We start from the raw sequence: 45,381 nt of genomic DNA, 5'->3' as shown, positions 1-45,381 counted from the left end.
TCTCGCTCAACGCCCCCACCGCCACCCGCCCATAAAGTGTGGTGGGGGCGCCACAATGCGGTCGCGCCCCCACCACGCAGGAGATCCACTCGGGTTCCTTGAAGTCGGGGCATCCTCGCACGTGGGACACCCCGACTTCCGGGAAGTCGAGTCGATCAAGCCGAGGCGGGCGCGTCAAGGCGAGGCGAGAGAGGTCAGACGCGGGTGAGGCGTACGGCGTCGGCGATGACCAGGCCCGCCGCGTTGCTCCAGCGGCTCACCGCCACCCGGTTGGCGTCGCCTGCCGGCAGGGTGAACGTGCCGAGGACGCGCCACTGCCCGCCGGTCACCCGCTGGTCCACGTACACCGTCCGGTTGCCGGTGGTGGTGGCGACGATGTACGGGGTGGCGCTGTTGTAGCCGCTGTTCGTCGGCCACCAGGCCTCGACCCGGTAGGTGCCGGTCGCCGGCACGTTGAACCGGTACCAGGCCGGATCGCTGGCCGCGACCGGGTCGGCGTAGCGGTAGTCGGCGCCGTACCGCTGGCTGGAGAACGTCGACACACCCCAGTTGGCGCTGGCGGTGAACCGACCGGAGGTCGTGTTGTCCACCGTGGAGGACCACGCCGTTCCGCCGCCGGCCATCCTCGCGGCGACGTCGGCGCGCATCACGTTCAGGTCGATGAAGGACGGGTCGATCTTGCCGGTTGTGCTGGTCTCCCGGTGCCCGCGGGCGTAGCTGCTGTCCCGGCCGAGGCGGGTGAGCACGGCGGCGGTCGCGGCGATCGACGCGCTGTACTGCGCGGCGGTCATCTCCTGGTCGACGCCGTTGTAGTCGATCTCCCACCCGATCATCAGGGTGTTGCCGTCACCGGCGGGGATGGGTCCACTGCCACCGCTGACCCCGGCGTGGTTGCAGCGGCCGGCAGAGATGACGTGGAAGACGCCGTTGTAGTCGACGAGCGCCTGACAGAGCGGGCCGGCCAGATCGGAGCGGCCGTTGATGCAGATGCCGAGCGCGGGGTGCGGGTTGCTGGCGCTGGAGGTCGAGGCGGTGTGGTGCCAGAGCACCCCGATCGGGTCGAAGGAGCCGGGCCGCATCCGGTTGAGCCAGTCCCCCTCGACGACGACCTGGACCCCGGCGCCGCGCAGCACGTCCACGAGCCACCCGATCGTGGCCATCAGGAGTCCCGGAGCAGGTCGGCCAGGCACTCGGCCTTCGGCGCGGCGCTCGCCGGGGCGGGCCGGACCACGACGGTGAGGGCGGCGGCCACCAGCGCGGGGATGCCGAGCACCCCACGACGGCGCAGACGGACGGACGGGGATCGGGCTATGGCGGTCCTCCAGCGGCGACGGGTTCACACGCATCGACGAGCGTGATGACGGCACGCTATACCGTCATGAGCATCGATGTCGATACCCTTCACGGCCGGGCCGCGTCTTGAAGGAATCCGCCGATTCAGGCGTCGCCGAGCGCGTCGATGTCGCGCATCTCCTCCGCCGTCAACGAGAAGTGGAAGACGTCGAAGTTGGCGCTGATCCGCTCCGGGGTCACCGACTTCGGGATCACCACGATCTCGTGGTCGATGTGCCAGCGCAGCACCACCTGAGCCGGGGAGACGCCGTGCGCCGCGGCGATCCTGGTCAGCACCGGATCGCTGAGGTCGCTGTTCTTGAAGGGGCTGTACCCCTCCAGCACCACGCCCCGGTCCCGGTGCTCGGCGTGCCGCTGCCGGTCGTACAGCGCGGGGCTCCACCGGATCTGGTTGACCGCCGGGCTCTCCTCCGTCGACTGGATCAACTCGTCGATGTCGCCCGTGCTGTAGTTGCTGACCCCGACGGCACGGGTCAGGTTCTCGTCCCGGGCGGCCAGCAACTCCCGCCACATCGGGATGCTGGCACTGGCGGACGGCGGCCAGTGGATCAACCAGAGGTCCACCTGGTCGACGCCGAGCGCCTCCAGGCTGGCCTCCAACGTCTCGCGCTCCCGGCCCGTCCGGTCGGGCGGGAGCTTGGTGGTGATGAAGATGTCCTCGCGACGCAGCCCGCTCTCCTGGACCGCTCGGCCGACCTCCCGCTCGTTGCCGTACATGGTCGCGGTGTCGAGGTGCCGGTAGCCGGTGTCGAGCGCGGCCAGCACGGCGTCGTAGCCCGCCTGGCCGGTGGCCTGCCAGGTGCCGAAGCCGAGCAGGGGGATCCGCACGTCACCCGGGAGCAGGGCGGTGGGCTGATCGCTGAGGTCCATGAGGTCCGTTCTACCCCGCCGCGCCCCCGGACGCCGAGCGAACCGGACACTCCGGCGACCAGCGCATTGGCCCGGTTTGCCGGAGAATGCGGGTGTGACGGACCGGCTGGAGGAGTACCGACGCCGGCGGGACGCGGCCCGTACGCCCGAGCCGGTGCCGGAACGCGCCCCCACGGCGACCGGGCCCGACGAGGGCGCGGGCCGCTTCGTCATCCAGCAGCACCACGCCCGCAGCCTGCACTGGGACCTGCGACTGGAGCACGAGGGGGTGCTCGCGTCCTGGGCCGTGCCGCGCGGTCTGCCCCGCGATCCGGGCCGCAACCACCTCGCCGTGCACACCGAGGACCACCCGATGGAGTACCTCGACTTCTCCGGCGAGATCCCCGCCGGCGAGTACGGGGGCGGCCGGATGGTCATCCACGACCGGGGCACGTACCGCTGCGAGAAGTGGCGCGACGACGAGGTCATCGTGAGCCTCTCCGGTGACCGCACCGCCGGCCGCTACGCGCTGTTCGCCACCGGCGGCCGGGACTGGATGATCCGCCGTACCGATCCCGCGCCGCCGGGTTGGACGCCGATGCCCGAGCTGGTCCGCCCGATGCACGCCACGCCCGCCGCCCGGCTGCCCCGCGACCGCGCCGAATGGGGATACGAGTTGCGCTGGGACGGAGTCCGTGCGATGGCGTACGTCTCCGGCGGGCGGTTGCGGCTGCTCTCCGAGACCGACGAGGAGATCACCGGCGGTTACCCGTGGCTGCGCGCGATGGCCGAGGCGCTGGCGCCCACCGAGGCGGTGCTCGACGGCGTGCTCGTCCGCATCGACGGCTCGGGCCGGGTGCGTCCCGCCCGCCCGGCCAGCGGTGGCCGGGTCCCGGCCGGCGCCCAGTTCCTGCTCGTCGACCTGCTGTGGCTGGAGGGCGTGAGCAGCGTCAACGTCCCGTACGCGCAACGCCGGGAACTGCTCGATGGGCTGGCGTTGACCGGTACGCACTGGCAGACTCCGCCGTGGTTTCCCGGTGCCGGCGACGAGGCCCTGCGCACCGGGCGGGAGCAGGGGCTGCCGGGTGTGGTCGCCAAGCGGCTGGACTCGGCGTACGAGCCGGGCCGGCGCAGCCGACGGTGGCTGAGCATCGACGCGGCCTGACGGCGAGGAGCGACGTGTACCTGACCCATCTGGACTGCCCACGCTGCGGCCTGGAGTACGCCGCCGACAAGCTGCAGAACCTCTGCGAGTGCGGCTCGCCGCTGCTGGCCCGCTACGACCTGCCGGCGGTGGCGAAGGCGGTCACCCCGGAACGCTTCCCGCTGCGCCCGGCCGACCTCTGGCGGTACCGGGAGCTGCTGCCCGTCGCCGATCCCCGGCACGTCACCACGCTCGGTGAGGGCTGGACGCCGCTGCTGCGTGCCCCGTCGTACGGTGCCGAGATCGGCATCGCGGACCTGATGGTCAAGGACGAGGGGTTGATCCCGACCGGCTCGTTCAAGGCGCGCGGCGCCGCGGTCGGCGTGAGTCGGGCTCGCGAGTTGGGCGTCGAGCGGATCGCGATGCCCACCAACGGCAACGCCGGTTCGGCGTGGGCGACGTACGCGGCACGTGCCGGGATGGGCGCCACCATCGTGATGCCGCTGGCGGCGCCGACCATCTGCCGGCGCGAGTGCGTGGCCGCCGGAGCCGATCTGCGTCTGGTGGACGGGCTGATCAGCGACGCGGGCCGCCGGGTGGCCGAGTTGATCGCCGAGTCCGACGGGGCGATCTTCGACGCCGGCACGCTGCGCGAGCCCTACCGCCTGGAGGGCAAGAAGACGATGGGGTACGAGATCGTCGAGCAGCTCGGCTGGCAGGTGCCCGACGTGATCATCTATCCGACGGGTGGCGGGGTCGGCCTGATCGGCATCCACAAGGCGCTGCACGAGATGCGCGAGCTGGGCTGGGTCGGCGACAAGCTGCCCCGGCTGGTGGCGGTGCAGTCGACCGGCTGCGCGCCGATCGTGCGGGCCTTCGCCGCCGGTGAGTCCCGGGCCCAGCCGTGGGAGGACGCGCACACGGTGGCGTTCGGCATCACCGTGCCGTCCCCGTTGGGTGACGAGCTGATCCTGGCCGCGCTGCGGGCGTCCGCCGGCACCGCGGTCGCCGTCGACGACGCGGAGATCCTGGCCGACCTGCGGGACTTCGCCGCCCGCGAGGGTTTGCTGCTCTGCCCGGAGGGAGCGGCCTGCCTGACCGCGGCGCGGCAGCTACGCGCCGGTGGCTGGATCCGCGCCGGGGAACGGGTGGTGGTGCTCAACACCGGCGCGGGGCTGAAGTATCCGGAGACGGTCGACGTCTCCGGCGTACCCGTGCTGGCCTGAGCCGGCACCCCACCGAGGGTGGGGTGCCGGCGGCCGGGCCTACTGGTAGGTGATGTCGGACGGCGTGTAGAAGCAGTTGACGCCGTCGGCGCCCTCGCCGATCTTGGTCGGCTCGCTGCCCTTGGGTACGCCCTTGTACTTGACGCAGATCGAGGTCTCCCGGTCCGTGTCGCCGACGATGGTGATCCGGCTGAACCGGGCGGTGTCGCCCCAGTTGGTGTTGATGCCGGCGATCGCGTCGGTGTCCCGGACGACCACGTTGTCGATCACGACGTGCCGCTGGTACGACGTGGAGCAGTTGCCGCAGGCCCGGTAGAGCTTCCCGGCGTTCTCCACCCGGAAGTTCTTGATGTAGACGGTGCCCGGGCCGTTGTGCTGGAAGACCTTGTCGCTGGCGGACCGGGCGCCACCGCCGTCGACGGTGTACGTGCTGCCGCCGCGGAAGGTCGCGGCGTCCTCGCCCACGTCCTCCCACCAGACGTTGACGAGGGTGCAGTCGCCCTCGCAGTGCACGCCGTCGCCGGCCGGCGCACCGATGATCACGTTACGCAGGGTGGCGCCGGCGGCCAGCTCGAACATCGGGTCCTGGCTCTCGCTCTGCCCGCCGTCGCCGATGCCGTAGTAGCGCTTGAGCCCGCCGTCGAAGGTGCCGGTGACTCCGATCGTCGCGTCCACCTTCTGGCTGCTGGTGGGCGTCGGCCAACCCGCGGGCGGTGGGGTGGTCGGGCCCGACGTGGTGGGCGGCGGCGTGCTCGGCGGTGCGGTGGTCGCCGGTGGCGTGGTCGGGGTGCCGCCGCCGGACGAGTCGACCACCACGTCGTCGAAGCCACCGCTGGCGTACGCGGTGACCAGGCCGATCCGGCCCGCGCTGGCCAGGCTGTTGCTGCCGGAGGCGATCTGGGTGCCGTTGACGAAGCCGCGGATGGTGCTGCCGCTCGCCTCGATGCGCAGGGTGTACCAGGTGCCGGCGGCGACGCCGAGCGACGCGGAGCCGATCGCGGTGATGCTGCTGCCGTTGACGGCCTGCAACTCGGCCCGGCCGGAGCCGAGCAGGGCCAGTCGGTACATCTTGGTGCTGCTGGTGGACCGGGCGGCCAGGCCGACCAGGGCGCTGGACGAGCCGAAGCTCGCCGGCCGGACGCGGGCCTGTACGGAGTAGTCGGTCCAGCTGGTCTGACCGGCGAACTGCCGGGCCAGCTCGCTGCCGGCGTTCGACTGGTTGAGCACGCCCGAGCCGTCGACCGCCCAGGTGCCGCCGGACTTGGACCAGCCGGAGGCGTCGCCGTCGTTGAAGGTGTCGGTGAAGATGGTGGCCGCGAAGGCCGAGGTCATGCCGACGGTGAGCGCCGCCGCCGTCACGCCGGCGCCCACCGCCAGCACCAGTGGTCGTCGGCCGGGGTGTCGTCTCTTGTGCACGGTTGTCCTCCTTGACGCGTGTGGTGGCGATCCCTGGATCTGGCCGCGCGGGGACGTGCCGGCACGGCGCGCTGCCTCGAAAGCGGGGATCGGTGTGCCCCGTCGGATGCCCGGCTCCGACAGCGGGGTGAAGCGGGATGAAAGCCGTGGGAAAGGGCTTTCCCGTCTCTTCGAGGCTAGGACTGCGCACGCATCAGCGTCAATGGCTGGCGCTTGCAGGTCTGTTGCAGGATTCCGGCGGGCCGATCAGAAGCTGTTCGGCTCGGTCAGCCGCCAGGCCGCGTTGATGAGCCCGATGTGGGACAGCGCCTGCGGCGTGTTGCCGAGCTGCGCACCTGTGGTCAGGTCGATCTGCTCGCTGAACAGACCCACGTCGTTCGCGTGACCCACCACGCGCTCGAACAGCTCCTCGGCCCGACGCGTCTCACCCGCCATCACCAGGCACTCCACCAGCCAGAACGAGCACAGCAGGAACCCGGCCGGGTCGGTCGTCCACCGCCGGAGCAGCCCGTCGTCGGTGCCCAGCTCCCGCTCCACAATCGTGATGGTCGACCGCATCCGGGGATCGGTCGCCGGCAGGAAGTACGCCATCGGCAGAGTGAGCACCGAGGCGTCCAGCTCCGGCGACCCGAACGCACCGGTGAACGCCCCGATCCGGTCGTTCCAGCCCTCGCGCAGCACCGCCGCGCGGATCTCGTCCCGGACGCCGGCCCAGCGCCGTGGGTCGGCCCGTTCACCGAGCCGGTCGGCGAGCCCCACTGCCCGATCCATGGCCAGCCAGCAGGAGACCTTGGAGGAGAGGTAGTGCCGCTCCTCGTCCCGGGTCTCCCACATCCCCCGGTCCGGCAGGTGCCACGTCGCGGCCACCTGCTCGGTCAGCCCGAGCACCATCTCCCGCAGCTCCTCCTCGAATGGGGCGCCGAGGTAGTCGCGCAGCCTCCACACCGCCGACAGCACCTCACCCGGTACGTCGAGCTGCCGCTGCCGCCAGGCGTCGTTGCCGACCCGCACCGGGCGGCTGTCGCGGTATCCGCGCAGGTGGTCGCAGTGGTGCTCGGAGAGGTCACGTTCGCCCTCCAACCCGAAGAGGACCGGAACCGGTTCGTCGCCGAACCGGCCGATCGACCGGGCCGCCCAGGCGAACAACCGCGACGCCTCGTCCGGGCAGGCCGCCACCCAGAGCGCGCGCATGGTCAGTGAGAAGTCCCGCAACCAGGAGTAGCGGTAGTCGTAGTTGCGGTCGCCGCCGATCTGCTCCGGCAACGAGCTGGTCAGCGCCGCGGCCACCGCGCCGCTGCGGGCGTACGTCAGACCGGTCAGCACTGTCGCGCTGTGCCGGACCAGCTCGGGGTACCGGCCGTCGTACCGGTGCGTCTCCCGGTACGCCTCCCACGCCCGCGTCGTCTCGGCGAGGGCGACCAGCGGGTCCATCCGGGGCGGCGGGGCTCCGTACGCCTCTCCGAAGGCCACGTCCATCCCGATCACCTGACCGGCGGAGACCTCGAACTCCTCGGTGACCCGGTCCCGGCCCGCCCGCAGCGGCAGGTCGCCGGCGCGCAGCACCAGCACCACCGGGCCGGCGTCGGCCCGCACCCCGCCGCCCGGCTGCTCGTGCAGGTACGGGGTGAGCAGCCCATACTCCGGACGGGGCGCGAAGTCCAGCTCCATCCGGACCCGCCCGGACAGGCCCTCGACCACCCGGATGAGCACGGCTGGCGAGTTCATCCCCACATCGTGGGCGCGCGCGCCGGTCTCGGCGGCGAGCGCGTCGGTGACCGCCACGCTGCCCTGCGGCGTGTGGTGCACCCTGCGCAACACAAGCGTGTCCGGCCGGTACGAGCGCTCCACCCGAAAGCCGGGGCCACCGGCGCCGACCGGCGCCAACCGGAAGTGCCCGGCGCGCGGGTCGAGCAGCCGCCCGAAGACCGAGGCGCCGTCGAACCGGTGCGGGCACCACCAGTCGATCGAGCCGTCGATCCCCACCAGCGCGCCGGAACGGGAGTCCGAGAGGAACCCGTAGTCGGAGATCGCCGGCTGCGTCACCCGCCGCGCGTACCCGGATCGGCCCGGTTCAGGCCGCCGCCGTCACGACGTCGGAGGCTCGTCCTCGCCGGCTGCCTCGGCCTTGTCGGCCTCCTCCTTGGTGTGGTGCACGGCCTGGTCGGCGTGCTCCGGAGGGCCGTAGACGGTGTAGAGCACCAGCGGGTTCGGGCCGGTGTTGACGAAGTTGTGCTTCGTCCCGGACGGCACGACGACCAGGTCGCCCGCGACGACCTCCCGCTTCGCACCGGCGACCCGGGCCTCGCCCGTCCCGCTGACGAAGGTCAGGATCTGGTCGATCCCCTCGTGCACCTCCTCGCCGATCTCCCCGCCCGGCGGAATGGTCATGATCACCAGCTGGGTGTGCTCGCCGGTCCACAGCACCCGCCGGAAGTCCGGGCTCTTCTCGGCGACGGTCGCGATCGTGAAATGCTCCATGGCCCGCTCATACCCCGTTCGGTCGCGCGTCACGCCGGGACTGGCAGATGGTGGAATTCCCCACGGTCGGCAGGTTTGGATCCGCCCCGACCGGGGATCGACAACGCTGACCGGCGCGAGCGGCCGGTCGAGCCAGGTCCCCGCTGGCGTACCGCCGAACGGCTGCGGTGGTGGGAGACGGCCAGAGCGCGGCGACGTTCCGACCACGGTCGAGGCGGCGCCGCGCGCTCGTCTGCGCACCCTCAGGCGTCGCGGTGCAGCCAGGCGAGCAGGTCGGGCGGGGCCAGGGCCCTCGCCCGTTCCTCGTAGCGGGCCAGACCGGCCGCGTCCAGCAGGCTGCGCCCCTGCCCCGAGCCACCCTGACGGAAGAACGCCCGGCGGTCCCGCAGCACGCCCAGCAGGTCCGGGGCGAGCTGGTCGGCACGTTCCCGCATCCGGCCGAACGTGGCCGCCTCGACCAGCGCCGGCCAGCGCTCGGCGGACACCGGGACCCCCCACCGGTCGGCCAGCCGGCGCATCTGGGCACCCAGGTCGGCCTGGAGGTCGTCGTAGTGCACCAGCTCGACGTTCGGCTCGTGTCGGCGGGCCCAGGCGTCGCTCAGGTGCCAGAGAACCCCGGGCAGCGAGTCCAGCTCGGCGCGCGGGTCCACCTCGTGGTCGACCCAGCTCGGCAACCACTGCCGCACCGACGGACGGGCCTGGGGCGGTCCCGCCGGCACGGGCTGGCCGGTCAGCTCGGCCATCCGGACCCGGTTCAGGTTGGCGGACTGGTGATAGAGGGACACCGCCATGTCCAGCGGATGCCGCGCCACCACCACGTAGTGCACCCGAGGGTCGAGCGGCACCCCGTCCAGCGGGGTGTGCGTCTTGATGAACCGGCGGTGCGGTTGGGAGGCCAGCCGCTGGTACACCGCGTCGCGCGGCTCGCCCAGCCAGTCCAGCCAGGGCGACAGCTCGGGCAGCGGCGCCGGCAGCTCCGCGGCGCCGAGCACCAGCAGCGCGGAGATCATCTGCATCCAGGTGGTGCCGCTCTTGGACCGGGTGCTGATCACGATGTCGCCGTCGCGGAACGGGAACCCGACCCAGCGGGCGCTGTCCTCGTCCACGGAGCGGTAACGGTGGGGTGACGCGGACATCGGGCGAGCTTAGTCGCCGAAGCGACAGCCAGGCAGCAGATTTTCGGCCCGGATCGTGTGGACGCATGCGAATGCCTGACTAGATTGAAGTATGGTGCCCGCCCACGGGGGCCGGGCGGCGGAACCGGTCTACCGCCCCATCCTCGCCAGCCGCCGACGTGGTGAGCTGGAAGCGTTGAACCACCTCGACCCCGCGGTCGCCCCGCTGCTCGCCCCGATCCTGGAGGTCAGCGCCGTCGACCGCTCCACCAGGGACGCGCTGCGCCGCCTGCCGTCCGGCCTGCTGCCGGCCGTCGACGTCACCACCCTGCCCGACTCGGCCGACACGGAGCTGGCCCGGTGGGGCGTACCGCTGATGCCGGTCATCGGGCTCGCGGAGAGTGACCGGCGGCTGGTCGCGCACGGCACGGCGGCCCGGGCGTACGCACGGCGGGCGCTGGTCCGGCTGCGCGCCGCGCAGGACCGGGCGGGGCCGGACGCGGACACGACCGCCGTGGAGCGGATCTGGCGGCTCACCGGCCTCGCGCCGGAGGAGTGCGACCTGCTGGTGGACGCGGGCGACGTCTGCTGCCCGGCGGACGTGCGGGTGGCCGAGCCGCGGGTACGCCGGCTGCTGGACTGGGCCCGCCGCCACGCCTGGCGCTCGGCGACGGTGGCAGCCGGCGGTATGCCGCCGACGCTGTCCCGGCTGCCCACCGACGAGCCGGTCCGGCTGGAGCGCTGGGACTGGCAGCTCTGGCAGCGGCTGGCCGACGTCGGGGTGGACTACGGCGACTACGGCGTCGGTCCGGCGCGCTCCGACCCCGGCGACCCCGGCGACCGGACGCCCACCGTGCGGTACACCGCCGACGACGGCTGGTGGGTCTACCGCTGGTCGCGCCGTGGCGGCCGGGGCGACGACCGCTTCGCCGACCTGTGCCGCACGCTGGTGGCGGCGCCGCACTGGTCGAGCGCCGGAGCGGCGTTCTCCTGGGGCGACCACGAGTTGCTGCGCCGCGCCCGTCGGGGCGCCGGCGCCGGGTCGATCGCCAACTGGACGGCGTGGAGCACGTCGCACCACCTGGCGCACGTGCTCGCCACGTTGGTGCGACCGGACGACGCCGCAGGGCCCGGGCGGAACCCTCGGCCGGGCCCGCCGCAGCGAGGGCGATCGCTGCGGTGAGAACCGCCGTGAACGTGCTACCGCAGCCCGGTTTACCTGCTACTGCCGCTCGGTGAAACCGAACTGGATGATTCCCTCGTCGTCGACGGTGGCGTCCACCGAGGCGTCGCCGAGCAGCTCGGCGGCGTCCGGATCGAGGAAGATCCGGGCGCCCTGGTTGTCGACGACGTGGTCGCCCTGCTCCGGCTCGGGCACCAGTTCCACGGTGAGCGATCCGGCGTCTGCGTCGGCGGCGATCCGCACACCACCGTCCTCGGCCACGTCCTGCTGGTTGGCGAGGTCACGGATGACGAGCACGGCGTTGTCGGTCATGGTGAGCATTGGCGGAACTCCTCGTGGATTCTCGGCTCGCGGTCGGTTGTCGCGCAGACCGGACAGTTGGCCCGCGTACGAGCACGCGTGGGAGGCGACGGGAGGGACGGACGGTCATCGCCGTCGCATCGAATCGGGGCAGCTGACGGGCCCCGTCCCTGCCCACGGTGCCCGCTGCCGGGCGATCCGTCAAATAGAGCCGGATCAGTCGAGCACGGGGGCGGGGGCGAGCAACGAGCGGATCTCGTTGACTGCCGCGCGGCCCGCCCGGTTGGCGCCGATGGTGCTCGCCGAGGGGCCGTAGCCGATCAGGTGGACCCGGTCGTCGGCGACCACGCGGGTGCCGTCCATGACGATTCCGCCGCCCGTAGCGCGCAGCCCGAGCGGTGCCAGGTGGTCCAGCGCGGCGCGGAAACCGGTGCACCACAGGATGATGTCGGCGGGGACGAAACGCCCGTCGGCCCAGGCCACCCCGTCGGGTGTGATGCGGTCGAAGACGGGTAGCCGATCGAGCACACCACGCTCGCGCAGCCGGCGGATCTCGGGGGTGACCGGCAGCCCGGTCACACCCACGACGCTGCCCGGCGGGCGTCCGGCCCGTACCGCCGCGTCCACCCGGGCCACGGCGGCCCGGCCCAGCTCCGGGCCGAACTCGCCGTCGCTGAACTGCGGTGGCCGGCGGGTCACCCAGGTCGTGCTGGCCGCGACGGTCGAGATCTCCGCGAGGAGCTGCACCGCGGAGGTGCCGCCTCCGACCACCACCACCCGGCGGCCGGTGAACTCCGCCGGCCCCTGGTAGTCGGCGGTGTGCAGCTGTCGCCCGCCGAACGACGAGCGACCCGGGTAGTACGGCCAGAAGGGCCTGGTCCACGTGCCGGTCGCGTTGATCAGGGCCCGCGCGGTCCACCTGTCGTGGCCGGCGTCGACGTCGAGTCGGCCGTCCGGGCGGGAACGCACGGCACGGATCCGCACCGGCCGGCGGACCGGCAGGTCGAAGGCCCGCTCGTACGCGGCGAAGTAGGCGCTGACCGCTTCGGCGGCCGGGCGCTGGGGGTCGGCGGGAGGGAAGGGCATCCCGGGCAGGTCGTGGAAGCCGTGCACACGCTCCAGGCGCAGGGTCGGCCAGCGGTGCCGCCAGGCCCCACCCGGGCCGTCGTCACCATCGAGGACGACGAAGCCGTCGCCGGGAGCGAAACCGGTGCGGCGCAGGTGGTGAGCGGCGCTCAGGCCCGCCTGACCGGCGCCGATCACCACGACGTCGACGGAGTGGGTGTTCACGCGTTGTGTAACGCGATGTCCGGCTGCGCTGTGCCCACCGCGGGTCGTCGCCCTGCTCACAGCGCCGATTCCCCCATCGGTTCGCCCGAATTGTCCATACGCTGAGTGAATGGATGATGCCCGTCGCGCCGCTGCCGAGTTCCTCGGCACCCTGCTGCTGGTCTTCTTCGGCGTGGGCGCGGCCGTCGCCGCCCGGGTCCAGGGCGGCGTGGTGGTCGTCGCGCTGGCCTTCGGGTTCGTCATGCTGGCCCTCGTCTACACGATCGGCCCGCTCTCCGGCAGTCACGTCAACCCGGCGGTGACGCTCGGCGTGCTGCTGTCCGGCAAGATCTCGGTGATCGGCGCGGTGGCCTACTGGATCGCCCAGTTCGCCGGCGCGACAGTGGCCGGCTTCCTGCTCTGGGCGCTGACCCGCTGGGGTGACGTGGCGGACCAGACCGGGGCGCTCGGCTCGAACGGGTACGGCGCGCACATCAACCGGGGCGGCGCGGCCGTGCTGGAGATCGTGCTGACCTTCCTCTTCGTGCTGGTCATCCTGGTCGTGACGAGCCGCAGCGAGAACCCGGGCGTCGCGGGGCTGGCCATCGGCCTGGCCCTGGCGGCGACCCAACTGGTCGGCGTGACGCTGACCGGCGCCGCGGTCAACCCGGCCCGCGCCTTCGGTCCGGCCGTCTTCGAGGGCGGCACCGCGCTGCGCCAGCTCTGGGTGTTCATCGTCTTCCCGCTGCTCGGCGGGGCGCTCGCCGCGCTGGTGGCGCCGCTGGTGATGGGCGCGCAGCGGCACTACTGGGGCGGGCACGACAGGTCGGTCGGCCGACCGGGTAAACGCGAGCGGCAATAACCTTCGGCCGAGGCTCTTCTCTGGCGATTATCTTCGTGACAGCATCGACGCATGCATCGCCGTCTCTTTCCGCGCGCTGTCGCGCTGCTCGCGCTGGCCGTCACCGCGGCCACCGTCGGCGCGTCCGGCGCCACCGCCGAGTCGCCCACCCCCGCGACGACCCGACTGCGCGCCACCATCGACACGATCCTCGCCGACAGTCGGCTGGCCGGCGCACAGACGTCAGTGGTCGTCGTCGACACCAGCACCGGGCAGACGCTCTACGACCGCAACGGCGACCGGCGGTTGGTCCCGGCCTCCAACACCAAGTTGCTGACCTCGACCGCCGCCCTGGAGCTGCTCGGCCCCGGGCACCACTTCAGCACCGACGTCCACACCACCGGCAAGCGCCGCGCCGGTCTGCTCTCCGGCAACCTGTACCTGCGCGGCGGCGGTGATCCGACAATGCTCGCGGCCGACTACGACGCCCTGGCCGCGCAGGTCGCCGCCGACGGCGTCCGGGTCGTGACCGGCAACCTGATCGCCGACGACACCCGCTACGACCGCACACGGCTGGGCCCCGACTGGACCTGGGACGACGAGCCCTATTACTACGCGGCGCAGGTCTCCGCGCTGACCGTCGCGCCGGACACCGACTACGACGCGGGCACCGTGATCGTGCACGCCGCGCCGGCCGACCGGGCCGGCGCCAGGCCGGTGGTCAGCACCACGCCGCCCACCGGCTACGTCCGCATCGACAACCGCGCCGAGACCGTCAGCGAGGGCGAGACCTCGATCTCCATCGAACGCGAACACGGCGGCAACACGATCGTGGTGACCGGTCAGATCGCCGTAGGCGACGAGCCCGCCAGCGACTGGGTGACCGTCTGGGAGCCCACCGGCTACGCGGCCGACGTCTTCCGGGCGGCGCTGCACCGGCACGGCGTACGGGTGCTCGGCCGGACGGTGCTCGGCCAGCCCACCCCGGAGACGGCCCACCCGGTGGCCCGACACGACTCGATGAGCCTCGGTGAGCTGATGACGCCGTTCCTCAAGCTCTCCAACAACGGGCACGCCGAGGTCCTGACCAAGGAGATCGGCCGGGTGCTCTCCGGTGCCGGCACCTGGTCCGCCGGTCTTACCGCGATCAGCGAGTACGTCGCCGACACCGGGATGGACACCGGAACGCTGCGCCAGCGCGACGGCTCGGGGCTGTCCCGGCGCAATCTGGTGCCGGCGGCGGAGTTCGTCGACCTCCTGGCAGCCGTCCGGGCCGAGCCCTGGTTTCCCACCTGGTACGCGGCGCTGCCCATCGCCGGGCAGCCGGAACGGTTCGTCGGCGGCACGCTGCGCAGCCGCATGGCCGGCACCCCGGCGGCGGGCAACGTGCACGCCAAGACCGGCAGCCTCACCGGCGTCTCCGGGCTGTCCGGCTACGTCACCAGCGCGGACGGCCACCTGCTGGCGTTCTCCATCCTGCTGAACAACTACCTGACGGCGTCGGTCAAGCCGCTGGAGGACCAGATCGCCGTGGCGCTGGCCGGCCATCGGGACGACGGCGCGAGCGCGGCACGGGTCGCGCCGCCCGCGGTGCCGGAGACGCCGCGTACGCCGGAGGGCGTGGAGTGCTCCTGGGTCAAGCCGATCACCTGCTGACCGAGGGCCGGGAACCGCCCGGCCTGACTGCGGGGTCAGGCCGGGCGGTTCGGTGTGGGGGGCACCGCCGCGGGGTCGCCGCGCTCGATGAGCGCGGCGATCTCGGCGGCCCGCAATCCACGCAGCGCCAGCACCCGGGTGCCCCAACGGTGCAGCCGGCACGGGTGCGGGCTGGCGTCGTTGCGGCAGACCACCCCGCCGGACCAGCGCCGGGGCGCGTGCACCACCACCGCGCGCACCGCGAACTGGGCGTCCTCGCCCGTCACGTACGGCGGCAGGGGAATGTCGCGGAGCACCTCGCCGGACAGCTCATCGGCGCCGGAGAAGACGGCGGGACGGACGCGGTGGGCGGTACTGCTGCTCATCTGCGCTGCCTCCACAGTGGAAGGTGAGACGGGGACAGCAGAAAGTTACGTCGCTGTCGACCGAGGGCGACGGACAAACTGTCCCGCCACGTGGACGGGTCAGCGCAGCGCGACGGCCTGGAGGCCGACGTTGCCGCAGTGCTCGGTGAAGACCTTCTCGACGGTCCAGGTCAGCACCAACCGGGCATTCTTCGGCAGCTCGAAGCGGATGGTGAACTGGGCGCTCTGGCTGGTGTACGGATCCTCCAGGCGTACGGTGCTGACCGGCCCCCCGGTGGACAGCCGGGCGTCCAGCCGACCCCGTGCCATCCAGATCCCGGCGTAGAGCTGAACGGTGCGCGGCGCCCCGCTGCCGGCGACCGTCAGCGTGAACCCGTTGCCCACGCCACAGGTGTAGACGCCGTTGGAACTGCCGCGATCGGACCGCTCGGGTGCGCCGTCGGACCAGCGGACGACCTCCTGATTGCCGTCCCAACCGACCCGGGTGCCCTTCCCACCACCGTCGACGATCTCCCCGGAGCCGGCGCGCTTGCGAACGGTCGAGTTGCCGCCGCGCAGCCCCCAGTGCATCCAGTCACGGGTGCCCACGGCGGTGAGGTCGACCTCGGCGGGCACCTCGGCGCGGCTCACCGACAGCGGCGACGCCCCCGGCTTCTTCGGCGGCGGGGCGGGCGCGCTCGTCGACGGTGGCGGCTCGGGCGAGGGCGGCCGCTCCCGGGGGCGCAGACCGGGCTGCGCCGGCCCGGCATCGGTGGCGTGCCCGTCGGCGGCCGGAAGGGCGGACGGTCGGGTGGCTCCGGCGGGCACGCCACCCGAGCCACCGACCGGACCATCGTCCGACTCCGGGCCGGACCGCGTGCCGACGTACGCGACGAGCAGCACGAGGCAGACCAGTGCGCCAAGCCCTTCCAGCGCCCAGAGCCGCCGCTGTCGGGCGCGGGCGAGCCGGCGCAGCGCCCGGTGGTTCAGCCCGAGGGCGACGCTCCGCGGCCGGTGCGACGGCGGTCGGCCGGTCGACTCGTCCCCGGCCCGCGAATCCGCCCGCGTACGGTCCTCGTCCGCCACCGACCCCTCCAGTCCGCCGCCCGGCCACCACCGCACGCGACGGGATCGACCGTCCACTGTGGGTCGCTTCACGTTTGCACGGGCGTGGTCGACACGCTAAATCGGGACAGGCTGGCGTGTCCAGTCCGGATCGGGACGGTATGGGACGGCCGGCGATCCCGCGATCGATCGACCGGGAGCGACCCCGCGTCAGCCGATCCGGAAGCCGAGCGCCTGCGCAATGACGAGGGCCTGCTCGGCGTCCACGATGGCGCCGGCCCGTTCGACCGACGTCGGATCCAACGCGGTGAGGTCGCTGCGCCGCAGGTCGGCGCCGCCGAGGCGGCAGTTGTGCAGCTGTGCCCCGGAGAGGTCGACGCCGGTCACCGTGGCGCCGGTCAGGTTGGCCCCGGTGAGGTCGGCCTCGCGCATCCGCACGCCGCTCAGCCAGGCGGCGCGCAGGTCCGCGCCGGGCAGCGCGACGAACGACCAGTCGCCGCCGTCGACCCGCAACGGACGAAGCTCGCACTGGACGAAGCTGCTCCCGACCAGCTTGCAGCCGGTGAACTCGGCCTCGAAGAAGTTGCAGCGCCGAAAGACACAGCGGGTGAACGCCGAGTCGAGATGCCGGGACGCGTTGAACTGCACGTTGCCGAACGTGCAGCCGGTGAAGACCGCACCACGGGTGACCGCCTCGGTCAGGTCCACGTCGAAGAACTCGCACGCCACGAACTGGCGGTCGGTCAGCTCCTCGGCGTACCAGTCCTCGTGGCGGAAGGTCATGTCCTCGGTCAACTCCGGCATCCGGCCAGGCTAGTGCCGCCCACCGACGCCTCGGGACGGCCCGGTGGGGGCGGCCCCTTCCGGCGGGGGCGTACCGGCGAGTAGGTTCGGCGACGTGAGTGTGGCGCGGAGCAAGGACCCCGATCAGATCGGCTTCGACCCGGCGCGGCTGGCGCGGATCGACGAGCACTTCGGCGGGTACGTCGACGACGGCCGGCTGGCCGGCTGGCAGGTGGTGGTCACCCGGCGCGGCGAGGTGGCGCACTCCTCGACGTACGGCCTGCGAGATCGGGAGTCGGGCGCCCCGGTCGAAGCCGACACGCTCTGGCGGATCTACTCGATGACCAAGCCCGTCACCTCGGTCGCCGCCATGATGCTGTGGGAGGAGGGCCGCTTCGAGCTGACCGACGAGATCAGCCGCTGGCTGCCCGAGTTCGCCGACCTGCGGGTCTACTCGAAGGGCTCGGCGCTCAAGCCGTACACCGTGCCGGCGACCGAGCCGATCCGGGTCTGGCACCTGCTCACCCACACCGCCGGCCTGACGTACGGCTTCATGCAGACCTCGGTGGTCGACGGGCTCTACCGGGCGGCCGGCTACGACCTGTACCCGCCGGCGGACGTCGACCTGGCCACCGCCTGCGCGGCCTTCGGCGAGCTGCCTCTGCTCTTCCAGCCCGGCACGGCCTGGGGTTACTCGGTCGCCACGGACGTGCTCGGCCGGCTGGTCGAGGTGGTCTCCGGGCAGAGCCTGGACGCCTTCTTCGCCGATCGGATCTTCGGCCCGCTGGGCATGACGGACACCCGCTGGTGGGTCGAGGGCGACGAGGCCGAGCGGCTGGCCGCGCTCTACGCACCGGATCCGCGTAGCGGGCGGGCGGTCCGCTACGACCGGCTCGGCACGCTCGCGCACCACAAGCCCGGCCTGCTCTCCGGTGGCGGTGGCCTGATCTCCAGCGCCGCCGACTACCACCGGTTCACGCAGATGCTGCTGCGCGGCGGCGAGCTGGACGGCGTACGCCTGCTCGGGCCGCGCACGGTGCGTTTCATGACCCGCAACCACCTGCCCGGCGGGCAGGATCTGGGCACCCTGTCCACCGGCGGCTTCGCCGAGACCACCCTCGACGGGATCGGCTTCGGTCTCGGCTTCGCGGTGGTCGAGGACCCGATCCCGAGCCGGGTGCCGAGCAGCGTCGGCGAGTACTACTGGGGTGGGGTCGCCAGCACGGCGTTCTGGGTGGACCCGGCCGAGGAGATCACCGCGCTGCTGTTCACCCAGCTCATGCCGTCGAGCACGTACCCGCTGCGCTCCCAGCTGCGCCAGCTCGTCTACGCCGCCCTGGTCGACTGACCGGTGCGGGCCCGTCGACACGGCGGGCCCGCACCGCGGCTCAGCCGAGCTGCTGCGCCTGGATCGCGCGGATCTTCGCCGGCCGGGTGGCGGAGAGGTTCGAGATCAGGTACGCCCGCACACTGCCGTCCGGGGACACCGCCCACAGATCAACCACGCCGTCGGCGTTCAGGTCGGCGGCGATGAGGCTGCTGACCGCCACGCCGGTGTTCCAGCCCGAGGCGAGCCGGTACTGGGTGTAGGCGAGCGCGCCGGTCCCGTCGCCGTTGTCGGTCATCGTCACGCCCTGCCACAGGTACAGGTCGCCGGTGGTGGCGTTGCGCAGCACCAGGGCCACGCCCGAAGCCAACTCGGTGCTGGCCAGGGTCCAGTTCTGCCAGTCGCTGCCGCCGGTCGGGGTGGTGGTGTTCAACGCCACCCTGAAGTAGAGGCCCGCCGCCCAGACGCTCGGGTAGTAGGCCAGTCGGTAGCCGTTCGTCGTGTCGCCGACGATCCCGAGCAGGTCGGGGATGTCGTCGCCGACGCCGTCCGCAACGTACCCGTTGACGAGCTGGATCGGGGAGTTGCCGTAGTCGTCGGCCAGGAATTCGCGCGCGAGACTGACCGAGGCGTTGTAGGGCTTGGCCATCGTTCCGTCGCCGACACCCTTGATGATGACGCCGCCACCGGCGTTGTCGCCACCCGGGTAGTAGGCCAGGAAGTCCTGGTTCGCGGTGCCGAAGAACCTGCCGGTGATCATTTGGGCGCCGTCGAAGTCGGCCGGCGATTCGTTGCCGGTGACGCCGTTGCCGTAGATGCCGATGTTCACCGCCGGGACCTTCACCCGGCCGGTGCCGACGCCGGTGGTCGCGTTGATCCGGCCCCGCGCCGCCCAGACGCCGGAGTCGAGGCCCGTCGTGGTGCCGCCGGCGGTCACCAGGTCCGGTACGCCGTCACCGTTGAGGTCCTTGTCGACCGGGCCGGTGACAGCGGTGGTCGGCGTGCTGATCGGTGCGGCCTGAGCCGGCAGGGCGGGGACGACGGCGAGCGCCAGGGCGGCAGGCACTGTCCAGGCGAGCAGCCGGCGACGGGCGGAGAGGTGCTTCATGGATTCCCCGTTCAGGTCAATGGATCTTGCTCGGCTCACCGTAGTCGATCCACGCCAGTCCGACGTTCCCCCGAACGCCCCGCGGGGTTCGTCATTACGGCATCGCCGGGGCGAGTCGGCCCTAGCCTGGGCTGGTGAGCACCATCGTCGTGTTTGGCGCGGGCGGCACCGCCGGGTCGCGGGTCACCGCCGAGGCGGCCGACCGTGGGCACCGGGTGATCGCCGCGGTCCGCCGCCCGGAGGCCACCTCGTACCTGCCGGCGGGGGTGCGGACGGTCACCGGCGACGCCACCAGCGAGCGCAGTGTCCGGGATCTGGCGCCGGAGGCGGACGCTCTGGTGGTGGCGATCGGCGGCGGCGAGCGCGGGCTGTGGCGCAGCGCCGCCGAGAACCTGGTGACCACCCTGCGGTCGATGCCGGCCGCACCGCGGATCATCCACCTGGGCGGCGGGTCCACCCTGCTCACGCCACGTGGCACCCGCATCCTCGACGAGCCGGACTTCCCGGAGCAGTATCGGGACGCGGCGCTGGGCCAGGCCGACGCCCTGGACTACTACCGCACCTCTGCCGACGGGGTGAGCTGGACCTACGTCTCACCGCCGCCGCTGGAGTTCCACCCCGGCGAGCGCACCGGGCATTACCGCACCGGCACCGACCAGCCGGTCACCGACGACCAGGGCCGGTCGGTGCTCACCTACGAGGACCTGGCGGTCGCGATCGTCGACGAGATCGAGCAGCCCCGGTACGTCAACGCGCGGTTCACCGCCGCGTACTGACGATTGCCGCAACCGACGGCCGACCTCCCCTCGCCCCCTGTAGAGCTGCCCCAGATATGGGGCAGACCCAGCGGGGAGCACGCAAGGAACCGCACGCAGCGGGCGGGACGCAGGAAGCAGCACGCAGAAGCCAGGTCGCGGGGAACAGCACGGCACCCGCGCACGACGGACGCGCCGCCGCCATCGCCCGCCCCATATTCGGGGCAGCTCTACAGCACGGCACCCGCGCACGACGGACGCCCCGCCGCCATCGCCCGCCCCATATTCGGGGCAGCTCTACAGCACGCCAACCCATCCGGCGGGTGCGGGCGCGCTCAGGGGTTCGAGCGCCGCCGGGCCTGGGGTGGCGGTCACCGCCGCGTACTGAGTAGGCGCAGTCAGTCGGCGAGGCGGGCCGGGAAGCCGCCGGTGGCGATGGGGCCCCAGGCGTCGATGGTGACCCGGATCAGCGACTTGCCCTGGCGCACCATGGCCGCCCGGTAGTCGTCCCAGTCCGGGTGCTCGCCGGAGATGCTGCGGAAGTACTCGACCAACGGCTCCAGCGCCTCGGGCAGGTCCAGCACCTCGGCGGTGCCGTCGAGCTGCACCCAGGGGCCGTTCCAGTCGTCGGACAGCACACAGGCCGAGACCCGGGGGTCACGACGGATGTTGGTCACCTTCGCCCGCTCGGGGTAGGTGGACACGACGAGCCGGCCCTGGCCGTCGATGCCGGCGGAGACCGGGGAGGACTGCGGGCGGCCGTCGGCCCGGGTGGTCATCAGCACGACACGGTGCCGAGGCCGGAGGAAGTCGAGCAGGGTGTCCCGGTCGACCCGGGTGTTCTTCGCGATGCTGGGCGCCATCACTCGTTCCTACCAGGGTGGCCACCGACCAGCGGCGGCAGGTCGGCCGGGCGGCAGGGCGGCAGGGCGGCAGGTCGGCCGCGGCCGATCAGCGGGGGCCGGCAGCGGCGCGGGGCACCGCCTGGGTGGGCACGCGGGGCCGGCCGGCCGGGCGCCAGGCCCGGCCGTTGGCATAGATCACTCGAAAGCCGAGGTACGAGGCCAGTGGCGCCCAGTGCGCGGAGCCCATCCGCAGTTCGGCGGCATTGTGCCGCTGCCCGTTCGCCAGCACGTCGAGCAGGACGGTTTCGAAGGCGGCCGATTCGACCCAGTCGACGTCCCGGGTGAAACCGCAGATCAGGGCGGCCCCGGTGACCTCCAGGAACTCGCGCAACACCGCGTCCGACGCGCGTAGGACCGAACAGCTGCCGAAATAGAGCCGGCGTCCCTCGCAGCGGCCGGCCATCAACTCGGCCACCTCGTTCAGCTCCACCGACTGCCAGTCGGTGAGGCAGAGCCGGCTCGGCTCGCCGTGCATGGCGAAGAAGCCGACGCGGTGGTCGGCGTACTGCTTGAGCAGCCAGCGGTCCAGGAAGTAGAACAGCTCGTCGCGGGTAGCCGCGTCCTTGTGGATGAAGCGGATCTTGCCCAGTCGCTCCAGCAGTTCGAGGGTGGGCAACACGGAACCGCGTTCGTTGAGGTCGCGGTGCCACTGACCCTCGACACAGAAGACGCCACCGCGTGCCACGTGCACCTCCGCCAGTCCGTCGCCCGGGGCTGACGTTACCGGCCCCCGACGGGCGAGGAACATCACCCTAAGTGTGGCCGAATGCGACGTTCGGTGTGGTTCTTGCGCCACCGGGGCGATCAGGGGGCAGTGGCTGTTTCGCAAATCAGTCGAATTCACAGCCAGTGCCCAGAAACAACGAATCGTGAGGACAATTCCCGTTAATCGCCGCGTAGCGCACGGATCAGTGCGAGGGTGGAAATCACGGGACGTCCCGGTCGATGTCCCGAAGCAACCCCATTCGCTCTCCTATCGGGAGGACTTCTGTGCGCGTAAACACCTTGAAGCGAGTTGCTGTCGCTTTCGCCCTGGCACTGCCCGGGGCAGCGATCGCATCGGTGGTCGCCGCGCCGGCAGCGTACGCGGACGGCTGCTACACCTGGAACCGCAACCTGTACCAGGGGCGCTCCGGCGACGACGTCCGTCAGCTGCAGATCCGGGTTGCCGGCTGGGCCGGCTACCGGGACATCGTGGAGAACGACGGTCGCTACGGACCGAAGACCGCCGCCGCGGTCAAGCGGTTCCAGCAGGCGTACGGGCTACGCGCCGACGGCATCGCGGGGCCGCAGACCTACGCCAAGCTGTACCAGCTCCAGGACGACGACTGCACACCCGCGCACTTCACCTACAACGAGTTGGACAACGGCTGCGGCGGCAGCGGGTGGAGCGGCGGTCCGCTGTCGGCGGACCAGACGAAGCAGAACGCGCTGCGCACCATGTGGAAATTGGAGGCGCTGCGCAAGAGCCTCGGCGACAAGCCGCTGAACGTGTCGAGCGGATTCCGCAGCCGCGCCTGCAACAACCAGGTCGGTGGCGCGTCGGACAGCCAGCACCTGTACGGCAACGCCGCCGACGTCACCTCGCGGACGTCCTCGCTCTGCCGCGTGGCCAAGAGCGCCCGTGACAACGGCTTCAGCGGGATCTACGGACCGGGCTACCCCGACCACGACGACCACGTGCACGTCGACTCGCGGCGCGAAAACAGCAGCGACCGCAGCTCGAACACGACGAGCTGGTCCGCGCCGGACTGCGGCGTCGGCGCCGGTAACGACTGAACGAGCCGGCCGGTGTGACGTCGGCCCGGCGCGGGTGGGGAATCTCCGCGTCGGGCCGACGTCGTGTCGCCCCGGACAGGGCGGGCGGGGGTAACGCCGTTCAGCTAGCCCGGGGCCAGCGCGGCGCGGTGACGGGGGGAGTCACCGGCCGGCCGGCAGAGGCAGGTCGTACCCCCGCAGGGGTGACCCGCGCGGCCTGGTGTCGCGCCGGCAGCCCAGCGCGGCCGGGAGCCGGCGCCGGATAGCCGGCGGTCGCCGCCGGCCGGGCGCCGGTGGGACGCGCGGACGAGGGCCCGGTCGCGGTGAACGGGAAGGGCACGTGCACGAACGGGTTGCCGTGCTGGATCAACGCCTCGATCTGCCGCTCGTTGAGCCCGTGTGTCTCCAGAACCCGACGCCCCCACCGGTGCAGTCGGCACGGGTAGGAGGCGCCGTCGTTGCGACACAGCGGCCCGGTCGGCCACTCCTCGGCGGTGTGCACGACCACCGCCCGGACCGCGAGCCGGACATCCTCGGGTGTCAGTGGCGCCGGCAGCGGCACCTCACCCAGCACCTGGTCGATGGGATCCGTCGACTGCTCACCAACACGCACGGCAGGCCTCCCGCAGCTCGGCAGCGGTACGGCGGATTCACCGCACCGACATCCTCGGGCAGTGGTACGGCCGGCATCGGATGAAAGTTCAACCCCCGGCCCCCTAATCGTCCCCCTAACGGGCGCTCAGACGAGGTCGGCGTCGTGCACGAGCAGGGCCACCTGGACCCGGTTGTTGAGATCGAGCCGGGTCAGCAGCCGGGAGACGTACGCCTTCACCGTCGCCACGCTCATGAACAACTCCCCCGCGATCTCCGCGTTGGTGCGGCCCCGCCCCAGCGCGACCGCCACCTGACGCTCCCGCTCGCTGAGCCCGCCGAGCAGCAGCAGCGCCCGGTCGCGACGCGGATCCGGTCCGGCCAGACCCGGGGCGGCGGCGGTCACGTGGTCGATCAGCGTGCGGGTCACCGTCGGGGAGAGCGTCGCCTCCCCCGCGGCCACCCGGCGTACCGCGTGCACGATGTCCGCTGGAGGGGTGTCCTTGAGCAGGAAACCGGCCGCGCCGGCGCGCAGCGCCCGCAGCACCTGCTCGTCGGCGTCGAAGGTGGTCAGCACCAGCACCTCCGGCGGGTTCGGTCGCGCGCGGAGCGCCTCGGTGGCGGTGAGCCCGTCGACCCGGGGCATCCGGATGTCCATCAGGACCACGTCCGGGGCGTACGCGGCGATCGCCGCCGGAACCTCGCCGCCGTCGGCCGCCTCGCCCACCACCCGCAGGTCCGGCAGGCCGCCGAGGATCATCGAGAGCCCCGCCCGGACCAGCGCGTCGTCGTCCACGATCAGCACCCGCACCGGCGCGGTGGCCTCCCCGGCCCCGCCGGACGGCCCGGTCACGCCGGCCACGGCAGCCAGGCGGCCAACCGGAAGTCGCCAGCCTCGTCCCGCCCGTGCGCCAACCGGCCTCCGGCCAGAGTGACCCGCTCGGTGATGCCGACCAGCCCGGTGCCGGCGCCCGGCAGACCACCGGCACCCGGCAGTTCAGCCCCGGCCGGCGTGCCCAACGGCCACCGGTTGGAGATCGCCACGGTCAGCCCGGCGCCCGGACCACCGGCCACGTCCACGGTGACGGCCGCGCCGGCCGCGTGCTTGCGGGCGTTGGTCAGGCCCTCCTGCACGATCCGGTACGCGGCCCGCCCCAGCGCCGCCGGCACGGCCGCCGGCGCGACCACGGTGTCGGTGACGTTCACCCGCATCCCGGCCGCGCGCGACTCCGCGATCAGGGCGGGCAGGTCGGCGAGGGTGGGCTGCGGCGGCTCGGGGGCGTCGCCGACGTTGCCGCCGTCGGCGCGGAGCACACCGATGACCTCCCGCAGGTCCTGCAGGGCGGCGTGTGCGCTGCCCCGGATCACCCCGGCCGCGCGGGCGACCTCGTCGGCCGGCGCGTCGGGGCGGAACTCCAACGCGCCCGCGTGCAGGCTCAGCAGCGAGATCCGGTGGGCCAGCACGTCGTGCATCTCCCGGGCGATGCGGGTGCGTTCGAGGTGCCGGGCCTGGGCGACCCGCAACTGCTGCTCGGCCTCGGCCCGCTCGGCCCGCTCCCGCAGCGACACGATCAACTGTCGCCGGGCCCGGACGAACATCCCCCAGGCCAGCACGGCGATCGTGATCACCGCACCCCACGCCACGGTGGCCCAGTACGGCCAGCTCGGGTCCGGGCGCGTCCAACTGAAGACCAGGTTGGTGACGAGGCCGGCACCGGTGAGCGCGATCGCGACGGCGGTGCGGCGGTGCACCACGACGGTGAAGTAGAAGATCAGCAGCGGGACGGCCGCGGCCAACGAGAACGCGCTCAGCGGCAGGGTGGCCACCGCCAACCCGAGCGGCCACCGCCGCCGCACCCAGAGCAGCCCGCAGCAGGCCAGCCCGAGCAGCGCGTCCACGCCGACCATCCAGTCGTGCGGCAACGGAATCGCCGTCTCCGGGGCGGGCGACAGGGCGTCCACGGTGGTGAACAGCACCCAGAGCAGCCCGGCCAGGAACGCGAGGCCGTCCACGACCCAGTCGCGGGTGGTGCGACGCGGGTGTGCCCGGTCACGTTCGCCCGGCACGACCAGCTCCCCCGGCAGCAGCCAGGGGTGTTCCGGGACGGCGAGGCTGGTCACGCGCCCATGCTAGGCAGCAACGGGCGCCGGCAGCCAGCTACCAAAGTATCGACCGGAGCGTCGACCAAGGTCGGTACGGCACCGACCGGCGGCCGCAGCGGATGGCCGGGTGGCGCGGGCACGCTCGTCGGCATGATCACCGTGGAGAACCTCACCAAGCGATACGGGCCACACCCGGCGGTGGACGACGTGTCGTTCCAGTGCGAACCGGGCACGGTCACAGGCTTCCTCGGCCCCAACGGCGCCGGCAAGTCGACCACCATGCGGATGATCTGCGGGCTCACCGCGCCGACGGCCGGCCGGGCCACCGTCTCCGGGCGCCCCTACCGCGACCTGCCCAACCCGGGGCGCGAGGTCGGGGTGCTGCTGGACGCCTCCGCCCAGCACGCCGGGCGCACCGGCCGCGAGGCGTTGACGCTGTCCGCGTACACCATGGGGTTGGACGGGCGCGAGGTCGCCGCGAAGCTCGACCTGGTCGGGTTGAACGCGGTGGCGGCGAAGCGTCGGGTACGGGCGTACTCGTTGGGCATGCGCCAGCGCCTCGGGCTGGCGCACGCGCTGCTCGGCGACCCCAGGGTGTTGATCCTCGACGAGCCGGCCAACGGCCTGGACCCGGAGGGGATCTTCTGGATGCGCGGCCTGCTGCGCGACTTCGCCGACCGGGGCGGCACCGTGCTGCTCTCCTCCCACCTGCTGCGCGAGGTGGAGGCGGTCGCGGACCGGCTGGTGGTGATCGGGGGCGGCCGGATCGTGGCCCAGGGCGACAAGAACGAACTGCTCGCCGGCGGCGGAACGCTCGTGCGGGCCCGCGACGGCGCGGCACTGCGCCGGGCACTGGGCGCGGCGGGTCTGAGCGCCACCGACGGCACCGACGGGCTGCTCGTGCAGGCCGACGCCGAGACGGTCGGCCAGGCCGCCGCGGACGCGGGCGTCGCCCTGGCCGAGCTGCGCCCCGCCGGCAGCGGTGGCCTCGAACAGCTCTTCCTCACCCTCACCGCCGGCGAGTCCACCAAGGAGGCCGTCCGATGACCACCACCACCGCACCCGCCGCCGGCGTCGTCGCGCCCCGGCAGCACCCGGCGGTACGCCGTCCGTCGCTGCTCCGGCTCACCGCCGTGGAGCTGCGCAAGCTCGTCGACACCCGGGCCGGCCGTTGGCTGCTGATCACCATCGGCCTGGTCACCGCCGTGATCGTCACGCTCCAGTTGATCTACGCCAAGGACGCCGACCAGACCTTCCTCGACTTCTTCGTCCCCTCGCTGCTGCCGGTGTCGGTGCTGCTGCCGGTGCTGGGCATCCTGTCGATCACCAGCGAGTGGTCGCAACGCACCGCCCTCACGACGTACGCCCTGGTGCCCCGCCGTGAGCGGGTGATCGGGGCGAAGCTGATCGCCGTGCTGCTCACCGCGCTCGCCTCGGTGCTGGCCAGCCTGGCCGTCGCCGCCGTCGGCACGCTCGTGGCGTCCGCCACCGGCGGCGCGGGCACCTGGCAGTTCGACTGGTCGCTGCTGCTGAACGCGGCGATCCTCCAGGTCGCCAGCGTGCTGATGGGTGCGGCCTTCGGTCTGTTGCTGCTCAATCCACCGCTGGCGATCGTGGGGTATCTGCTGCTGCCCACCCTGTGGGCGGTGCTCGGCGAGATGGTCCGGCCCCTGCGCGGCCCATCCGGCTGGCTGGACACCAACAAGACGATGGAACCGCTGTTCAGCAGCGACGCGCTCACCGGTGAGCAGTGGGGGCGGATGGCGGTGTCCCTGCTGGTCTGGATGGTCCTGCCACTGGCCGTCGGCATGGTCCGGACGCTCCGCCGCGAGGTGTCCTGACCATGGACCTGGCCGGCTACCGTCCGCGCACCACGGTCAGCGGCGGGCCGCTGGAGCTGGCGGTCCTGTGGGGTGGTTTCCCGCTGCTCGGCGCGGGGGCCGGATGGCTCCTCGCGGCGACGACAGGCTGGCTCGCCCGGCTGCCCTGGGTGCCGTTCAGCGACCTCGTCGAGTGGCTGGACCGGCTGCCCGAGCCGCAGGCCACCGCCGGCACGATCGCCGTGGGCGCCCTGGCCGGCCTGGTCCTCGCCGGGATCGGCACCGCCGAACGGCTGATCGTCAGCGTCGACGCGGCGCAGGTCCGGCTGCGCCGCGCCGACCAGAACCGGACCGTCGCACGCGCCGACACCCGGGTCGTCTTCGTCGCCGACAAGCACCTGGTGCTGCTCGACCCCGACGGGGCGGAACTGGTCCGGGAGTCGACGGACCTGCCCGCCGCCCGGCTCGCCGCCGCGTTCCGCGCGCACGGCTGGGCCTGGGCGGACGACGATCCCCACCGGTTGGCGTACCGGCTGTGGGTGCCCGACCTGCCCGGTCTGCCCGCCGGCGCGGACGCGCTGCTGCGTGCCCGGGAGCGCGCCATCGAGCGGGACCGCCGCGACGACGCCCGGGAGCTGCGGCGGGAGCTGGGCCGGCTCGGGGTGGTGCTGCGCGACGAGGGCAAACGCCAGTACTGGCGGGTCGTCGTCCCCGGTGCGGGACAACCGACTTCGGCCGAGCGGGAGCGGGAGGGGCGGTAGCGTCTGTCCCAGGAGATCCTGGGAGCGCGCGATGACCGAGCAGCAGCCGTACCGGGTGGTGTCCCGACACCCCGGCTTCGAGCTGCGCCGCTACCCGGCTCACCTGGTGGCCGAGGTGCAGATCCAGGCGTCGTTCACCCGGGCCCCGATCGAGGCGTTCCGGCCGCTGGCCGCCTACATCGGGGGCGCCAACCGGGCCCGGCACCCGATCGGCTCGGCCGGGCCGGCGATGTCGGCGGCCAACGACTCGGAGAAGATCGCCATGACCGTGCCGGTGGTTCAGATCGAGGGCGAGCGGCCGGGCGCGTACCTGATCCAGTTCGTCATGCCGGCCACCTTCACCACCGCCACCCTGCCCGAGCCGGTGGACACCCGGGTGCGCATCCGCGAGGTTCCGGCACGCCTGGCGGCGGCGATGCGGTTCTCCGGGCGGTGGACGGAGCAGGCGTTCAGTCAGCGGGCCACCATGCTCGGCCGGTCGGTGACCGCGGCCGGGCTGCAACCGACCGGCGCGATCCGGTACGTGCGCTTCGACCCGCCGTGGAAGCCGTGGTTCCTGCGCCGCAACGAGGTCGTGCTGCCCGTCGTGGAGTAGCTAGCGCGCGTGCCGCCGCCACACCGGCCGACCGCCCGGCCAGTCCCACGCCAGCAGGGTGACGCCGGTGAGCAGCACCGCGCCGAGCGCGATCATCGGCAGGATGCGCGGGCCGGGCGGGACCGTCCGGCCCAGCGCGACACCGCCGATGGCGACCGCGCCGAGCCCGACGGCCAGCAGGCAGCGGCCCCGGGTGCGGGCCGGTGCCGCCGCCAGGGCGACGACGACGGTCAGGGCGACCAGGAGTACGCCGGTGGCGAAGGCCGCCGCCGTCAGCTCCGGCTCCCGGTCGGTCGGAGACTCGATGCCGGCGGCCACCACCGCCAGCACCCCGGCCACGCAGGCCGTGCCGGTCAACACCCGCCGGTCGGTGGTGGGGGGCCGGCCGCGGTCCCGCCACGAGAGGACGGCCGCCAGCACCCCGAGCACCGCCGCACCGGAGACGGCGAGCAGGATGGTCGACCCCGTGCCGGCCGGGTCGGCCCGGTCGATCGCCACGTCGGCCGCGATCCAGAGCCCGCCGAGCACGACCGCCGGAGCGCTCCACCGGAGCTGCCCCCGGCCGGCCAGCAGCAGCCCGAGCACGATCGCGACGATCGCCACGAACCGCAGATCCCGTGCCCAGTAGGCGTTGTTGCCCGGCAGCCGCTCCGACCACGGGCCGATCGGCTCGGTCAACGGTTGCCACACCGTCATGCCGACCGCCCAGAGCAGCACGGCGGCGGCACTCAGGAGCAGCCCGACCGGGCGCGCGAATCGCATCCATCGACGGTAGCGGCCAGGGCGGCCTGTCGGGGGGCGCCGCTTGTCGTACACGAAACGGGCCTGGTGGCTCCCGGCGGACCGTGGCCGCCCGACCTACGCTGAGCCGGTCGGCCGTGCACCCAGGAGGAGCCATGACCCGGTACGTCGCGCTGCTGCGCGGAGTCAACGTCGGCACCACCCGCCTCGCCATGGCCGACCTGCGCCGGATCGTCACCGACCTCGGGCACGAGCACGTCGAGACGTACCTGCAGAGCGGCAACGTGGCCTTCGGCAGCACCGTGCGCGACGCGGAGAAGCTGGCCGCCGGCATCGAGCGGGCGCTCGCCGACGAGCTGGGGCTGACCGTGCCGGTGCTGGTCCGCAGCGGCCGGGAGTTGGCGGCGGTGGCGGGTGGCAACCCGTACGCCGAGGTCGAGGACGATCCGAAGCTCCTGCTGGTGGCCTTCCTGGCGACCCCTCCGGCGAAGGCCACTGTGGACGCGCTCGCCGTGCCCGGCGGTGAGAACGTGTCGTTCACGGTGACCGGTCGGGAGGTCTTCCTCCACTTCCCCGACGGCAGCTACGGCCGGACGAAGTTCACCAACGCCTACCTGGAGAAGAAGCTCGGGGTGGTGGCCACCACCCGCAACTGGAAGTCGGTGCGCGCCCTGGCGGAGCTGGCCGCCGGCTGACCGGGCGGGCGCGGACGCCCGCCCGGAACCGGTCAGAAGTGGTACGCGGTCTCGTACTCGGGCACCAGCACCCGGCTGCGCGGCGAGATCCGACGCACCGCCGCGATCATGTCGTCGAGCCGGTCACGGTCGGCCGGCGCGACGACCGGCGGGTTCCGCAACGGCGTCTCGAAGTTGTCCCAGTGCACCGGCACCACGACCTTCGGGTAGTCCAGACCGGCCAGCAGCCGGGGCAGGTAGTCGCCGGTGGTGGTGGCGCTCTGCATGGCCACCATCGCCACGTCCGGCGCCAGGCCGGTCAGGTTGCGCTCGGCGACGTCGCTGGCTCCGGTGAAGTAGACCGACGGGCCGCGCTCGACCCGCAGCAGGTAGCCCAGCGTGTCGCCCTCCGGGAGGTCGGCGATGGTCGCCGGCCGCGCCGGCTGGCTCACCCGCACTCCGGGGAAGGCCACGGAGTACGACGCGTTGCGGCTGTGCAGCGAGCCGACCACCTCGACGCTGTGGTCGCCGAAGTCGAGCACCTCCCCGCCCTTCACGGCGCTGAGCTGCGTCGACGGCACCCCGGAGGCCAACCCCAGGTGGTACGCGGTGAGCGTGCCGAACACCCGCGCGCCGGTACGCGCCGCGATGTACGGGACGTCCATGTAGTGGTCCCAGTGGGTGTGCGTGACCAGGACGGTCGTGGCCTTCTCGACGCGCGGGTCGATCACGTCGGCGCGCACGGTCAACGGGGTGTCCGTCGTGAACGCCCCGGTGAACAGCCCGGTGTCGATCCGGCTGAGGAACGGGTCGACCAGGACGGTCCGGTCGGCGATGTCGATGCGCCAGCCGGCCGTACCCCACCAGCGGAAGCTGACCGCGCCGGTGCGGCGGCGCTCGGGCGTCGGCGCGGCGGCCGGCGGCGCGGCCTGGGCCGGGGTGGTCGAGGTGGCGGCGAGGCCGCCGGCCGAGACCAGGGCGGTGGTGGCTGCGGCGTCCCGCAGGAAGCGACGGCGGTCGAGGTTGGACATGCGGATCTACTCCCCGTGCTCGGTTGATCGGTCGGCACGAGCCAACCAGCGCCACCGCGTCCCAGTCCAAGATCGAAGGGTGCCAGCTCCGATACGTCATGGCATATCGTGCCTGCTCAGCGACTGCCCTTCGGCGCTCGGACGCTCGGAAAACTCAGTCGCCGCGCAGCGCCTCGACAGCCGTGCGGGCGGCCTTTCCCATGGCCAGGTCCACGTCGATCCGGCGCGGGGTCAGCTCGTCGGCGCGGGCGAAGACGGCGATGGCGTACCGGCCGCCGTCGGGATATTCGGCGACGCCGGCCTCCAGGTGCAGGCCGGGCAGGGTGCCGGTCTTGCCGGAGACCCGGACGCCGGGCGGGAAGCCGGCGGCCAGCCGGGTCCAGAAGAGCTGCCGGGCCATCCAGCCGCGGACCATCGCGCAGGCCGCCGGCGGGCCGGCCTCGTCCCGCCAGATCAGGGTGAGCAGCCGGGTGATCTCCCGGGCGGTGCTGCTGGTGGTGTGCGCGGGGTCGAAGACCCGCATCGCCTGGACCCGCTCCGCCGGCAGCGTCGGGAAGATCCGGGCGAACTCCGCCTCGGTCCGCGCCCCCACGTCGGCGAGCATCATCTCGACCAGCTCCCGAGGACCGCCGAGAACGCGGGTGCGGGTGAGGCCCAGCTCGGCGGCGAGCATCGGCAGCAGGTCCGGGCCGACCCGGCGCAGCAGCAGGTCGGCGGCCGTGTTGTCGCTGACCGACATGGCGAAGTACGCGAGGTCGCGCAGCGACACCTCGGCGTCGTCGACGCAGCCGGCCAGCCCCCACCCGCCGAGCCGGTCGGCGGCGGTGACCAGGACCCGTTCGGTGGGGTCGAGCTGGCCGGCGTCGACCTGCCGGGCGAACTCCAGCACCAGCAGGATCTTGAAGATCGACGCGATCACCACCTGCTCGTCGGCCCGCACCCCGACCTGCCGGTCCACCGCGTCCGGGTGCACGGCGTCCACGTCCACGGCGTCCAGGTCCACGGCGTGCAGGCTGGCGGTCACCCCGACGCCCGCGAAGATGGCCTCGATCCGCTCCCTGACGTCCACCCGGGCACGGTATCCAGTGGCGGTGCTCCGCCGCTGGCGTAGGGTCCGGGCCGTGGACCTGCTCCGGCACCTGCGGCACTTCGTGGTGGTCGCCCACGAGCTGCACTTCGGGCGGGCGGCCGAACTGCTCGGGATGGCCCAGCCGCCGTTGAGTCAGTCGATCCAGCGGCTGGAACGGGAACTCGCGGTCGAGCTGTTCGACCGCTCCCGCCGCCAGGTGCGGCTCACCACCGCCGGCGGTCTGCTGCTCGCCGAGGCGGAGGAACTGCTCGCCGGCGAGGGCCGGCTGCGCAACCTCATGGGGCAGGTCCGCGCGGGCGAACTGGGCATCCTGCGTGCCGGTGTGCCGCCGGAGACCCCGGCGGTGACGCTGCGCGCGCTGCTGGACCAGCTCACCGGCCGGGCACCCGGCCTGGACGTGGAGCTGCACGAGCTGACCACCGCCGAGCAGGTGCGGATGCTCACCGAGCGGCGGTTGGACGTGGGGCTCGTACACCATCCGGTCGAGGCGGACGGGCTGCGCTTCGGCGCCCCGGTGGACGTACCCCTGGGGGTGTTGCTGCCGCGGACCTCGCCGCTGGCCCGAGGCCGGGAGGTGCCGCTCGCGGCGCTGGCCGGCCTTGACCTGGTGGCCGCGCCCCGGGCCACCGCGCCGGGCTGGCACGACCACCTGCTCACGGTGTGCCGGCGGCACGGGTGGCGGCCGGCGCGGGTGCGGCCGGCACGCAACCCGGAATTCCTGTTCGGGCTGGTGCTGGCCGGCGGTGGGGTGGCCGTGGAGCCGGCGACGCTGGCTCGCCGGGAACCCCGGATCGCCTGGCGACCGATCGCCGACACCTCGCTGACGAAGCGCACCTCGGCGGTCTGGCCGCAACGGTCGGCGCATCCGGCGGCCCCGATGGTCGGGCAGCTCGCCGCCGAGGTGCTGGCCGTCGCCGAGCCGGCGCCGCCCACGCCACCCTCGGTGCCGGCGGCACGGCCCTGGCCGGTGTTGTTCGACACAACCGGGTGAAGCGGGCCAACGTTGCGCTCGTCACCTCGCGTTGGACGGTGAATCGTCCACCCGCGCGGGTATGGATGATGGGTAACGAAGACGCGAAGGAGCCGCAGTGGCACTCACGATTCCTGATATCAGCCTGAACGACGGCACCACCATCCCGCAGCTCGGCTTCGGTGTGTTCCAGATCGAGCCGAAGGACACCGTCGCGGCGGTGACCACGGCTCTGAAGACGGGCTACCGGCACATCGACACCGCCGAGATGTACGGCAACGAGGCCGAGGTCGGCGAGGCGATCCGCATGTCCGGCCTCGACCGGGGCGACGTCTACGTGACCAGCAAGCTGAACAACGGCTTCCACCTCCCGGACGACGCGCGCAAGGCGTTCGACTCGACGCTGGCCGCGTTGAAGATGGACTACATCGACCTGTTCCTGATCCACTGGCCGCTGCCGACGCTGTACGACGGCGACTACGTCTCGACCTGGAAGGTGCTGGAGGAGTTCCAGCGCGACGGTCGGGCCCGCTCGATCGGCGTGTCGAACTTCCAGGTGGCGCACCTGCGGCGGCTGATCGACGAGGCGAGCGTGGTGCCGGCGGTCAACCAGATCGAGGCGCACCCGTACTTCACCAACGACGAGGTCCGCGCCTACGGCCGCGAGCACGACATCGCCACCGAGGCGTGGTCGCCGATCGCGCAGGGCAAGGTGCTCGACGACCCGACGGTGGTCGACATCGCCGAGCAGTTCGGCCGCACCCCGGCCCAGGTGGTACTGCGCTGGCACGTGCAGCGCGGCGACATCATCTTCCCGAAGTCGACCACGCCGAAGCGGATCGAGGAGAACACCCGCATCTTCGACTTCGAGCTGGACGACGCGGCGATGGAGCGGATCACCGCACTGAACAAGGGCGAGGCCGGGCGGCAGGGCCCGAACCCGGACACCTTCGCCTACGTGCCCCGCTGACCTGAGCCCGCCGCCCGGCGGGCACCTGTCCTTCGAGCGCCATACCGCAGAGCCGTCCGGACGACTCTGCGGTATGGCGCTCTTCGCCCGGGTCAGGAGCCGTCGGTCGGCGGGGCGGTCAGGTCGAGCTGCCAGTCGTTGGCACGCATCAGGTGCCCGGGTGGGTACTCGAAATCCGTCTCGCCCAGCAGAATGAAACCCGCCTTGCGGCAGACCGCGTTCGAGGCGGGGTTGTCGACGGACGGGTACGCGTGCGCGTAGCGCCGGTCCCGTCGGGCGCGGACCACGTCGAGAGCCGCGCGCACCGCGGCGGTGGCCAGCCCCTGCCCCCGGTACGCGGGCAGCACCGCCCAGCCCAGCTCGTACACCGGTTGGTCGCGCCACTCGCGGGCCCAGTAGCCGACGCTGCCCGCCCGCGCGCCGTTCGGCAGCACCACTGTGAACATGCACCCCTGGCCGCCCTCGGCGAAGTGCACGTACCGGTCGTGTCGGGCGAGCACCTGCTCGTCGGTCTCCGGGCCGCCGGTGTGTCTGCGCGTGTCCGGTGAGTTGAGCTGCCGCAGCAGGTCGAGGTCGTCCTCGCGCCACGGCTGGATGCGTACCTGCGCCATTCCGTCCCCTTCGTCGACCCCAGTCAAGCCGATCCCACCGACATTCCGGCCCGGAACGGCGCCCGCTAGTTCCGATCTAGCGGGCGGTCGGTCCTCACCTCGCGCCCTGTGGTGGGGGCGTCGTTGATCTCACCAACCACGACGTCCCGGCCATCGGACGGTGACAGCCGACAGCCGACGACTAACCGATGAATCCCCATCCTTCCCTGTGAGGGTAGGATAGGGAACGATGACGGAAGAAATGTACTCGGTAGAGCAGGTTGCCGACCGGCTCGGCCTGCACGTGCGGACGGTGCGCGGCTACATCCGCTCCGGCCGGCTGCACGCCGTGCGGATCGGCAAGCAGTACCGGATCGCCGCCAGTGACCTCGACGCGCTCACCGGACGGCCGCCCGCCGCCACCGTGGCCGGCCAGGCCGAGGTGTCGAGCATCGTGCAGATCGACGGTGTCGACCGGGTCGCCGCCGACCGGCTCGGCACGCTCGTGCTGGCCAGCGTCAACACCGGGCACGACCCGGCCCGGCCGCTGCGGGTGCAGACCGTGCACGACGATGACCGCCGCCGCCTGAAGATCATCATCCTCGGTGATCCCGCAGGCACGGCCGAGGTGCTGCACCTGCTCGACGCCGTCCTCAATGCCGACAACGGCCTACTCGACCGGGAGGTCCACGATGCCTGACGAGATCCAGGAACGCGCCGGGGTGCCGGTGCTGGTCTGCGACCCGGCCGGCCCGACCGTCGCCACCGAACAGGACGCGCTGGACCTGATCGGCGCGGCCTTCGCAGGCGCGCAGGTGGTCGCAGTGCCGGCCAACCGACTCGACGAACGCTTCTTCTCGTTGGGCACCCGCTTCGCCGGCGACGTGATGCAGAAGTTCGTCAACTACCGGCTGCGGCTCGCCGTCGTCGGTGACATCTCGGCGCACCTGGACGGCAGCTCGGCGCTACGGGCCCTGGTGCACGAGTCGAACCAGGCCGGGCACATCTGGTTCGTCCCCGACCTCGACGCCCTCGACGCCCGCCTCCGCGCCACGGCGTAGCGCCATCTCCACCGCGTCCGCTTCCACACCGCGGCGGTGGGCCTGCTCGGCCGCCCAGCGCAGATAGGCCAGCCACTCCTCGGCTGACCAGCCGTTCGGGCGGCCGACACCGGCCTCCGCGGGGAGACGGCTGGCCACGACGCGGTCGAGGATCAACGGCTGCACACCGCCCACGCCACGCCGGTAGCCGACGAAGTAGAGAACCTTGGTGAACAGGCCCGGCCCCAACCACGGCAGCCGAGCCTGGTCGGGGTCACGGAAGCGGCGGTACGCCCTACCCAGCGCATCGTCGTCAGGCGCCGGCCCCGACACGCCCTCGATCGCGTACGCCAGACGGCTGCCCTGCGGGTCGGCGGCGAGCGACCTGGCGGCGCGCCACGGCCCGTACCCAATCGGTCCGTAGGCCCAGGCCAGCACGGCGGCCAGCAGTTGCCGCGCGCTCGCTGACCCGGCCCGGTACGCCTCGGCGACCGCAAAGACGTCCCGCCGCCAGATCACGCCGGTCGACGGGAGGCTGTCGGGCCACGCATCCGGTGGCAGCCCAACCCGCCACCGATCGACCCGCACGGTCACCGGAACCTGCTCACCCGGCACCAGCACACCTTCGGTCACTTGCATGGTCGCCCCTTTCCGATCCTGCGCCTGCCGTTAGACGCTACGGACGGGGACGCCCACCTACGGGCCGCTGACGCCATATCGCGGTATCAAGCGGGAGCGGGCTCAGGACTAGCCGCCCGGCGACCGGGTACGCGTGCTGCATGGGTAGCCACAAGCAGAACAAACACGACAGTGGTGGCCAGTCGGCGCGAGGTCGGCGCCATCCGGGCAGCGGCGCTGCGGGCCGCCAGGGTTCGACCGTGGAGCACTCGCCCGACCAACGGCACCGCCGTACCGCGACCGGCCCCGCTGGCACTGAACGCGACCTGGGTCGGGCCAAGGTCTCCGGCGACGGACGGATCCAACGCCAGGGCGGCTCCTGAGCCGACGTCGACCAACGGACCGGGGCGGTGACCGCGACGGGTCAGCGTATGGAAATAACGCCCGGTGGACTGGGTGCGGCATTCTGACAATGCGCTATTGGGACACGGATGCGTGCCCCCAATTCGTTGCCGCCACCACGTGGGAACAGGCATTGACACCTATCCATTGTCGGTACGATTCGGGCCATGCGTGCCCGCCGCGTCACCGTCGTCGTCCTCGCCGCGCTGGCGAGCCTGCTCGCCGCCGCGCCCGCCCGCGCCGACGACACCCCGGCGCTGACCACCCCCGGCAGCCCGACGGTGCTGACCAACGAGCCACACCAGCTCACCCTGACCTGGACGCCCGCCGCCTGGGCGGGTGAGCCGACCGGCGACGGCCCGATCACCTACGAGGTGCAGGTGCCGCTGGGCCCGTACACGTACCGCCTCCTCGGCACCACCACCGCCACCACCCTCACGCTGACCGACCTGGCGCCCGGCACGACGTACCGGATCGCGGTCGCCGCCCGCGCGTCCGGCGGTTACTCCGACAGCTCCCCCACGACGGCCGTCCGCACCGCCGCCGGCCGTGCCACGGTCAGCTACCGCAACCTGGACTGGTCACCGACGAACAACCAGATCCAGTACGTCCTCCAGGTCGCCAACACCGGCGGCGGGCCGCTCGACCTGAGCACGGTCCGGGTGCGTTACCACCTGCGCTTCGAGGGCGGCAACACCTCGCTGGTGACCAACTGCGACTGGGCCGCGCTGGGCTGCGACAAGGTCCGGCAGACCGTGCTGTTCTTCGTCCCACCGGGGATGCCGCCCGGCTATCCGGTCCCGGGCACCACGATCCCCGGCTGGGTCGAGCTGACCTTCACCGGCGGGACGCTCGCCCCGGGCGCGTCGACCGGGCCGATCCAGCTACGCCACCACCGGCACAGTTGGAGCGACATCGACGAGCGCGACGACCCGAGCTGGCTCGCCCCCGCAGGCCAGTGGACCGAGAACGACCGGATCACGCTGGACGTCGACGGGGTCCGCGAATTCGGCGACACGTACTGACGCCTCACCCGTCGCGGCGGGCCGGGGTGCCCTGGCGGAGACGGCGACCGGCAATGACGGTTACGGCACCGAGCACGACGCCGACAGCTAGGGCGGTGACACGGCCGTCCCTGGCGGCCTTCTCGGACATGCTCGCGGAACCGGTCGTCCGCGCAGCCTCACGAGGCCCGTTCTCCGCTGGCCCTGCTGCGACCGCCGCCAGGTAGCGGCGGTCGACAGTCAACGTGAAGCGCCGCGCTCGCCGCGACGTCTCGGCCTTCATCCGAGGGCCACGCGCCTCGGCCCAGAAGCGGCGGCCAACCTGTCCCTTGAAGAACTGGTCGGCGAGCACTTCCAGATGCGGCGCGGCGAGGACGTCCACCTCCCACATCAGCTGCCAGTGAGACACGATCAGGTTCGCGTAGACGTGCTTGCGGAACCATTCGACGTCGGCGGCGTCCTCGATCGGCCCCCAGCATTCGAGGAGGGCGGGATCGTCGATGGCCATCTTGAGCAGGTCGGTGTGCAGCGCACGCAGCGCCTGCTCCCGGGCCGCCTTGGCCTCCCGGGCCTGCAGCCTGAGCGACGAGACCACCCCGATGAGTGCGAGGCCCGCGAGAATCGCCGACGCGGCACCGTACGTCTGACCGACGTTGCCCAAGAGCGGCCAGTCGTACCCGGGCCGCCTGCCGATCCAGAGCAACACGACGGGCGAGAAGAGCACGGCTGCCAGCATCGCCAGGACGGCAAAGGCCAGGGTCGTTGACGCGGCGGATCGACGGGCCAGATCAGAGATCATCCGGAGTCGGGGCACACTGCCTCCACGCTCGCTGTGGAGGCAGGTTACTACAGCTGCGGCCCGGCCGGCCTTGTCCCGTCGACCTCCCGAACGAAGAAGGATTCGAACGGCTCAGCCTTTTCGAGCAGGCCCAGGACCTCGGTTCGGCAGGCTTGCACCACCATCGGCTCCACGCTCTTCTCGGCACCGGTCGGCGTGCCGGAGCTGTCATAGAGAACTTCGTAGACGGCTCGTCTGCCCACCACCATCAGCTCCGGAACGGTGCCGGCCGCAGCCTCCCAGTCGCTGACTGAACGCGCGTCCAGCACGCGGATCTGCTCACCGGCTTGGGCTCGGTAGCGAAGAAAATGCAGCTCCCAGGTCAGGTACGGCGTCAGCGGCAGCTCGACGATCCGCAGGCGCCGGAGCCCGGAACCGAGCTGGTCGAGGTGCTTGAAGAACGCGACCAGCTCCGGGTTCGGTTCGGCGGCGATCCGAAGAGCATCCTCCCATCGACCGTCTGCGTACGCCTCCCAGCTGGGGCTTCCCGGCTCGCGGAAGGTCTGGATCCGCTCGGTCTTGAGGATGGGCCCGTCGGTCGACTCGACGGTGGCGTAGAAGTCGGCGTCGTACTCGGCAAGGCTCAGTCGCTGCCGCTCGGCCCCACCCAGTAGGTCACGCATCCGGGATGTCCGGCTTGGCGGCCACGAGCATGCTTCGCGGAATGACGACCACCCGTTCGTCGGCTCCGACGCTCACACCTTCGGGCAGCCGAGTCGTAAGGACGTCGGTCAGATCGCGGCCGATGACCGCGACATCACCGTTGGACAACTCCCAGACGTCGGGACAGGTCGTCGTTCCCCCACTCTCGCCCAACTCCGCGGCGGACTTGCCGAGTCGGCGCAAGAAGCGGGCGGCCCGGTCAGCTTCCCAATTACCGGCCATGTTCATCTCCCACGATCGTGGATTGACGGTCAGGCTAACAAGATGAGGGCCCAACGCTGGACCGATTTACTCGTGCTTTCGGATAGGAGGAAGTAGATCTCCCATCAGTGGGTGAAGGTCGCGGGCGTGTGGAGGCGGGCGGCGGGGATGCCGAGGGCCAGCAGCCGCGATCGGGCGCCAACCAGCATCGCGGGCGGGCCGCACACGTAGACGTCCTGGTCGGGGCGGTGGTGATCGAGGGCGATGGTGAGCGCGTCGCCCTGCTCGGCCGGCTCGGCGCAGGGATCGTCGGAGAACGCCGGCACGATCGTCAGCCAGTCGTGCGCGCGTTGCAGCTTGTCGAGGGCGATCGCGTCGTACAGGTCGACGAAGGCGCGAACGCCGACGACCAGGGTCACCCGCCGGCCGTCCGGTGCGGCGGCGACCTGTTCGACCAGGGCGCGCAGCGGCGCGAGACCGGTGCCGCCGGCGACGAGCAGCAGGTCGCCGGTACGCGTCGGGTCGAGGCGTAGGCCGGTGTTGCCGGGTGGGCCGAGCCAGAGCAGCTCTCCGGGGCGTACGTCATGGACCAGGCGGTGGGAGACGGCGCCGGCGGGTACGGCGCGGACGTGTAGCTCGACGGTGCCGTCGGCGCGTGGGAGGTTGGCCGGGGAGAGCCAGCGCCAGCGGCCGGACAGTCGTGGTGTGCAGACGGGGACGGCCTGGCCGGGGTGGTGGGGCAGCCGCCGCCAGGGACGTACCGTCAGGATGGCGATGCCCGGCGACGGCCGTTCGTGGCCGATCACCTGGGCGGGCCACCAGGCCGGGCCGTCGCCGACGCGGGCGGCGGCGCGACGGACGGCGTGCGTGGCGCGGTCCACGGCGCGCTCCCCGACGGTCGTCCACAGGGGATGCGGTGCGTGCCGGGCCAGGGTGGCGAGCAGCGCGTCGCCGACGGTGGTGGCGTGTGGAAGCAGGTCGTAGCGACGGTACGCGCGGCCGAGCACCATGAGCAGCACCGCGCGGCCCGCCCGATCGTCACCGCCGGCCACGAGACTGCTCAGCGCGGCGAAGAACAGCGGCGCCTCACGGTTGGGCAGCAGGCCGGGACGGCGGTCTTCGAGGGTGCACCAGAAGTCGCCGGCCGCCCGCTCGTCGACCGACGCCCAGGCGGCGGCGAGGCTCACGCGCTCACCTCGAACGCTCGCCTGACCTGGGCAATCTGGCCGTCCGGCAGCTCGGCTGCCCTCAGGACGCCCTCCAGGTAGTCGACGACCCGCCGGTGCTGCGCCTCCGACCAGCCCAGACCGCACCATCCGGTTGCTTCTCCATCGAGCACGGTCACCAGGTGCGCGGCGAGCCGGCCCAGATCAACCCCGATGAGGTACGGCGACAGCTCCGCGTCCGCCGCGACCAGGCGCAGCCAGCGGGCGACCAGGTCGGCCGGTGTCGTGGGTTGCTCAGGGGTGGTCATGGCGGCTCCGAGACGTCGACGGATGAAGTGGCGCCGGGGCGGGCGGGTGCGGGACTGCGCCGTTGAGGGCCGGCGCAGCTCCGGAGCCAGCACCCGCCCCGGGCCATGCGTCGACCCTCGCCGTTGACCAGGCACGACGGCATGTCAAGGTGATCGTCGGCGGCATGCGCGCTACGTATGCGGTCGACTACGCGAGGGTCGAGTCGGGCAGACTGCGGGCATGACGGAACGTCCGGTGCTGTATCTGGTCGTCTGCGCGGCCGGCCCCGCGGAGCACATCGACGAGCTGGTCGACCTGCTGATCGCCGACGGGTGGCAGGTGTGCATGATCGTCAGCCCCACCGCCGCGCCATGGCTCGACCGAGCGGCGTTGCAAGACAAGACCGGTTATCTCGTACGCGTCGAGTGGCGCATGCCCGGCGACCCCGAACCGCACCCACCGGCCGATGTAGTGGTGGCCGCGCCGGTCACCTTCAACACGGTGACGAAATGGGCGTTGGGCATCAACGACACGCTGGCGCTCGGCGTCCTCAACGAGTCACTGGGCGCGGGCCTACCGATCCTCGCCTTTCCACACGTCAAGGCAGAGCTGGCCGCCCACCCGGCGTACGCCGCTCACGTGGCGGTGCTGCGCGGTGCCGGCGTTGCCGTCGCCGACGGGAGAGTGCTCAGCCCGGCGCACGGGCCGAGTCGGTGGAGCGCAGTCATCGAGGCGGTGCGAATGGCTCGGCGCTCTTGAACCCTGTCGACTGTCGAGTCACCAGGCCATAGCGGGTGGCGATGGGCATTGATATGCGCGCTGCGTATACCGCGCCCCCACTCAACGGGTTCAATGGATGGGCTCGATGACGCGAGATGGATGGAGCCGCCGGTGACTCACTCGAACTGCCCCCGGTGCGGCGGTCGACTGGCCCGGGACAACGACACCGGCCGGTGTACGCCGTGCCAGGTCGCCGAGCGGGACCGGCTGAGCGCTCCGCCGGTGGTGCCGGCGAGCTTCTGGGAGCACGAGCCGATACGGCGGGCCCTCGCCGAGCGGCATCTGGGGCGGGTGATCCGGGCGTACCGATGCCATCCGTACCACGGTCGAGTCGCCCTGCCGCAGACCGTGGTGGCGGCATGGCTGGGGATCACGCAGGCGCAGTTGAGTCGGGTGGAGAACGGGTCGCCGCTGGTGCACCTGGACCGGCTGACGCACTGGGCGCAACTCCTCCGGATACCGGCATCCTTTCTCTGGTTCGGCCTGCCCGACCAGCCTTACCGTGCTGACATCCGCGTACTGGAGATGGGAACGGACGATCCGTCTTCCGGCCGGATACTCGATCACATTGGTCCGCCGACCGACACGGATACCGTGAAGGAGGCATCGACCCGAGGGGGTGGCGCTACGGATCGGCGACGCTTCAACGTCATGGCCGCGCTCACGGGACTCGCCGCGGCGGGCCACGGCTACCTGCTCGCAGGAACCTCTGACGTGCCCAAGTACATCGGTATGGAACAGGTGCAGCTAGCCAGCTCTCTGGTTGACGACCTCCGACAGGCGGACGCGTTGGCCGGCGCCGACCTGCTCTGTGATGTGGCGATTCACGCTCACACCACGCTGTCAGCCTGGGCCGCGCGGGCGAGCTACAGCAGAGAAGTCAGCGAAGCGCTCCAGAGCGCACTGGCCGATCTCTCCATCGAATCAGCCTGGCTTTCCATTGATGCCAGCCGCAGATCTGAGGCAAGGCCCTTCCTCAACGAGGCAATCGCTCGTGCCCGGATCGCGGACGACCCGCGCGTCGAGGTCCGGGCTCTCGCACATCTCTCTCTGTTGATCCGGGAGGACCAGCCTGGTGAGTCGCTGCATTGCGCAGACGCAGCCCTACGTGTCTCCGCAGGTTGGGCCACGCCTCGGCTCATCACGTTGCTACACCTACGCAGGGCACATGCCTATGCCGTGCTCGGAGACGCAAGCGGGTTCAACCGGGAGATGACCAAAGCGCGGCAAGCGTTGGACCACGGCGCACACGAGGATGACGAGGGTTTCGTTCACTTCGTGAACGCGCAGGAGGTCAACGGAATCGAGGGGATATCCTATCTAGCCCTCGGCAGGCCTGAGCGGGCTGCTCAGTCATTGCGCGCAGTCACCGATAACCCGTCACCCAACCACCGACGGAACGAGGTCTACTACACAGTGCGCCTCGCGGAAGCGGCGTGCCAGCAAGGCGACGTGAACCAGGCGGCGCGTATCGCATTGGATGTTCTGCCGGCGGTGCGCCAGATCAGCTCCAAGCGGGTGAGCCAGCACCTTGCGCAGGTGCGCGCGAACCTGGCAGCCCGGCGGGATGCCAACACAACGACCCGCCAGTTCGTCGACGCCTACGACCGAGCGGTCACCGTGTGATGGAGGGCGTGCAGCTCCGCCATCACAATGCCGAAGAGGCCAAGGAGATTCTGGATCAGCTCGTGGGCCTCTATCTGGAGGTCTACGCGGGCGGAGGTGAGTTCCACAGCGAGGACCGCTACCGGCGTCAGCTCGACCTGCACATGCAGCGGGCGGGGTGGGAGCTGGTCACCGCCAAGGTGGACGGCAGCCTGGTCGGCTACATCTACGGGTTTCCACTTCCACCCGAGACGCGATGGTGGGAGGGCATCCACGACCCTGTCCCGCCTGGTTTCACCGACGAGGACGGGACACGCACGTTCGCGATAAGCGAGCTGATGGTCCACCCGGCGTGGCGACGTCGGGGCATCGCGGCGGCGCTGCACGACGAGTTGTTGGCAGCCCAGGAAGAGCGCCGAGCCACACTGCTGGTCCGTCCCGAGAATGCCGCCGCTCAGACGGCGTACCGCTCCTGGGGCTGGACCAAGGTGACCAAACTTCAGCCGGGCTGGGAAAACGCGCCGACCTTCGATGTCCTGGTTCGGACACCTGCATACGAGCGTGAGCTGGACTGATCTATGGCAGAAGCAGCAGACGATCCAGATCTTTTCGCGGGTCGTGTCACCCTCGTCTCGGCGATCGACCGCTACCTTTGCCGGGCACGACGACTCGAACCCCGCGATGGCGTCACCGTCTTGGAGATTCAGAAGATCGCCTATTTCCTCCAGGTGCTGGGGCAACCGCTGCGTCTGGAGTTCAGCCGCGGCAGATACGGCCCATACGCCGACAGCCTCAACTATGTGCTGGACCGTCTCGAAGGGCACTATCTGACGGGCTTCGGCGACCGTTCGGCACGGGTCGAGGAGTTGCAGCCCATCAGACTGACGCCAGGCGCTGCCGACGCCGTTGCAGACTGGTGCCGGGCCCACGCCGCGGCGCCGACCGAGACGTTGGATCAACTGGCCCTGTTGACCGACGGGTTCGAGGCACCATACAGCCTGGAATTGCTGGCAACCGTGCACTACGCAGCGGCATCGCATCCGCCGACCGCCGATCTGGACGAGTTGATTGAGCGGGTTCGTGCCTGGAGCGGCCGCAAAGCCCGGCTCTTCACGCCCACGCATATCGAGATGGCTCACGATCGCCTGCAATCGGTCGGACTGCTCCCCGCGTTGCGGGGTGCTTGAGACGACACTCGGATGAGGCGACCTCGGCAATGCCACGGCAACTTATGCCTCTGCGACTGAACGCCGCCCCCACCCATAGACGGGTCGTGTGGTTAGGCTGCCGGAATGACGGATCTTGAGCGGGGTGTGTACGAGCACCTGATCACCCGTGAGCTGGCCACCCGCCTCCAGCACGTCGATCCCGCCCTGATCCAGCACCACAAGCTCGACCCCGCCGACGCCCACCACACTCTCGCCCGGCACATCGCCGCCCTGGCTGCCCGAGCCCTCCAGTCCGTCCCCGGCGGCGACGACAAGCTCCACCACCAGGTCGCCCTGGCGAACCAGATCGCCGACGCCATCGCCACCCTGAGCCCAAAGGCGGCGACCGAGGACGACCAGGTAACCGACGCCAAGCACCTGCTCCACGCCATCGCCGCCCCGCCAACCCCACCCGCGGAGCCCACCTTCCCGCAGCGCCCCACCACGCCCCTCTCCACCGGCGCGCTGCTGGTCAACGGCCGTCACCAACCCCGCATCGGCCACGAGGTCAACCACGAGATGGCGTCGGCCGAGAGCGTCGATCTGCTCTGCGCGTTCATCAAGTGGTACGGCCTGCGCATCGTCGAGCCAGCCATCCGCGACCTGATCGCCCGAGGCGGCAAAGTCCGCGTCATCACCACCACCTACCTCGGCGCGACAGATCAGCGAGCGCTCGACCGGCTGAAAGAGCTCGGCGCTGAGATCAAGGTGTCGTACGAGACGAGGACCACCCGCCTGCACGCCAAGGCGTGGCTGT

General features: G+C 71.9%; 50 protein-coding genes (1 of these 50 only partly in view). 23 read left to right on the top strand and 27 right to left on the bottom strand.

What is annotated here, in order from left to right:
* Positions 1-194 precede the first annotated feature (194 nt).
* Positions 195-1,160: an N-acetylmuramoyl-L-alanine amidase gene (locus tag ABZU53_RS01565; RefSeq protein WP_355063203.1), complete on the bottom strand. Its 966-nt coding sequence runs from the start codon at positions 1,158-1,160 to the stop codon at positions 195-197.
* 277 nt (positions 1,161-1,437) lie between these two features.
* Positions 1,438-2,223 (bottom strand): aldo/keto reductase, encoded by a 786-nt coding sequence (locus tag ABZU53_RS01560; protein WP_354863250.1) that lies wholly within the window; start codon positions 2,221-2,223, stop codon positions 1,438-1,440.
* Between the two features lie 94 nt (positions 2,224-2,317).
* On the opposite strand from ABZU53_RS01560, the gene ABZU53_RS01555 reads away from it, so the two are divergent.
* Positions 2,318-3,367 carry a DNA polymerase ligase N-terminal domain-containing protein gene (locus tag ABZU53_RS01555; RefSeq protein ID WP_354863249.1) on the top strand — a complete coding sequence of 350 codons (1,050 nt, stop codon included), beginning with the start codon at positions 2,318-2,320 and terminating at the stop codon, positions 3,365-3,367.
* 14 nt (positions 3,368-3,381) lie between these two features.
* Positions 3,382-4,572, top strand: a complete 1,191-nt coding sequence (locus tag ABZU53_RS01550; protein ID WP_355063201.1) for a threonine synthase — start codon at positions 3,382-3,384, stop codon at positions 4,570-4,572.
* Between the two features lie 39 nt (positions 4,573-4,611).
* Here the strand turns inward: ABZU53_RS01550 and ABZU53_RS01545 are convergent, their stop codons facing one another.
* From ABZU53_RS01545 to ABZU53_RS01530, 4 genes are all read right to left on the bottom strand, one after another.
* A complete protein-coding gene (locus ABZU53_RS01545; protein ID WP_355063199.1) occupies positions 4,612-5,988 on the bottom strand; it encodes a pectate lyase in 1,377 nt (458 codons plus the stop codon).
* A 246-nt stretch (positions 5,989-6,234) separates the two neighbouring features.
* The gene (locus tag ABZU53_RS01540; protein WP_355063197.1) at positions 6,235-8,031 is read right to left on the bottom strand and encodes a glycoside hydrolase family 15 protein; all 1,797 of its coding nucleotides are present in this window, start codon (positions 8,029-8,031) and stop codon (positions 6,235-6,237) included.
* Between the two features lie 42 nt (positions 8,032-8,073).
* A complete protein-coding gene (locus ABZU53_RS01535) occupies positions 8,074-8,466 on the bottom strand; it encodes a cupin domain-containing protein (protein WP_354855826.1) in 393 nt (130 codons plus the stop codon).
* A gap of 242 nt (positions 8,467-8,708) precedes the next feature.
* Entirely contained in the window at positions 8,709-9,602 is an 894-nt protein-coding gene (locus tag ABZU53_RS01530; RefSeq protein ID WP_355063195.1) for a sulfotransferase domain-containing protein, read from the bottom strand.
* A 91-nt stretch (positions 9,603-9,693) separates the two neighbouring features.
* Here ABZU53_RS01530 and ABZU53_RS01525 point away from each other — a divergent pair, with 91 nt between their 5' ends.
* Positions 9,694-10,764: a hypothetical protein gene (locus tag ABZU53_RS01525; protein WP_355063193.1), complete on the top strand. Its 1,071-nt coding sequence runs from the start codon at positions 9,694-9,696 to the stop codon at positions 10,762-10,764.
* A 39-nt stretch (positions 10,765-10,803) separates the two neighbouring features.
* On the opposite strand, the gene ABZU53_RS01520 is transcribed toward ABZU53_RS01525, so the two are convergent.
* On the bottom strand, positions 10,804-11,085 hold the full coding sequence (locus ABZU53_RS01520; protein WP_354855829.1) for an adhesin: 282 nt from the start codon (positions 11,083-11,085) through the stop codon (positions 10,804-10,806).
* A 195-nt stretch (positions 11,086-11,280) separates the two neighbouring features.
* Positions 11,281-12,354 (bottom strand): NAD(P)-binding domain-containing protein, encoded by a 1,074-nt coding sequence (locus ABZU53_RS01515; protein WP_355063191.1) that lies wholly within the window; start codon positions 12,352-12,354, stop codon positions 11,281-11,283.
* Between the two features lie 109 nt (positions 12,355-12,463).
* Here ABZU53_RS01515 and ABZU53_RS01510 point away from each other — a divergent pair, with 109 nt between their 5' ends.
* Both ABZU53_RS01510 and dacB read left to right on the top strand, forming a co-directional pair.
* Entirely contained in the window at positions 12,464-13,195 is a 732-nt protein-coding gene (locus ABZU53_RS01510) for an aquaporin (protein WP_354855831.1), read from the top strand.
* 51 nt (positions 13,196-13,246) lie between these two features.
* A complete protein-coding gene (gene dacB / locus ABZU53_RS01505) occupies positions 13,247-14,830 on the top strand; it encodes a D-alanyl-D-alanine carboxypeptidase/D-alanyl-D-alanine-endopeptidase (RefSeq protein WP_354855832.1) in 1,584 nt (527 codons plus the stop codon).
* A gap of 35 nt (positions 14,831-14,865) precedes the next feature.
* Here dacB and ABZU53_RS01500 read toward each other — a convergent pair whose 3' ends face one another.
* From ABZU53_RS01500 to ABZU53_RS01490, 3 genes are all read right to left on the bottom strand, one after another.
* Positions 14,866-15,195: a hypothetical protein gene (locus ABZU53_RS01500; RefSeq protein ID WP_355063189.1), complete on the bottom strand. Its 330-nt coding sequence runs from the start codon at positions 15,193-15,195 to the stop codon at positions 14,866-14,868.
* A gap of 99 nt (positions 15,196-15,294) precedes the next feature.
* A complete protein-coding gene (locus ABZU53_RS01495; protein ID WP_354855834.1) occupies positions 15,295-16,260 on the bottom strand; it encodes a hypothetical protein in 966 nt (321 codons plus the stop codon).
* A gap of 189 nt (positions 16,261-16,449) precedes the next feature.
* Positions 16,450-17,043, bottom strand: coding sequence for a pentapeptide repeat-containing protein (locus ABZU53_RS01490; RefSeq protein WP_354855835.1), 594 nt, complete (start codon positions 17,041-17,043; stop codon positions 16,450-16,452).
* A gap of 94 nt (positions 17,044-17,137) precedes the next feature.
* On the opposite strand from ABZU53_RS01490, the gene ABZU53_RS01485 reads away from it, so the two are divergent.
* On the top strand, positions 17,138-18,370 hold the full coding sequence (locus ABZU53_RS01485; RefSeq protein ID WP_354855836.1) for a serine hydrolase domain-containing protein: 1,233 nt from the start codon (positions 17,138-17,140) through the stop codon (positions 18,368-18,370).
* A gap of 40 nt (positions 18,371-18,410) precedes the next feature.
* Here ABZU53_RS01485 and ABZU53_RS01480 read toward each other — a convergent pair whose 3' ends face one another.
* Complete coding sequence (locus tag ABZU53_RS01480; protein ID WP_355063187.1) at positions 18,411-19,457, bottom strand: hypothetical protein; 1,047 nt, start codon at positions 19,455-19,457, stop codon at positions 18,411-18,413.
* 134 nt (positions 19,458-19,591) lie between these two features.
* Between ABZU53_RS01480 and ABZU53_RS01475 the strand changes: the two genes are divergently transcribed.
* The gene (locus tag ABZU53_RS01475; protein WP_355063185.1) at positions 19,592-20,233 is read left to right on the top strand and encodes an NAD(P)H-binding protein; all 642 of its coding nucleotides are present in this window, start codon (positions 19,592-19,594) and stop codon (positions 20,231-20,233) included.
* A 377-nt stretch (positions 20,234-20,610) separates the two neighbouring features.
* Here the strand turns inward: ABZU53_RS01475 and ABZU53_RS01470 are convergent, their stop codons facing one another.
* The gene (locus ABZU53_RS01470) at positions 20,611-21,075 is read right to left on the bottom strand and encodes a PPOX class F420-dependent oxidoreductase (RefSeq protein WP_354855839.1); all 465 of its coding nucleotides are present in this window, start codon (positions 21,073-21,075) and stop codon (positions 20,611-20,613) included.
* A gap of 88 nt (positions 21,076-21,163) precedes the next feature.
* The gene (locus tag ABZU53_RS01465; protein WP_354855840.1) at positions 21,164-21,802 is read right to left on the bottom strand and encodes a hypothetical protein; all 639 of its coding nucleotides are present in this window, start codon (positions 21,800-21,802) and stop codon (positions 21,164-21,166) included.
* Positions 21,803-22,107: 305 nt separating this feature from the next.
* Between ABZU53_RS01465 and ABZU53_RS01460 the strand changes: the two genes are divergently transcribed.
* Positions 22,108-22,896 carry a D-Ala-D-Ala carboxypeptidase family metallohydrolase gene (locus tag ABZU53_RS01460; protein WP_354855841.1) on the top strand — a complete coding sequence of 263 codons (789 nt, stop codon included), beginning with the start codon at positions 22,108-22,110 and terminating at the stop codon, positions 22,894-22,896.
* A gap of 100 nt (positions 22,897-22,996) precedes the next feature.
* Here the strand turns inward: ABZU53_RS01460 and ABZU53_RS01455 are convergent, their stop codons facing one another.
* From ABZU53_RS01455 to ABZU53_RS01445, 3 genes are all read right to left on the bottom strand, one after another.
* Positions 22,997-23,488 carry a hypothetical protein gene (locus ABZU53_RS01455; RefSeq protein ID WP_354855842.1) on the bottom strand — a complete coding sequence of 164 codons (492 nt, stop codon included), beginning with the start codon at positions 23,486-23,488 and terminating at the stop codon, positions 22,997-22,999.
* A 126-nt stretch (positions 23,489-23,614) separates the two neighbouring features.
* A complete protein-coding gene (locus ABZU53_RS01450) occupies positions 23,615-24,328 on the bottom strand; it encodes a response regulator transcription factor (RefSeq protein WP_355063183.1) in 714 nt (237 codons plus the stop codon).
* Positions 24,316-25,587 (bottom strand): histidine kinase, encoded by a 1,272-nt coding sequence (locus ABZU53_RS01445; protein WP_355063181.1) that lies wholly within the window; start codon positions 25,585-25,587, stop codon positions 24,316-24,318. Before ABZU53_RS01445 ends, ABZU53_RS01450 begins: the two co-directional genes overlap by 13 nt.
* A 132-nt stretch (positions 25,588-25,719) precedes the next feature.
* Between ABZU53_RS01445 and ABZU53_RS01440 the strand changes: the two genes are divergently transcribed.
* The 4 genes from ABZU53_RS01440 to ABZU53_RS01425 are packed head-to-tail and all read left to right on the top strand — an operon-like array spanning position 25,720 to position 28,745.
* The gene (locus ABZU53_RS01440) at positions 25,720-26,616 is read left to right on the top strand and encodes an ATP-binding cassette domain-containing protein (RefSeq protein ID WP_355063179.1); all 897 of its coding nucleotides are present in this window, start codon (positions 25,720-25,722) and stop codon (positions 26,614-26,616) included.
* The gene (locus tag ABZU53_RS01435) at positions 26,613-27,410 is read left to right on the top strand and encodes an ABC transporter permease (protein ID WP_355063177.1); all 798 of its coding nucleotides are present in this window, start codon (positions 26,613-26,615) and stop codon (positions 27,408-27,410) included. Before ABZU53_RS01440 ends, ABZU53_RS01435 begins: the two co-directional genes overlap by 4 nt.
* Positions 27,411-27,412: 2 nt before the next feature.
* Positions 27,413-28,150, top strand: a complete 738-nt coding sequence (locus tag ABZU53_RS01430; protein WP_354855847.1) for a hypothetical protein — start codon at positions 27,413-27,415, stop codon at positions 28,148-28,150.
* Positions 28,151-28,181: 31 nt separating this feature from the next.
* Positions 28,182-28,745 carry a heme-binding protein gene (locus ABZU53_RS01425; RefSeq protein WP_355063175.1) on the top strand — a complete coding sequence of 188 codons (564 nt, stop codon included), beginning with the start codon at positions 28,182-28,184 and terminating at the stop codon, positions 28,743-28,745.
* Here ABZU53_RS01425 and ABZU53_RS01420 read toward each other — a convergent pair whose 3' ends face one another.
* Entirely contained in the window at positions 28,746-29,507 is a 762-nt protein-coding gene (locus ABZU53_RS01420) for a hypothetical protein (protein ID WP_355063173.1), read from the bottom strand.
* A 134-nt stretch (positions 29,508-29,641) separates the two neighbouring features.
* Between ABZU53_RS01420 and ABZU53_RS01415 the strand changes: the two genes are divergently transcribed.
* Entirely contained in the window at positions 29,642-30,181 is a 540-nt protein-coding gene (locus tag ABZU53_RS01415) for a DUF1697 domain-containing protein (protein WP_355063171.1), read from the top strand.
* A gap of 32 nt (positions 30,182-30,213) precedes the next feature.
* On the opposite strand, the gene ABZU53_RS01410 is transcribed toward ABZU53_RS01415, so the two are convergent.
* Together ABZU53_RS01410 and ABZU53_RS01405 are read right to left on the bottom strand one after the other, a co-directional pair.
* On the bottom strand, positions 30,214-31,191 hold the full coding sequence (locus ABZU53_RS01410) for an MBL fold metallo-hydrolase (protein ID WP_355063169.1): 978 nt from the start codon (positions 31,189-31,191) through the stop codon (positions 30,214-30,216).
* 154 nt (positions 31,192-31,345) lie between these two features.
* Complete coding sequence (locus tag ABZU53_RS01405; protein ID WP_355063167.1) at positions 31,346-32,260, bottom strand: serine hydrolase; 915 nt, start codon at positions 32,258-32,260, stop codon at positions 31,346-31,348.
* Positions 32,261-32,312: 52 nt separating this feature from the next.
* Here ABZU53_RS01405 and ABZU53_RS01400 point away from each other — a divergent pair, with 52 nt between their 5' ends.
* Together ABZU53_RS01400 and ABZU53_RS01395 are read left to right on the top strand one after the other, a co-directional pair.
* Positions 32,313-33,272, top strand: a complete 960-nt coding sequence (locus tag ABZU53_RS01400) for a LysR family transcriptional regulator (RefSeq protein WP_355063165.1) — start codon at positions 32,313-32,315, stop codon at positions 33,270-33,272.
* A gap of 97 nt (positions 33,273-33,369) precedes the next feature.
* Positions 33,370-34,221, top strand: coding sequence for an aldo/keto reductase (locus ABZU53_RS01395; RefSeq protein ID WP_355063163.1), 852 nt, complete (start codon positions 33,370-33,372; stop codon positions 34,219-34,221).
* A gap of 92 nt (positions 34,222-34,313) precedes the next feature.
* On the opposite strand, the gene ABZU53_RS01390 is transcribed toward ABZU53_RS01395, so the two are convergent.
* Positions 34,314-34,832 carry a GNAT family N-acetyltransferase gene (locus ABZU53_RS01390; protein WP_355063161.1) on the bottom strand — a complete coding sequence of 173 codons (519 nt, stop codon included), beginning with the start codon at positions 34,830-34,832 and terminating at the stop codon, positions 34,314-34,316.
* Positions 34,833-35,061: 229 nt separating this feature from the next.
* On the opposite strand from ABZU53_RS01390, the gene ABZU53_RS01385 reads away from it, so the two are divergent.
* Together ABZU53_RS01385 and ABZU53_RS01380 are read left to right on the top strand one after the other, a co-directional pair.
* Complete coding sequence (locus ABZU53_RS01385) at positions 35,062-35,511, top strand: helix-turn-helix domain-containing protein (protein WP_355063159.1); 450 nt, start codon at positions 35,062-35,064, stop codon at positions 35,509-35,511.
* On the top strand, positions 35,504-35,872 hold the full coding sequence (locus tag ABZU53_RS01380; protein ID WP_007456005.1) for a DUF4180 domain-containing protein: 369 nt from the start codon (positions 35,504-35,506) through the stop codon (positions 35,870-35,872). Before ABZU53_RS01385 ends, ABZU53_RS01380 begins: the two co-directional genes overlap by 8 nt.
* Here the strand turns inward: ABZU53_RS01380 and ABZU53_RS01375 are convergent.
* The gene (locus ABZU53_RS01375) at positions 35,777-36,490 is read right to left on the bottom strand and encodes a hypothetical protein (protein ID WP_355063157.1); all 714 of its coding nucleotides are present in this window, start codon (positions 36,488-36,490) and stop codon (positions 35,777-35,779) included. The genes ABZU53_RS01380 and ABZU53_RS01375 overlap by 96 nt on opposite strands.
* Positions 36,491-37,038: 548 nt before the next feature.
* Between ABZU53_RS01375 and ABZU53_RS01370 the strand changes: the two genes are divergently transcribed.
* Complete coding sequence (locus tag ABZU53_RS01370; RefSeq protein WP_355063155.1) at positions 37,039-37,896, top strand: cellulose binding domain-containing protein; 858 nt, start codon at positions 37,039-37,041, stop codon at positions 37,894-37,896.
* Positions 37,897-37,900: 4 nt separating this feature from the next.
* On the opposite strand, the gene ABZU53_RS01365 is transcribed toward ABZU53_RS01370, so the two are convergent.
* From ABZU53_RS01365 to ABZU53_RS01345, 5 genes are all read right to left on the bottom strand, one after another.
* Positions 37,901-38,674, bottom strand: coding sequence for a DUF6082 family protein (locus ABZU53_RS01365; protein WP_355063153.1), 774 nt, complete (start codon positions 38,672-38,674; stop codon positions 37,901-37,903).
* 47 nt (positions 38,675-38,721) lie between these two features.
* The gene (locus tag ABZU53_RS01360; protein ID WP_355063151.1) at positions 38,722-39,336 is read right to left on the bottom strand and encodes a DUF6879 family protein; all 615 of its coding nucleotides are present in this window, start codon (positions 39,334-39,336) and stop codon (positions 38,722-38,724) included.
* The gene (locus ABZU53_RS01355; protein ID WP_355063149.1) at positions 39,329-39,604 is read right to left on the bottom strand and encodes a hypothetical protein; all 276 of its coding nucleotides are present in this window, start codon (positions 39,602-39,604) and stop codon (positions 39,329-39,331) included. Before ABZU53_RS01355 ends, ABZU53_RS01360 begins: the two co-directional genes overlap by 8 nt.
* Before the next feature lie 98 nt (positions 39,605-39,702).
* A complete protein-coding gene (locus ABZU53_RS01350; RefSeq protein ID WP_355063147.1) occupies positions 39,703-40,764 on the bottom strand; it encodes an FAD-binding oxidoreductase in 1,062 nt (353 codons plus the stop codon).
* Positions 40,761-41,051: a hypothetical protein gene (locus ABZU53_RS01345; protein ID WP_355063145.1), complete on the bottom strand. Its 291-nt coding sequence runs from the start codon at positions 41,049-41,051 to the stop codon at positions 40,761-40,763. Before ABZU53_RS01345 ends, ABZU53_RS01350 begins: the two co-directional genes overlap by 4 nt.
* Before the next feature lie 220 nt (positions 41,052-41,271).
* Between ABZU53_RS01345 and ABZU53_RS01340 the strand changes: the two genes are divergently transcribed.
* From ABZU53_RS01340 to ABZU53_RS01320, 5 genes are all read left to right on the top strand, one after another.
* Positions 41,272-41,790 (top strand): flavoprotein, encoded by a 519-nt coding sequence (locus ABZU53_RS01340; protein WP_355063143.1) that lies wholly within the window; start codon positions 41,272-41,274, stop codon positions 41,788-41,790.
* Between the two features lie 132 nt (positions 41,791-41,922).
* Positions 41,923-43,437 carry a hypothetical protein gene (locus ABZU53_RS01335; RefSeq protein ID WP_355063141.1) on the top strand — a complete coding sequence of 505 codons (1,515 nt, stop codon included), beginning with the start codon at positions 41,923-41,925 and terminating at the stop codon, positions 43,435-43,437.
* The gene (locus ABZU53_RS01330) at positions 43,437-43,991 is read left to right on the top strand and encodes a GNAT family N-acetyltransferase (protein ID WP_355063139.1); all 555 of its coding nucleotides are present in this window, start codon (positions 43,437-43,439) and stop codon (positions 43,989-43,991) included. The genes ABZU53_RS01335 and ABZU53_RS01330 overlap by 1 nt, the downstream gene beginning before the upstream one ends.
* Positions 43,992-43,994: 3 nt before the next feature.
* The gene (locus ABZU53_RS01325; RefSeq protein WP_355063138.1) at positions 43,995-44,603 is read left to right on the top strand and encodes a hypothetical protein; all 609 of its coding nucleotides are present in this window, start codon (positions 43,995-43,997) and stop codon (positions 44,601-44,603) included.
* 105 nt (positions 44,604-44,708) lie between these two features.
* On the top strand, positions 44,709-45,381 hold the 5' portion of the coding sequence (locus ABZU53_RS01320) for a DUF3427 domain-containing protein (protein WP_355063136.1). Its footprint extends 2,411 nt past the window's final position; only the first 673 of its 3,084 coding nucleotides appear in the window; its start codon is at positions 44,709-44,711; its stop codon lies off the right edge, out of view.

The organism is Micromonospora sp. NPDC005194 (assembly GCF_040608335.1).
In the GTDB taxonomy this organism is placed as follows: domain Bacteria; phylum Actinomycetota; class Actinomycetes; order Mycobacteriales; family Micromonosporaceae; genus Micromonospora.
The sequence above is the reverse complement of the archived record's forward strand: the minus strand, read 5'-3'. Positions and strand labels throughout refer to the sequence as shown.

What these genes read in the sequence shown, in the direction of transcription:
- ABZU53_RS01565 (WP_355063203.1), bottom strand. Translation starts at nt 1,160, where the DNA reads ATGGCCACGATCGGGTGGCTCGTGGACGTGCTGCGCGGCGCCGGGGTC.
- ABZU53_RS01560 (WP_354863250.1), bottom strand. Translation starts at nt 2,223, where the DNA reads ATGGACCTCAGCGATCAGCCCACCGCCCTGCTCCCGGGTGACGTGCGG.
- ABZU53_RS01535 (WP_354855826.1), bottom strand. Translation starts at nt 8,466, where the DNA reads ATGGAGCATTTCACGATCGCGACCGTCGCCGAGAAGAGCCCGGACTTC.
- ABZU53_RS01530 (WP_355063195.1), bottom strand. Translation starts at nt 9,602, where the DNA reads ATGTCCGCGTCACCCCACCGTTACCGCTCCGTGGACGAGGACAGCGCC.
- ABZU53_RS01525 (WP_355063193.1), top strand. Translation starts at nt 9,694, where the DNA reads ATGGTGCCCGCCCACGGGGGCCGGGCGGCGGAACCGGTCTACCGCCCC.
- ABZU53_RS01520 (WP_354855829.1), bottom strand. Translation starts at nt 11,085, where the DNA reads ATGCTCACCATGACCGACAACGCCGTGCTCGTCATCCGTGACCTCGCC.
- ABZU53_RS01510 (WP_354855831.1), top strand. Translation starts at nt 12,464, where the DNA reads ATGGATGATGCCCGTCGCGCCGCTGCCGAGTTCCTCGGCACCCTGCTG.
- dacB (WP_354855832.1), top strand. Translation starts at nt 13,247, where the DNA reads ATGCATCGCCGTCTCTTTCCGCGCGCTGTCGCGCTGCTCGCGCTGGCC.
- ABZU53_RS01500 (WP_355063189.1), bottom strand. Translation starts at nt 15,195, where the DNA reads ATGAGCAGCAGTACCGCCCACCGCGTCCGTCCCGCCGTCTTCTCCGGC.
- ABZU53_RS01490 (WP_354855835.1), bottom strand. Translation starts at nt 17,043, where the DNA reads ATGCCGGAGTTGACCGAGGACATGACCTTCCGCCACGAGGACTGGTAC.
- ABZU53_RS01480 (WP_355063187.1), bottom strand. Translation starts at nt 19,457, where the DNA reads ATGAAGCACCTCTCCGCCCGTCGCCGGCTGCTCGCCTGGACAGTGCCT.
- ABZU53_RS01470 (WP_354855839.1), bottom strand. Translation starts at nt 21,075, where the DNA reads ATGGCGCCCAGCATCGCGAAGAACACCCGGGTCGACCGGGACACCCTG.
- ABZU53_RS01440 (WP_355063179.1), top strand. Translation starts at nt 25,720, where the DNA reads ATGATCACCGTGGAGAACCTCACCAAGCGATACGGGCCACACCCGGCG.
- ABZU53_RS01435 (WP_355063177.1), top strand. Translation starts at nt 26,613, where the DNA reads ATGACCACCACCACCGCACCCGCCGCCGGCGTCGTCGCGCCCCGGCAG.
- ABZU53_RS01430 (WP_354855847.1), top strand. Translation starts at nt 27,413, where the DNA reads ATGGACCTGGCCGGCTACCGTCCGCGCACCACGGTCAGCGGCGGGCCG.
- ABZU53_RS01425 (WP_355063175.1), top strand. Translation starts at nt 28,182, where the DNA reads ATGACCGAGCAGCAGCCGTACCGGGTGGTGTCCCGACACCCCGGCTTC.
- ABZU53_RS01420 (WP_355063173.1), bottom strand. Translation starts at nt 29,507, where the DNA reads ATGCGATTCGCGCGCCCGGTCGGGCTGCTCCTGAGTGCCGCCGCCGTG.
- ABZU53_RS01415 (WP_355063171.1), top strand. Translation starts at nt 29,642, where the DNA reads ATGACCCGGTACGTCGCGCTGCTGCGCGGAGTCAACGTCGGCACCACC.
- ABZU53_RS01410 (WP_355063169.1), bottom strand. Translation starts at nt 31,191, where the DNA reads ATGTCCAACCTCGACCGCCGTCGCTTCCTGCGGGACGCCGCAGCCACC.
- ABZU53_RS01390 (WP_355063161.1), bottom strand. Translation starts at nt 34,832, where the DNA reads ATGGCGCAGGTACGCATCCAGCCGTGGCGCGAGGACGACCTCGACCTG.
- ABZU53_RS01385 (WP_355063159.1), top strand. Translation starts at nt 35,062, where the DNA reads ATGACGGAAGAAATGTACTCGGTAGAGCAGGTTGCCGACCGGCTCGGC.
- ABZU53_RS01380 (WP_007456005.1), top strand. Translation starts at nt 35,504, where the DNA reads ATGCCTGACGAGATCCAGGAACGCGCCGGGGTGCCGGTGCTGGTCTGC.
- ABZU53_RS01375 (WP_355063157.1), bottom strand. Translation starts at nt 36,490, where the DNA reads ATGCAAGTGACCGAAGGTGTGCTGGTGCCGGGTGAGCAGGTTCCGGTG.
- ABZU53_RS01370 (WP_355063155.1), top strand. Translation starts at nt 37,039, where the DNA reads ATGCGTGCCCGCCGCGTCACCGTCGTCGTCCTCGCCGCGCTGGCGAGC.
- ABZU53_RS01365 (WP_355063153.1), bottom strand. Translation starts at nt 38,674, where the DNA reads ATGATCTCTGATCTGGCCCGTCGATCCGCCGCGTCAACGACCCTGGCC.
- ABZU53_RS01360 (WP_355063151.1), bottom strand. Translation starts at nt 39,336, where the DNA reads ATGCGTGACCTACTGGGTGGGGCCGAGCGGCAGCGACTGAGCCTTGCC.
- ABZU53_RS01355 (WP_355063149.1), bottom strand. Translation starts at nt 39,604, where the DNA reads ATGAACATGGCCGGTAATTGGGAAGCTGACCGGGCCGCCCGCTTCTTG.
- ABZU53_RS01345 (WP_355063145.1), bottom strand. Translation starts at nt 41,051, where the DNA reads ATGACCACCCCTGAGCAACCCACGACACCGGCCGACCTGGTCGCCCGC.
- ABZU53_RS01340 (WP_355063143.1), top strand. Translation starts at nt 41,272, where the DNA reads ATGACGGAACGTCCGGTGCTGTATCTGGTCGTCTGCGCGGCCGGCCCC.
- ABZU53_RS01330 (WP_355063139.1), top strand. Translation starts at nt 43,437, where the DNA reads ATGGAGGGCGTGCAGCTCCGCCATCACAATGCCGAAGAGGCCAAGGAG.
- ABZU53_RS01325 (WP_355063138.1), top strand. Translation starts at nt 43,995, where the DNA reads ATGGCAGAAGCAGCAGACGATCCAGATCTTTTCGCGGGTCGTGTCACC.